The following is a 44,765-nucleotide window of genomic DNA, read 5'->3' as shown; positions in this document are numbered from 1 at the left end:
GGCCTCGGGTGGTCACCCCCGGGATGGTGATAGGCGGCCGGGGGGGGCGGCTGTGGGGCGGGCGGGCCGCGGGGGGGGGGGGGGGGGCCGCCCCCCCCCCCCCCGGCCACCACGCCGCCTCTCCTCCGACCGCCCGAAGGACGAACCCCGCATGACTCCGCCCGGCTTCCTGTTCTGCCGCGACCCGCTGCGGCCGCGGCACCCGGATCCCCTGTTCGCCGAGGAGGCGGCCGCTGCCCGGCGCGCCGGTGCGCGGATCGTCCTGGTCGACCACGACGCGTTGCTCGCCGGGGACGCCGGGACCGCCGTCAGCCGGGCCGGGCGGGACTCGGGGGCGTACTGGTACCGGGGCTGGATGATCCCGTCCGCCCGCTACGAGGACCTGGAGCACGCCCTCCTCGCCCGCGGCTGCTCGCTGCTCACCGACGCCTCGGCCTACCGCACCGCCCATGAACTGCCCGGTTGGTACGAGGCGTTCGCCGGCCTCACCCCGCGCAGCGTCTGGCGGGCGCTGCCGGCAGCTGAGGCGCTCCCGGATCCCGCGGCCTGGTCCGGCCTCGCCGGCGCTCTCGGCCCGGGCCCCGGCATCGTCAAGGACTTCGTCAAGTCCCGTAAGCACGAGTGGCATGAGGCGTGCTTCGTGCCGGAGCTGACGGACACGGGCCGACTCGCCGCCGTCGTCGGCCGGTTCGTCGGCCTGCAGGGGGACTTCCTGGCCGGCGGAGTGGTGCTGCGCGCGTACGAGCCGTTCGTGCCGGGCGGTGAGGCCCGGGTGTGGTGGGTGGACGGTGAGGCCGTGCGGGTGACAGCGCACCCGGACACCCCCGGCCGGCTGCCGGCGCCCGGGCTCGACGCCGTCGGCGCGGCCGTGCGCGCGCTCGGCTGCCGGTGGGTGACCACGGACATGGCGCTGCGGGAGGACGGGGTGTGGCGGGTGGTGGAGGTCGGTGACGGCCAGGTCAGCGGCCTGCCCGCGGGCGACGACGGCGAGGATCTCTTCGCCGCGCTGCTCGCTGCCCGATCCTGATCACCACTACGCGGGCGGACCCTGGTCCACCTCACCGCGCTCCCCGGGCCTGACCCCGGTCCGGGCGCGGGGAGAGATCGGTTCAGCAGCCGCAGTCGTCGGCGTCCACGGGCGCCGTGAGCGGGTCGGCGGTACGCCGCTCGGGCCCCTCCCAGGTCTCGAAGACGAGTCCCTCGCGCGCCCAGTACTCGAATCCGCCGAGCATCTCCTTGACCTGGTAGCCGAGTTCGGCGAGCGCCAGAGCGGCCCGGGTCGCTCCGTTGCAGCCCGGCCCCCAGCAGTAGGTGACCACGGGCACGGCCGGGTCGAGGAGTCCGGCCGCCTGCTCGGCGACGAGGGCGGTCGGCAGGTGCACCGCGCCGGGGACGTGCCCCTGGTCCCAGGAAGCGGTGGACCTGGAGTCCACGACGACGAAGCCGGGGTCGCCGTCGCCCTCCAGGGCAGCTGCGACATCGGACACGTCGGCGTGGAAAGCGAGTGAGGCACCGAAATACGCCGCGGCGACGGCCGGGGAGGCGGGTGGCACCCGGAGGACGGGGTTGCCGGCGGTGATGGTCTGTGAGGTCATGACCAGAAATCTACGGTCGCCCGACCCCGGCCGGAAGCAGTGATCCCCGGCACATCTCTTGATCCGCAGGGGCTTCCCCTGTTGTCTGACGTCATGACCGAGTATTCCCCGGACGCCACGGACTGGCGCATCCTCGACGTCCTCCAGCGTGACGGACGCGCGACCTTCGCCGAGCTGGCCCGCGCCGTGGCGATGTCCCCGAGCGCCGTCACCGAGCGGGTACGCCGCCTCGAGGAGGCGGGGGTGATCAGCGGTTACGCCGCGGTGGTGGACCCGGAGCGGCTGGGACTGCCGATCCTCGCCCTCGTACGGCTGCGCTATCCGAACGGCAACTACAAGCCGTTCCACGACCTGACGGACACGACCCCCGAGATCGTGGAGGCCCACCATGTGACCGGTGACGACTGCTTCGTCCTGAAGGTGACCGCCCGTTCGATGCGTCATCTGGAGGAGGTCACGGGGAGGATCGGCGCCCTCGGTTCCGTGACCACCAGCGTCGTCTACTCCTCGCCCCTCCCCCGTCGGGCGATCAGCCGCTGAGCATGCCGGCCGACCGGTGGACCACCGCCGATCCGTGCCGTTCCTTCACGACCTCCAGCTGGGCGGGGATGCGCCTGCGCAGATCTGCCACGTGGCTGACGATGCCGACGCTACGGTCGCGTTCGCGCAGCGAGTCGAGGACGTCGAGCACCTCGTCCAGCGTCTGGTCGTCCAGGCTGCCGAAGCCCTCGTCGATGAAGAGCGTGTCCAGACGTACGCCGCCCGCCTCGTCCGTCACCACGTCGGCCAGACCGAGGGCCAGGGCGAGAGAGGCGAAGAAGGTCTCGCCGCCGGACAGCGTGGCCGTGTCGCGCTCCCGGCCCGTCCAGGAGTCGACGACGTGCAGGCCGAGCCCCGCCCTGCGGCCTCCGCTGCGTTCGTCGGAGTGGACCAGGGTGTAGCGGCCCGACGACATCCGCTGGAGACGGGCCGTCGCCGCGGCCGCCACCTGTTCGAGGCGGGCCGCCAGTACGTACGCCTCCAGCCGCATCTTGCGCTCGTTGTCCGCCGAGGTGCCCGCGGTCAGCCCGGCGAGACGGGCCACCCTCTCGTACTCCTGGCGACGTGGCCCCAGGGCGCGCACCTCGTCCTCTGCACGGCGCGAGAGCCGGCCGAGCTCCGCACCTCGCTCCTGCGCGGCGGCGTGCGCGGCGGCGCTGTCCCTCAGCTGCCTCGCGGACAGGTCGTACGCCGCCTGCGCCGCGTCCGGAGTCGCTGCCGGGCGGTCGGCGGCAGCCCGGGCGTCCTCCTCGGCGAGCCGGTCGGCGACCGCCGCGGCCTCCGTCTGCCAGGCGTCGACGCGGTGCTGGAGCTCCCGCTGCGCGGTGTCGTCGAGGAGCTTCGCGGCAGCGGCCCGCGGGGTGTCGAATCCGGCCCGGAAGGCGGCGTCGGCGAGCCTGCCGTCCGCCTCCTTGAGCCGTTCCGCCGCGTCCTGCTCGGTGCGGAGCGCCTGGGCGGCGCCGGCGAGCAGACCGGCGCGGCGTTCGAGCAGCGCGGCGTGCTCGGCAACGGAGCCGCAGGCGCCGCGGGCCGTGACCAGCTCCGCCTCCAGCGCCGTCTGTTCACGGTCGAGCGCTTCCCGCTGCGAGGTTCGGGCGGCAGCGCGCCGTTCGGCCCGCTGCCGGTCGTCGAGCCGGCCGAGGTGCTCGCGCTCGGCAGCGGCGAGGGCCTCCCTCGCCGCGTGCGTTCCCGCCGCCAGGCGGTGCGCGTCCTCGTGCTCCCGGGTCAGGCGGTCGACGGCCTCATGAAGCCGGGCGACGGAAGCGGGGGCCGGGTCGCCCGGTCCGGACGGGCCGGTGGCGTCCGCCGGGTCCACCGACTCCGCCCGCGCCGCCGTGAGCCGTTCCCGCAGGAGCCCGAGCTCGCTCTCCGCAGCGCCACGGGCCCGGTCGGCACGCTGGTGCGCGGCAAGCGCCGCCTCCTCCGTGGCCCGGTCCACATGGCCGGCCTCCGCGCGGGCCGGCTCCGGGTGCTCGGCCGATCCGCACACGGTGCAGGCGGTGCCGTCGACGAGCCGGCCGGCCAGTTCCGCCGCGATGCCGCGCAGCCGCTGCTCCCGCAGCGCCAGCCACTTCTCGTGCGCGGCCACGGCACGCTCACGCGCCGCGGTCAGGGCCGTGCCCGCCACCTCCTCCTGGACGGCGAGAGCGTCACGCCGACGGGCCGCCTCCAGCCTCCTGCGCGCGGGGGCGAGCCGGCCGGCCAGCTGTTCCGCGCGGGTCGCCGCGTCCTGCCCCGCCTCGACGTCCGCCCTGAGGCCCCGGTGGGTGGTGTCCCATCCGGCGAGCCAGTCCGCCGTCTCCTGGATCAGTTCGTCGTCGGAGCGGGACTGCCTCTCCAGCCCGGCCCGCTCGGCGTCGATCTCCACGCTGCGCCGTTCGGCGCGGCGCGCCGCGCCGAGTCCGCCCAGTTCCGCCCGGAGCGCCCGTTCCCTGGCGGCCAGCTGTTCGAAGCTCGCTCCGGCCAGTTCGGGCGGCAGTCCGGCGCAGGCCCGCTCGCGCTCCCCGGCAGCCGCGCGGTGGGCCCGCTCGGCCCCGTCGCGCAGGTCGAGCGCCGGGGCGACCAGGTCCGCCTTGCGCGCGCGGGCCAGCTGTTCGTGGCAGCGGTCGCGTTCGGCGCGGCGGTCCTCGAGCCCGGCGGCTCGGCGCCGGGTCTCCTCGTACCGCTGCTGGAGCCGGGCGAGTTCGCGCTCGCCCTCGAGCGCAAGGCGGGCGGCGGTGTTCCGTTCCTCCGCCCCGGCGAGGACGCACCGGGCGATGTCGAGCCGCTCAAGGGCCCCGCTCCGCGCGACGGCCGCCCATCGCAGGACGCCCTCCGCGAGACCGGGCTCCCCGGGCCGTTCCTCGGGAAGGGCCGCCTCGTCCGCCGCCGGGCCGGCTGCCTGCGCGATGCGCTGGGCCAGGGCGAGGATCTGCTCGTCCCCGGCCCTGACCCTGGCTTCGGCCGCCCGTCGCTGTTCGGCGAGGCGCTCCTCGACGGCGGCGAAACGACGGGTGTCGAAGAGCCTGCCGAGCAGCCTCCCCCGTGCCTCCGCGTCGGCACGGAGGAACCGCGCGAAGTCGCCCTGCGGCAGCAGCACCACCTGGCAGAACTGCTCCCGGCTCATCCCGATGAGGCCGCCGATCTCCTCGCCGATCTCCTGGTGGGAGCGGCTGAGCGGCTTCCAGCCGTGCTCGGGGTCGTACTCACGGAGGCGGCTCTGCGCCTTCTCGGTCGTGAAGCCGCCGCCCCTCTTCTTGGGCCGGGGCTGGGCGGGCAGCCGGGTCACTTCCAGGCGGCGCCCCCCGACGGTCAGCTCCAGGCGCACCTCGGTCGGCCTGTCCGCCGGGGCGTGGTCGCTGCGCAGCGAGGTCCCGGGGCTCTGCCGGGCGCCGGGCACCGCCCCGTACAGGGCGTAGCAGACGGCGTCGAGAACGGAGGTCTTGCCCGCCCCGGTCGGACCGTGGAGCAGGAAGATCCCGGCCGAGGACAGTGCGTCGAAGTCGACTTCCTGCGTGGCGCCGAAGGGTCCGAACGCGGTCAGGGTGAGTGTGTGCAGCCTCAACGGGACACCTCGTCGATTCCGTCGCCGACCCGCACGTCGTCGAAGGCGGCGCGCAGCACCGTCCGCTCCTGTGCGCTGGGCCCGCTTCCGCCGCGTACGTGGGCGACGAAGTCCTCGGCCACCTGCTGGTCGTCACGCCCCTTGAGCCGCTGGGCGTACGACGCGAGGGGGTCCTGGGGTGCGCGATCGGGTTCGAAGACCAGGCTGAGGGTGTGCGGGAACCGCTCGAGCAGGCGGGCCATCGGCTCCTCCGGCCGCGCGGGGTCGGTGAGGGTGGCCTCCACCCAGGACTCACGGTGCCGTTCGAGCGCGGGGTCCTCGAGCAGTTCGCCGAGGCGTCCGCGGAGCCGTGCGAGCGGGCGTGGAACCGGGCAGTCGACGCGTTCCGCACGGAGGTCCCCGTCGGCGCCGAGGTCGATCAGCCACATCGTCTTGCGGTGCGCGTGTTCCGAGAAGGAGTACGCGAGCGGCGAGCCCGAGTAGCGCACGCGTTCCGTGACCGTCTGGCAGCCGTGCAGATGGCCGAGGGCCACGTAGTCGACGCCGGCGAACACTCCGGCGGGGACGGCCGCGACGCCGCCGACGGTGATGTCGCGTTCGCTGTCGCTGGGTTCGCCGCCCGCCACGAAGGCATGGGAGAGGACCACGGAGCGGGTGCCGTCCGGCCGTGAGGCGAGATCGGCCCGCACCCGGTCCATGGCCGCCGTGAGGACCGCTTCGTGCCCCGCCTTCGATGCGCCCAGGCTGTCCTTGACGAGGGCGGGTTCGAGGTAGGGAAGCCCGTAGAACGCCACGTCGCCGTGTGCGTCGTGCAGCACGACCGGGGTGGCGCAGTCCGCCGGGTCGGTCCGGAGGTGGATGCCCGCGCGCGCGATCAGCCCGGCGCCGACGCCGAGCCTGCGGGCGGAGTCGTGGTTCCCGGAGATCATGACGGTCGGCACACCGGCCTCGGCGAGCCGGTGCAGCGCGTCGTCGAACAGCTGGACGGCGGAGAGCGGCGGCACGGCCCTGTCGTAGACGTCGCCCGCCACGACGACGACATCGACCTCGTGTTCCCGAACCGTCTCCACCAGGTGGTCGAGATGAGCGCTCTGGGCATCGAGCATCGAGACGCGGTGGAACGACCGGCCCAGATGCCAGTCCGAGGTGTGCAGAATCCTCACGACACCACTCCGACGGTTCCGACCTGCATGTTCCACTTCCTCCGCCCCCAGGACCTGACCGGTCCGCCACTCCGTCGCAGGACCCAGCCGGTCCGCCACCGTGCCGGCGCACATTCCGCGACCGGCACGGCCACGCTAGTGCCGGGCGGCCCCGGAACCCTCATCCGGCCCGGACGTCCCCGTACGCCTCGCCACCCAGTTCGAGCGTGGCGGAACCTGCCGTGGCGTCCGCCAGCCATGCCCGGAAGCCGTCCACGTCGGCGTCCGGCAGCCCGATCGCGATGGTCACCGACTCCGCGTAGGTCACGTCGTGGACGGCGGTTCCGGTGGCGCGCAGATCGTTCTCCAGCTTGCCCGCCCGCTGGTGGTCCACGGTGACGGTGGCGAGCCGGAACCGTCGGCGGGTGGTCGTACCCAGCGCGTCCAGCGCCTCTCCGACCGCTCCTCCGTACGCCCGGATCAGCCCGCCCGCGCCGAGCTTGACCCCGCCGAAGTAGCGGGTGACGACGGCGACGGCGTACCGCACCTCCCGGCGCATGAGCATCTGGAGCATGGGCACGCCCGCCGTCCCGCCGGGCTCCCCGTCGTCGCTCGCCTTCTGCACCGAGGCGTCGGCACCGATCACGTAGGCGAAGCAGTTGTGGTTGGCGGTGGGGTGCTGCTTGCGGACGCGCGCGACGAAGTCCTGCGCCTCCTGCTCGGTGGCGGCGGGGGCGAGAGCGCAGAGGAAGCGCGATCGGCTGACCTCGGTCTCGTGCACGCCCGCGCTTGCGACTGTCCGGTACTGCTCCTGCATCGGTCCACCTTATGTGCCGGTACGACCGGCGCGTTCACCCTCCCGTGGGGAATGGCGGACCGGCCCCGTCCGTTGTCGGGGCATGTACGCAGACGATGAGACGGTGCGCAGGATCCTGCAGGACACGGGCGACACCTGGGCGGTGGTCGGCCTGTCGAACAACCGGTCCCGGGCGGCCTACGGGGTGGCGGAGGTCCTCAAGCGCTTCGGCAAGAAGGTGGTGCCCGTCCACCCCAAGGCAGAGCCGGTCCACGGCGAACAGGGGTACGCCTCGCTGGCGGACATACCCTTCCCCGTCGATGTGGTGGATGTCTTCGTCAACAGCGAGCTGGCGGGCGGTGTGGCCGACGAGGCGGTGGCGGCCGGGGCGAAGGCAGTCTGGTTCCAGCTCGGAGTGGTCGACGAGGAGGCGTACGGGCGCACGCGCGCGGCGGGCCTCTCCATGGTCATGGACCGCTGCCCGGCGATCGAGATACCCCGCCTGAACCCCCTCCGCTGAATTCCGCCGCGAAGGCGTGGTGTCGCGGACGACCCCGGACGGGGAGAATGTCCGCCGTGACCCAGCACCTCCTGCTCCGCGGCGAACATGCCGCCACCCAGTTGCACGAGCTCGGCGTGCGGCGGGGTGGTGTCCTGCTGGTGCACGCCTCGATGCGTGCCGTGGGTGGGGCCGCCGGAGACATGGTGCACGCGCTGCGCCGGGCCCTGGGACCGGAAGGGACGCTGGTCGTCCCCTCCTTCACCCCGGAGAACTCCGACACCTCCCGCGCCTATCTGGACAGGGTCAGGGGCCTCAGCGAGGCGGCCGGGGCGACCGTGCGCGCGTCCATGCCCGCGTTCGACCCGGCTGTGTCTCCCGCCCCCACGATGGGCGCTCTCGCCGAGCTGGTGCGGCTGGCGCCGGGCGCGCGGCGCAGCAGCCACCCGCAGACCTCGTTCGCCGGGCTGGGCCCGGCGGCCGCCCAGCTGCTCGATGGCCACCGCCCGGACTGCCACCTGGGCGAGGGCTCCCCCCTCGCCCGGCTGTACGAGGCCGACGCGCAGGTCCTGCTCCTGGGCACCGGCTTCGACAGCTGCACCGCCTTCCACCTCGCGGAGTACCGCCGCCCGGCCCCGCCCCGCCGCCTGTACCGCTGCGTGGTGGCGTCGGGCAGGGGACGCCACTGGTGGGAGTACGAGGACATCGCTCTGGACGACAGCGACTTCGCCCGCCTCGGCGGCGACTTCGTGCGCGCCCGGCCAGGAGCGGTCAGCACCGGCCGGGTGGGGGCGGCGAGTCGGTTGTTCTCCCTCCGCGCGGCCGTGGAATTCGCCGTGGGCTGGTTCACGGAGCACCGGGCCGCCGGCGCCTGAGGTGCGGCTGACGGGCCGCGTGGGCGACGTGCATGAACGCACGATCAGCATGCTCAAGGGGGCCGATCGCGCTCCCTTGCGCCCTGGCCCTCTCCTGACCTGACATGCGGCGTCAGACTCCGAGGCCCTCCAGCAGGACCGCTCCCGGCAGCGCCGCCAGCGCCTTGCCGGGGACGATGAGCTTGCCTCGACGGCTGCCGCTGCCGATCAGGACCCACTCCGTGTCCGCCACCGCCGGGTCGACGAGGAGGGGCCAGGCCGCAGGCAGACCGATCGGGGTGATCCCGCCGTACTCCATGCCGGTCTCACCGACCGCCACGTCCATCGGGGCGAAGGACGCCTTGCGGGTCCCGAGGTGCTTGCGCACCACCCCGTTCACGTCGACGCGGGTGCGCGACAACACCAGGCACGCGGCCAGGCTGGTGTCGCCACCCCGCTTGCCGGCCACCACCACGCAGTTGGCCGACGCGTCCAGCAGTTCGATGCCGTAGTGCTCGACGAACACAGCCGTGTCCGCGATCTCCGGGTCGGTGTCGACGTGGACGACCGACCCGGCGGGGACGCCGCCCCATCCGGCCGCGATCGCCGCGGCGACGGGCGGCGTCAGCAGGTCCAGCCGGTCGACGGCGGGAGAGGCATCGTCGAATGTACCCAGGGGTGCGCGCATGCAGCTCACGCCAACAGCCGGCGTGAGCTGCCCTTTGCGCTGCTCACCTGCCCTCTCGGCGGACCGGCGGGATCGTCACCGCCATGGTCAGGTCCGCGGGCTCGGAGCCGTCGTTGCGGTAGCTGTGCGGCACGTGCGCCTCGAAGGTCGCGGAGGTGCCGGCGGGGACGACGTGGGCCTCACCGTCGACGACGAGCGTCAGTTCACCCGCCGTGACGTGGAGCAGCTCCACCGTCCCTTCGGGGTGCGGGTCGGAGGCACTGCCCTCGCCCGGCATCAGATGCCAGGACCAGAGCTCGATCGGCCCCCTGGCGTCCGCGCCCACCAGCAGGACGGTCGAGCTGCCGGCCTCCGTCGACCACAGGCGCACCGCCTGACTCGCCGGCACCAGACGCACTTGGGTGCCCTGCTCGTAGTCGAGCAGCGTGGTGATGCTGACGCCCAGCGCGTCGGCGAGCTTGACGGTGGTGCCCACACTCGGATTCGTCCGCGCCTGCTCGATCTGGATGATCATGCCCCGGCTGACCCCTGATCGGGCCGCGAGGGCGTCCAGGGTGAAGCCGCGCTCGCCCCTCCAGCGCTTGAGGTTACGGGCGAGCGACTGGGTCAGCTGATCGAGGTCAGACACGTTCCGTCCAATATTTTGGATGACAGGGTCGAAAATACTGCACTACGGTGTGGTGCACCCACCCGACCACCGCACTGTACTGCGAGGCCCCCTGATGACCGCACTGTTCGCCCTTGCCACGAGCCTGCTGTGGGGGCTGGCCGATTTCGGTGGCGGGCTGCTCACCCGGCGCACGCCCGCCCTCACGGTGGTCGTCGTGTCGCAGGGCATCGCGGCCGTGGTCCTCGGCGCCGTCGTGATGGCGACCGGCGGCTGGAGCGAGGCCGGAAGCCTGCTCTGGTTCGCGGTCGCGGCGGGCGTCGTCGGCCCGGTCGCGATGCTCAGCTTCTACAAGGCGCTGGCCCTGGGGCCGATGGGCGTGGTCTCGCCCCTCGGCTCCCTGGGAGTAGCGGTGCCCGTGGGAGTGGGCCTGCTCGTCGGTGAGCGGCCGGGCCTGCTGCAGTTCGCCGGGGTGGCGGTCGCCGTCCTGGGGGTCGTCCTGGCCGGAGGGCCGCAGCTGCGCGGTGCGCCGGTGCAGCGCCGGGCGGTCGTGCTGACCCTGCTGGCCGCCTTCGGCTTCGGCGCGGTGATGACACTGATCGCGGAGGCGTCGACGACGGTGACCGGACTCTTCCTCGCTCTCTTCGTCCAGCGCGTCACCAACATCGCGGTCGGTGGAACAGCCCTGTACGTCTCCGTGCGCCGCGGCGGCCGGGCGCTGCCCGAGGAGGGCGGGCTCGGCGTCGTTCGGGCCGCACTGCCGGCCCTGGCCTTCGTCGGGCTCGCCGACGTCGCGGCCAACGGCACCTATTCGATCGCCGCCCAGCACGGGCCGGTCACCGTGGCCGCCGTCCTGGCCTCGCTGTATCCGGTGGTGACGGCGCTGGCGGCGCGAGGCGTGCTGGGTGAGCGGCTGCGCGGGCTCCAGGCTGCCGGCGCGGGACTGGCCCTGATCGGGACAGTTCTGCTGGCGACGGGCTGAAGCCCTCCGCGCACGAGCCGGTCCCGACGACGCTCACACTCCTTCGACAGGTTCCTCCGGCAGCAGCGCGACCGCCGCCAGCTGCTCGGACGTCACCCCGTCCGGGATCGGCACCGGTGCGGGTGTGCGCAGGGGCGGCTGCCAGCCCTTCTCGGGATCCCAGCTGCGCACCACACGGGCCGGCGCCCCCGCCACCACCGCGTGGTCGGCGACCTCCCCACGGACGACGGCACCCGCGGCGACCACCACGTTGCGGCCGAGCCTGGCCCCCGGGAGGATGACCGCTCCGGTGCCGATCCAGCACCCGGGGCCGATCACGACCGGCTCCATGCGCGGCCACTGCCTGCCGACCGGCTCGTGGGGATCGTCGTAACTGTGGTTGGTCGAGGTGATGTAGACGTACGGGCCGCAGTAGGTGTCCGAGCCGATCGACACCGACGTGTCGGCGATGACATGGCTTCCCCGGCCCAGCACCACGCCGTCGCCCAGGGTCAGGATGGGCTCGGACCCGAGGTCCAGATCAGGCATCAGGCCGGCGGTGAGCGTCACCTGTTCGCCGATGATGCAGTGGTCGCCCAGCTCGATCCACGGCTCCCCGAAGACCGTCCCCTGCGGGAAGGCGAGCCGGGTGCCCGCACCGATCCGGCCGAAGCGGAGCCGGCCGGGATGCTGCGCGGTGACGGCTCCGGTCTCCTGCACCCAGGCCCAGGCGCGATGGACGGCGTGGGACATGACACCACGCCGCCGGCGGGCCAGGGAGGAGAGGAACTTCCGGTTCGTCGGCACCCGCTCACGGTAGTCGGCCGGCCCGGAGCGGTCCGTGCTCCGGGCTGTGATGTTCACCCCACCCGTCCGGACGGGCTGGAGCGTCCATTACGGTTCGTGCGGAGCAGAGGGGTGCCGTGCGCACCACACCCCCACCGGAGGAGCAGGCGATGGCAGAGCAGGCATTGGTCACCGGAATCGGCGGCAGGGAGCCGGACATCGATCCGGACGCCTTCCTCGCACCGACCTCCGTCGTCATCGGCGAGGTGTCGATGGCCGCGGGCTCCAGCGTCTGGTACCAGGCCGTGCTGCGCGCCGACTGCGGCCCGATCGCCCTCGGCCCCGACAGCAACATCCAGGACAACTGCAGCGTGCACACCGACCCCGGCTTTCCGCTGACGGTGGGCGCCAGGGTCTCGGTCGGCCACAACGCCGTGCTGCACGGCTGTGTCATCGAGGACGACGTCCTGGTGGGCATGGGCGCCACCGTGCTCAACGGCGCGCACATCGGAGCGGGTTCGCTGATCGCGGCGCAGGCTCTCGTACCGCAGGGGATGCGGGTGCCGCCGGGCTCCCTCGTCGCCGGCGTGCCCGCCAAGGTCAAGCGTGAACTGACCGCCGAGGAGCGCGAGGGCATCGCCTTCAACGCGGCCGGCTACGTCGAGCTGGCGAAGGCGCACCGCGCGGCCCACCAGGAGGGCTGACAGCCGCAGGGGCCCACGGTGCAGGCCGTCCCACGCTGCCGTGGCCGTACGGGGGTCAGTCGGCTGCGGGCACCGTGTCCGGCTCGGACACCGGCACGGAGCTCTCGGCCTGCTCCGCGGCCTTCTTGGCCCGGTTCTTCAGCACCAGCATCGAGACCACACCGATCAGCACGGCCGCCAGCAGGCCCAGCCACGAGAAGCGCTTGAGCCACGCCTCGGCGACGACTCCGACGGTGTAGATGACGGCGGTGGTGCCGCCCGCCCAGACGATCCCGCCGAGCACGTTGGCGATCAGGAACTTCCAGTACGGCATGCGCAGCACCCCGGCCAGAGGTCCCGCGAAGATACGCAGCAGGGCGACGAAACGGCCGAAGAAGACCGCCCACATGCCCCACTTCTCGAACGACCGCTCCGCCAGGGCGATCTGGGGCGCCCCGAAGTGCTTGGGGAACCTGCCGCCGAGCCAGGCGAGCAGCGGTCGTCCACCCCTGCGGCCGATGGCGTAACCGATCGAGTCACCGATGATCGCTCCGGCGGACGCGCAGGCACCGAGCACCACGGGGTCGACCTCGCCGTGCTGGGAGGCGAGGAGCGCCGAACTCACGAGGATGATCTCGCCGGGCAGCGGGATGCCCAGGCTCTCGAGCCCGATGACGACCCCCACCAGGAGGTAAATGCTGACCGCCGGTACGGTCTCGAGCCACTCCTGGACGTGCATCGCCGGTCCTCCCGTAAGAAATCTGCCGCCGCGCACCACGGGTGGTGCACGGCGGGCAGCCTACCGGGCCGGACGGGCGGAGCGGCCGCCGCGGCCCCGGGGCCGGGGCGCGCGGGGCCGGTCGGCGCTCAGCGGTTCGGACGCAGGGTCCAGACGACGCTCATCTCGCTGGTGACGGCACCGTCGGCGCGACGGATCTCGACGCTGACGGGAAACTCCGGGCGCTTGCCCTCGTCCAGTTCGGCGATGACCTCGGCCGCCGGGCGGCCCAGCACCGCGGTCGCGGTGAGCCCTCCCATGGCCACCTTCTTGAAGGCCATCTCCGTGGTGACGGGCAGGGGGACGGCCCGGGACATCTGGTCACCGAACGCGGCGACGACTATCGCGCCGCTCGCCGACTCGGCGAGCGTGAACATCGCTCCGGCGTGGGGTCCGCCGAGGTGGTTGTGGTACTCGGCCCGGTCCGGGAGCGTGAGGACAGCGCGCTCCGCGGTCGTCTCCAGGTATTCGATGCCGAGGGTCCGGACCATCGGGACGCTCGCGGACAGGATGTCGCCGACTGTCATCTCTTCAGTGCTCATGACGGCGATGTTACTAGTGAGTAGCAGTCTTTGACCATCCCCTCACAGGGGCGCCCGTAGCAGCGGACGCCCGGCCCCTCTATGGTTACTGGCCATGTGGCCAGGACAGCAGCCGCCCGGGGGCGAGCAGAACCCGCAGGACCAGAATCAGAACCCGTACCAGCAGCCGGGGTACCAACAGCCCAATCCGTACCAGCAGCCGGGATACCCGCAGCAGGGTCAGCCGGGGCAACAGCCGGGCTACCCGCAGCCCAACCCGTACCAGCAGCCCACCGTGCCGCAGTACGCCGTACCGGGCGGACCGGGCGGACCGGGCGGACCGCCGCCGGACGACAGGAGGAGGACGACGATCGTCGCCGTCCTCGCGGCCACCGCGGTGGTCGTCGCAGCGGTCGTCACCGGTGTCGTCGTGATGAACAAGGACGACAAGGGCGGCTCGGACGTGGCCGACGGCAAGGCGTCCTCGTCCCCGTCGGCGAAGCCGTCCGACACCGCGTCCTCTCCTGCGGCGAACCCGCGGGGCGGCGAGGACGCCGCGCCCACGATCCCGGGCTGGAAGGTCGTGACCAACCCCAAGTGGGGCACCCAGTTCGACGTGCCCGGCGACTGGGAGATCTCGGGCACCGGTGTCATCTCGGGCTTCGAGGACGTGAAGGACCCCACCGGGCCTCCGGCGGTCGGCTTCTCCGCTCCCGCGTACTACAAGAGCAAGTGGTGCAGCGACGACACGGACAAGGACGGCAAGAAGGAGGACACCGGCCTGGCCGGTGTAGGCACCAAGGGGGCCCAGGGCGCCAAGAGCACGGACGAGGCAGCCACGAACGAGGCCTCGAACTGGGTCTGGGCCGCCTACGCGCAGGAGGACCCCAAGGAGAAGGTCAAGACCGGCAAGCCCGAGCCGTACACGACCAAGTCGGGCCTCTCGGGCAGCGTCGTCAAGGCCACCGCCACGGGGCTGGCCAACAAGGACAAGTGCGACACCGACGGCAAGTCGATCGCGTTCACCTTCAAGAACGCCAAGGACGAGTACTCGTCCTGGATCCTCTACGCCAACGCCGGTGTCGACGACGAGCTCCCGGACGCCACCATCCAGAAGATCCTGAGCACGGTGCGCCTGGCGGAGGGCGCGGAGACCTCTTCCTGAGCCCGCGCCGCACACGGCCGGGACCGCGCATTTGGCGGGAGGGGGCCGGGACGGGGATAGTCCCTTGGTGACCTCCGCCTCCTCCTCCCCCACCCCCGCGCCGCGCTCCCTGCCGGCGGGCCGCAACTTCGGTCTCCTGACCGCCGCCGCGATCATCACGAGCCTGGGCAGCAACGGCGCGCTGATCGCGGCGGCGTTCGCGGTTCTGGAGTCGGGGGGTGACGGCGGCGACGTAGGCCTCGTCGCCGCCGCCCGCACCGCCCCGCTGGTCCTCTTCCTGCTGATCGGCGGCGCGGTCGCGGACCGGCTGCCGCGGCACCGGGTGATGGTCGCCGCGAACACGCTCAACTTCCTCTCCCAGGCCGCTTTCGCCTGGCTCGTCCTGACCGGCGGGGCACAGCTGTGGCACATGATGGTGCTGACGGGGCTCTGCGGCGTCGGGCAGGCCTTCTTCGGGCCGGCGTCCGAAGGCATGCTGATGTCCAGCGTCAGCGGGGAGCAGGCTGCCCGCGCCTTCGCCTTCTTCCGCATGTCCATGCACGGCGCGGCCATCGGCGGCGCGGCGCTCGGCGGCGCCATGATCGCCGCGATGAACCCCGGCTGGGTGCTGGCGGTGGACGCGGCTGCCTTCGCCGTCGCGGGTGCGCTCCGGGCCTTCCTCGACGTGGGCCACATCCCGGCGCGCCTTCCTGGCGGCGGCCTGCTCGCCGATCTCCGGGACGGCTGGCAGGAGGTCGTGGGGCGTCCCTGGCTCTGGGCCGTCGTGCTGCAGTTCTCCGTCGTGGTGGCCGTGGTCGGTGCCGCCGAGGCGGTGTACGGGCCGCTGGTCGCGCAGGACGAGCTCGGAGGCGCCCGCCCCTGGGGCTTCGCCCTGGCGGCGTTCGGGGTCGGTACCCTGGGCGGGGCGCTGCTGATGATGCGCTGGAAGCCCCGGCGGCTGCTGCTGGCCGGGACGCTCTGCGTGTTCCCGCTGGCCCTGCCGTCCGCGGGACTCGCGATCCCGCTGCCGGTCGCCGGTCTCTGCGCGGTGATGTTCGTGACGGGGGTCGCCATCGAGGTCTTCGGGGTCTCCTGGATGACCGCCCTTCACCAGGAGATCCCCGAGGAGAAGCTGTCCCGGGTCGCGGCCTACGACTGGTTCGGCTCGGTCGCCATGGTGCCGCTGGCCACGGCGGCGGCCGGCCCGGTGGAGACCCTCGTCGGCCGCAGCGCGGCCCTGTGGGGCTGTGCGGCTCTGATCGTGCTGGTCACGGCGGGGGTGCTGTGCGTCCCCGACGTACGCAATCTGACGCGCCGCAGCTCGGTGAAGAAGATCAGCGTCCCGGGCCCTACGCGGGAGTCAGCCGATGCTGAAGGCGCCGTCGGGGGGCTCGGGTGAGGCCACGGCCTCGCTGTCCCGTACAGGTCTCGCACCGCCGATGAGCCGGGTGAGCGCCGCACCGTGCTCGACCCTGGCGGGGAAGGCGTCGGCGGCGCACGACCTGGCGAGCGGCGCGATGTCCAGCGGCATGCGGGAGGCGAGCAGTACGGCGTTGCCGAAGCGCCGCCCGCGCAGGACGGCAGGCTCGGCGATGAGGGCGAGCTCGCCGAACACCTCGGCGAAGTTGGCCAGTTGCGACCGCAGGAAGGTGAAGGGCGCGCTGTCGGCCAGATTGGCCGCGTAGATGCCGCCCGTCCGCAGGACCCGTCCCGCGGACCGCGCGTACTCGACGGAGGTCAGGTGCGCCGGCACCCGTGCGCCGCCGAAGACATCGGCGATCAGGAGGTCGGCGGAGTCCTCCGGCGCCTCTTCGAGCCACTCCCGGGCATCGGTGCCGTGCACGGTGATCCCGGCCATGTCCGGCCACGGCAGATGCTCGCCGACCAGCTCGGCGAGCCCCCGGTCCGCCTCCGCCACGTCCTGCCGCGAGCCGGGGCGGGTCGCGGCGACGTAACGCGGCAGCGTGAGCGCGCCTCCGCCGAGGTGCACCGCGTCCAGCGGCGCCCCCTGAGCTCCGGCCAGGTCCACCACGTGGCCGAGCCGCCGCACGTACTCGAACTCGAGGTGTTCCGGCTCGTCGAGATCGACGTACGACTGCGGGGCGCCGTCGACCGTGAGCAGCCAGGCCCGGTCCCGGTCGACGTCGGGCAGCAGCCTGGCGGTACCGCAGTCGGTGTCGCGGATGACGGGTATCGGCTCGTTCACTCCCCCATTGTGAGGGGCGTCCGGCGCTCTTCCCGCCGGATCAGCCGTTCCACACCGCGGCGACCGCTTCGGTGTGCGCGGCGGACTGGGCGAGGCCCGCCCTGGCCGCCGCGGCCCGTCGTGCGAGGTCCAGGGAGTTGCGGCCGACGGCCTTCCTGCTGGCGGCGTCCGGGGTGATGACCTCGACGCGGGCACCTGCGGCCTCCAGTCCGGCAGCCTGCGCACGGGGCGAGACGATCACCCTGCTGCCACTGGCGGTGGGTGCGATCACGACCACACGTCCGTAGCCGGAGGCGAGTTGGGCGTTGGCCGGGGAGTGCACTCCGCCGTCGATCCAGTTCCGGCCCCCGGCGCTGACCACGGGCCACACCACGGGGATCGCACAACTGGCGGTGACGGCGTCGGCGAGCGCGACCGTGCCCGTCCTGTCGAAGGTGTGCAGCGCGCCGGTGGCGGCGTCCACGGCGGTGACCAGCAGGTTCCGTTCCGGCCATTCGGACGACGGCAGCAGGCTCGCGATCATCTCCCGCCGTTCGGCCGCGGCCGCCGCGGGCCGGCTGTCGCGGGCCAGGGCCCCGAGCTTGCGGCCGTACTCGTCCGGCGTACGGGAGGAGAGCAACGCCCGCGCGTAGCGCAGGACGGTGACGGGGCCGAGACGGCCCGACACCGCCTCCCCGTTCTCAGGCGCGGCGAGCTGCCGTTCGTAGAGGTCGTCGACGCCGGCAGGTCCGAATGCGAGCTGCGCCCCGACGATCGCACCCGCCGAGGTCCCTACGATCAGATCCGCGGTGGAGAGGTCGACACCCGCCTTGGCGAGCCCGTGCAGGATGCCGCTTTCCCAGGCGGTGCCGGTGACTCCACCGGCACCCAGTACGAGAGCTGTGTCTGCCATGGCGCTCAGTCTGCCGCAGGAGGCGCGGCCCGCCTCCACTGGGTCGGGGAGGCGGGCAGCGCCCGGGCCCTTCAGAGCAGACCGGTGACCGTGCCGGCGCCCACCGTGCGTCCGCCCTCGCGGATCGCGAAGCCGAGGCCGGACTCGAGCGGCACGTCACGGCCGAGCTCGACGGTCATGGTGACCGTGTCGCCGGGCCGGGCCACCGCCGCCTCGCCGAGGTCCACGTCCCCGACGACGTCCGCCGTGCGGATGTAGAACTGCGGCCGGTATCCCGTGGTGACCGGCGTGGTCCTTCCCCCCTCCCGGCCCGACAGGACGTACACCTGCGCGGTGAAGCGCCGGCTCGGGGTGACGCTGCCGGGCGCGGCCACCACGTGGCCTCGCCGGACCCGGTCACGCTCGACCCCGCGCAGCAGCAGCGCGACGTTGTCGCCCGCCTCCGCGGACTCCATCGGCTTGCCGAACGTCTCCAGGCCGGTGACGACCGTCTCGATGTCCGCGCCGAGCACCGACACACGGTCCCCGACCCGCACCGTGCCGCGCTCCACGGCTCCGGTGACGACGGTGCCGCGGCCGGTGATGGTCAGCACGTTCTCCACGGACAGGAGGAAGGGCGCGTCGGTGTAGCGCACCGGCATCGGTACGTACGTGTCGACGGCGTCCAGCAGCCCCTCGACGGACGCGGTCCAGCGTGGGTCGCCCTGGAGCGCGCCGAGCCCCGACACCCGCACGACGGGCACGGTGTCGCCGCCGTAGCCGTGCGCGGTGAGCAGCTCGCGGACCTCCAGCTCGACCAGGTCGGTGAGCTCGGGGTCACCCGCGTCGGCCTTGTTGAGGGCGACGACGATGTGGTCGACACCGACCTGACGGGCCAGCAGGACGTGCTCCGCGGTCTGCGGCATGATGCCGTCGAGCGCGGACACGACGAGGATCGCCCCGTCGAGCTGCGCCGCTCCGGTGACCATGTTCTTGATGTAGTCCGCGTGTCCGGGCATGTCGACGTGCGCGTAGTGCCGGGTGTCGGTCTCGTACTCGACGTGCGCGATGTTGATGGTGATGCCGCGCTGGGCCTCCTCGGGGGCCCGGTCGATCCGGTCGAACGGCACGAAGGTGCCGGTCCCGCGGTCGCTGAGCACCTTGGTGATGGCGGCGGTCAGGGTGGTCTTGCCGTGGTCGACGTGGCCCATGGTGCCGATGTTCAGGTGCGGCTTGGTGCGCACGTATGCCGTCTTGGGCATGGCTCGTTCCTTGGTGTTCGAAGCTGAGAGAGAAGACCCCAGGGCCCCGCCGACCCTCCCCTTACGGGGTCCGCCGGACTGTCGGGGGAGGGTCAGCTTCGGGCGCCGCCGAAGGGCGCCGCCGCAGCGGTGAACGCTGCGTCAGCAGCTGCTGCGCATGCACTCGCAGGCTCCACGGCAGCCTTCGGCGTGTCCGCGACTGCGGACTGCGCTGCGAGGAAGGCGTACCGGAACATGCCCCGATCATGGCGGAGCGGTGCGACGGCGTCGAATGGTTTTCGGCGCGGGAAGAACCCACCGCCGCACAGATGGGTTCAGCGGGACAGGAGCTACGCAGCCGCAGAGCCGGAGGGCGGTCCGTCGCCTGAGAGCAGTTCGGTGGCGCTGAAGGCCGTGCGGTCGGCGTCGTCCGGGAGGAAGCGGCTCGCACGACCGTTCCAGGTCACGACGAGTTCATCTCGGGCGCGGGTCGCGGCCACGAACACCAGCGAGCGGGCTCGTTGCTGTTCCTGGCGGTAGCGGTCGGGGCTGGCCATCCGGTATGCCTCGGAGCGCTGGTCGGGGATCTGTCCCTCGCTGACGCTGGTGAGGAAGACCCGCTGGAACTCCAGGCCCTTGAAGCGGTGCATCGTGCCCACCCGTACGCCCTCGCTGTTGCGGGGCCCCTCCCTGCCGAGTTCGGTGGCCGGGATGAGAAACGGCTCCTGGCTCAGCGTGTAGGCCATCTGGGTCGCCGCCGCACCGTTGGGCACGCTGATCGCCATGGCGGAGTACGGAGTGCCGTACCGGTCGTGGCGCTCCCTCACGAGCGTGGCGACCGCCCGCATCTCGGTCCGCCAGTCGGGGGCGCGCCAGAACTGGGGGGCCAGACCTGAGAGGACGGAGCGGTAACCGTCCAGGGAGTCGGTCCCCTCGTCGAGGTCGTCGAACCTCTCGTGTGCGACGAGCCCGCGGGCGCTCCCCAGGATCTGGCGGGTCGTGCGGTAGTTGAGGGTCAGACGGCGTGAGGCGCGTCCACGGGTCTCGATGCCGAGTCGGCCGAGCACGACCAGGTGGGCGTAGATCCGCTGGTGGGCGTCGCCGACGAGGAAGATGTCGTTACGCCCCTTGGGGACCATGGCCCGCAGCATGCGCCAGTGGGAAGCGGAGAGGTCCTGGGCCTCGTCGACCACGACGTGCCGGTAGCGATGCTTGAGCCACATGCCGCTGCCGGCCTCACGGTGGATGAGGTCGAGCCCGCCGTGCTCGGCCTTGTAGCGTCGCTGTTCCTCGACGCGGGCCATGCGGTGCTCTTCGATCCGGGCCGCCCGGTCGGCGATCAGCGCGTACGTGGTCTGCCGAGGGGCGGCGTCCAGGTGGGCGCGATACGCCTCGACAAGTCCCCACAGGGCGTTTCGCTGGGGACGCTGGAACGGTCCGCGGCCGGGCCGGGAGACACGCCGGTAGGCCGCCAGGGTGCCGATCCCCTGGGCGAGGATGACGTGCTTGAACTCCGAGTCCAGGAAGTCCGCGTCGAAGTCGAACACGCCGGCCTCGGTGCAGACGTTGTGCCACAGGTTCATCGCGGCCTCGTCGCCGAGCGGGATACCGACGTCCTCCCCGGGCTGCTGCTCGATCACCTCGCGGGCGAGCAGGTCGACGCTCTTGATGTCGACGCGTCGTACGAGGTCGTCGCCGCCGAGTTGGTGCAGGCGGTGCTTGAGGTCGGCGGCGAGGTTGGTGTTGTACGTGGTCAGGAGTACGGGTCGGTCGTACCCCGGCGGCAGTTGCTGGACGAGATGACGGACCCGGTGCAGGGCAACCACCGTCTTGCCGGTGCCGGGGCCGCCGGTGACCTTGGCGGAACCTTTGAAGTCGATGGTCGTCAGGCGCCGTTGCTCCGGGTGGAGGAAGAGCCGCCAGGTCTCGAACCCTTCGCCGAGCGCGTCCAGGACGGCGGAGTCGTCGGTGCTGACCTGGGAGACGGGGCGGCGGGCGGCCTCGACCCAGTCGTGGGGGTCGACGTCCGCGGTCTTCCACTGGCTGGTGATCTGGCGGCGGACCTCGTCCGGGTCCATGCCGGTGTACAGCCCGAGCAGGACGTCCTTGGTGAGCTCGGGCAGGTTGCGTTCGAGCAGTGCCTCCAGCTGACGTTCCTCGGTGATGCGCCGAAGGACGGGAAGGAGAGCTGGTACGACACCGAGGCCGGTCAGCGTCGCGTCGTCGTGGCGTCCGAAGATCGGCGGACGCAGCACACGCGGCGGGGTCGCTTCGTCCTGGGGGGTCTCCCCACCGCCGGGCGCGGGGACAGCGGACTCGGAATCGCCGGCCGGGGACGGTCCGGGCTCGACGCGTTCCGGCAACGCCACCACAGTGGCGTCGGCCTCGGACCGGTCGATGAGCTCGACACCGCCGGACACCTCGTTGATCCCGACGGTGAGCCGTGCCAGTTCCTCGTGCGCGTGGACGCCCTCCCGCAAGGCGAGGACCGTGAAGCGGTTCTCCTCGGTCTCCAGCAGGAGGGCCATGCGATCGCCCTGGAGAGTGGCCAGTGACAGTCGCCCGTTGTTTCCGGCCGCACGAAGCGGGGTGAGGCGCAGGGCGCGGTTGGTCCGGTCGGCGCGCAGCCGCCGCGCGAAGTCGCCGAGGCTCGCCTTCGCCGCGGGGCCGAGTCGCCTGATGTCCTCGTGGGCCTGCGGGGAGACCGTGACCTGTGTTCTGACCCTGCTCACCGGCTGTCCCCCTCCACGGACTCGTCCCGCAGCAGTGCGGCGAGTTCTTCGGCTGTCCACGCACCGGCGGACCGGACGTCCCACCCCAGGGCGGCACACTGCGACAAGTAGGAAGCGTCGCCCGCGTCTTCGGACAGCGCAATGCCGATCTTACGGTGCGGCCAGGCGAGTTCGATGGGGTGCGAGACACCGTCGAGGTCGAGTCCGACGGTCGCCGCGCGGACGTCACGGCGGCCGGCGAGCTCTCGGGCAAGTGCTTCGAGCTCTGGATCCTCCGCTTCCGCGATCTCGTCCAGCAGGGCTTCCCAGAGCGCTTGCTCGACAGCGGTCGCAGAGCTCGCCGCAGGCGTGTCCGCGGCGTCCGTTCCGAGCCTGTCGTCCACCCCCTGGTCCCCGGCCTCGGGAGCAATTTGCGGCGCGGGCCCCCGCAGACCGGTGCCCGGCAGTTCTTCGCGCAGGGCGGGAAGCAGTCCGGTGCTCGCGGAGGACATGGCGGCCAGCAGCCGCGCGTCGAAGCCGTCGAGCGCGGTTCGGGCCAGCTGAAGGCCGTCGGCGCGGCCCGCACCGGTGGGGTCCAGGAACTGCAGGATGTTGCCCCAGCACAGCCAGGCCTTCCACCTGCGCCGGTGGTCCGGCCGGTCACCGTGCACCGCCTCCTGCCGGTCGTCGAGCACGGCGAGAGCGCTCCACCGCGGTCCGCCCTCGTGCTGCCGGTCGGCGATCAGGACCAAGGGCAGACCCGAGGCGTCGCGGGTGGAGATCAGCTTGAGCCCCTGCCCGGTGACGGCGGGCGGATGCTCCCCGCGCAGCACTGCTGCCGCCCAGCCGACGGCTGCGGCCGGGGCGGAGTCGATGACGTCCTCCTTGCGCAGGACGGGTAGGAACGCTCCGACGCTCAGTGTGGCGAGTGCCTGCCAGCGCTTCAGGTCGGGGTTGCGCAGGAAGCCCAGCAGGGAGGGGATGGCTCCGGCGTACAGCAGAGTGTCGATCTCCGCCGGGTCCTGCCGCCGCTTCTCCCAGTTGGCCCGTGCCCTGCCTCCGGGAGAGTCCTGCCCGGCCACCGGGTAGGGGGGCCAGGCAGCATCAGTGGCAGCACCCGCGATCACCCCCGCGAGCGGACTGACAGGGGCCTCCTGGTCCAAGGCTTCCTGGGACTTCTTCGGCGTGGCGTCGAGGAACGCCTCCCACGCCATCACGTCGTCCCAGGTGATCTGCCACACCAGGACACCGTCCGCACGCAGCCGTGCCCGCTTGGCCGCGTCGTCGGCGATGCGGTTGGTGCGTGAGGAGGCGTGCCAGCGGTAGCCGTCGAGGTAGACGGCGACGGGCAGGGGCGGGGCGCCGTCGGTCGTGGTGTCTCCGGCCACGGGGCGCAGCAGCAGATCGGGGCGGGTGCCGTGCTCCGTCACGTACTTCTGGGCGACGATCTCCCAGCGGACAGGCGTGCCGTCGGGCCGGCGCAGGGTGACCTGGTTGCCCAGCCGCCCGGTCGGTGTCTCGCCGTATCCGTATCGGGCGTGGTTCCCGGGGTCTGCAAGCCATCGGTGCAGGCAGTCGATGAATCGGCGCTCCAGGTCGCTCTCCGCCTGCTCGGCGAAGCGCAGGTGGTTCCCGGACTTCTCCTCGCGCACCTCCCATCCGGAGCTGCCGTCCTCGCCGAGGAGCCCGTCGAGCATCCAGAGGGCTTCCTGCCGGTCGATGCGCGGGTATTCGCGCTGGGGGGCGTAGCCCAGCAGGCACAGGTGGCAGGCACGGCGCTGCCCGTCCTTGCACGGGCAGGCGCGCAGTGCCCCCTGTGCGGCGGCGAGTACGGCGCGCAGTTCGGCGCCGTTGCCCTCCGCGAGCCGCTGGAGGTAGCCGGTACCGCCGGGCAGCGAGTCGTAGAGCACGAGGTAGTGACGGGTGAGATCGGTGTCCCGGTCGGGTTCGGTGCTCGGCGTGGACCGGATGTGCGCCGGATCGCCGCCGTAACGCGCGGCAAGCCCCAGGTGCAGGGCGGCGGAGAAGGAGGCGAGACGCTCTTCGACGAGGAGCGTCGCCGCGGGCAGCAGGATGCGCAGCGCCTCCGTGCGGTGCTCGGTGGCGGTGATGATCCGCAGGTCCTGTGGCTGGGCGGGCCGGGCGCGGCTTCTGGTCGGGCACCAGGGGCGGTGGTGGGCCAGGTCGGCCCGCCCGGCGAGGGATTCGCTGATCGCCTCCTGCTGGGGTGCGTGGCCCTGTTCGCGTTCGGTCGCGCCGCCGCACTCCGGGCAGAGGGTGAATCCGGACAGCGCGACGGGGGTCCCCGCGAAGGAGGTGTCCGCGCGGCGCCCGTGTTTGATTGGACCGAGGTTGAACCGGCGGATGACGGCCTTGCGTACGTGGTCGACGCCGAAGGTGGCCCGGGTGTGCCGCCAGGTCTGCCTGATGTCGTGCGGGTCGATGTCGACCGCCGTGGCCACGGTGTACGAGCCGGGGCTCCGGTTCTCGTGGTCGTCGATGATCCGGGCGTCGTCGCGTTTGTCCCGTGCGGTGACCTTGCGGGGCACGATGACCTGGTGGAGGGCCGACCGTCCACCGATGCCCCTGCCACCGCAGCGTGGACAGGCGGAGGTGTCGCTCTCGGCCCTGTGCGTGCGGACGTGTCCGCATTCCTCGCACACCCGCCAGCTCTGCACGGCCGCGGGGTGGTTGCTGTCCCCGCTCTTCTCGCGTGGTCCGAGGTCGAAGCCGTCGACGACGTGCCGGTAGCCTCGCACGTAGTACGCGTTACCGGGGGCGAGTTCGGTCAGCGCCGACTCCGCGGGTCGCTCGTAGACCCGCGGTTCGGTACGCCAGCGGGACAGCGGGGCGTCGTCCGTTCGGTCGCGGTTCTGACGCACGGGCTCCTTGAAGGTGAGCATCGCCTCCAGCCGCACGCCGTCCTCGACGAGGCTGTAGTTCGGCAGCAGCCCGTATTCGACGAGGAAACCCTGGGCGTCCGACTGCCCCATCTCCTGCAACCGCTTGCTGACGCCTACGGCTTCACGTGTCAGGTTGCGCTTCTCGCGGGCCTCGTCCTGAAGGCTGTCCTGGAGTTCGTCGGCCGCGGCGTTGATGAGGTTGCGGCGCTCGGCGAGCTCTGCCCGCTCGGCTTCCCAGGCCTGTTCGGCCTTGTGCAGCTTTCGGGCGAGCCCTCCCTGGGCGAATTCCATCAGCGCTCGGCGGGCATCGTCCGTGACGCCGGAGTCCGGGACTCCCTCGATCTGCGGGAACAGGCGCAGGAAGTCCTTGACGAGGTCGGTCCGGCCGGTCGTGTGGCGGCCCAGCGCGGTGAGCCAGCCGGACCGGCCGAAGAGCGCGGTCACCCGGTCCGGGAGCGGCGTCACACCGTCGAGCCGTCCGCGGGCGGCCAGGTCGACGAGGTGCGCGGTGAACTGACGGCGCAGGAGTTCACCGGCGGAGAGGAAGCAGCCGGGCGGATGGATCGGACCGGCGATCAGGTAGCGGGGTTCGGCGAGGTGGTAGAGCGCACGGGGGCTGGTGTCCGCCAGGGACACCATGAGGGCGTTACCGGTGGAGCGGCCGGCCCGGCCGACCCGCTGGACGTACCCGGCGGTGGACGGTGGCAGCGATGCGAGGATGACCGCTTCCAGCTGGCCGATGTCGATGCCCAGTTCGAGCGTGGGTGTGCAGGAGAGAACGTTGGGGTCGGTGTGGCGCGTCCCCTGCCGGAAGCCCTTCTCGACCTCTTCGCGCTCCTTGCGGTCCAGCACGCCGGTGTGCTCGGCGGCGACCACGCTGTACGGCCCGGAATCGCGGTACAGACGGCGGTAGTAGTCCTGGCGGAAGTCGCGGCGCGCGCGGCCGTCGGCCGTTGCCGAGGGCACGGTCAGCGCGCCCCCGCACCGCTTCAGCGGGCAGGGCAGCCCCTGCCATACGGGCAGCCGCTCGGGCGGCACGGTCTGTGTCCAGCCGCATTCCGGGCAGGTCAGCGCCGCGTGCGCGGTCTGCTCGTCGGCCAGCGGGCGCACCCGGACGTGGCCGGGGGTGAGGCCGTAGACGCCGTGTGCGCGCTGGTTGCCCTGCCGGGCTTCCCCGGTGGGGCGGTGGGCCAGCGCCCCGATGTCCTTGTCGGCGAGCAGTGGGACGAGCCGGGCCAGGTAGGGCGCGGCGACGGCGGGGTCCAGGCCGAGGCAGCGGTAGGCGAAGTCGACGTACCAGCTCTCGCGGGTGTCCACCCGCTCGAAGTCCGTACGACCGGGGCGGGCGCCGACGAGCATGAAGGCGGGCGCCTCCGAATTCCGGCCGAACGACGGCATCCCCTCGGGGCGCCGGTGGGAGATCAGATAGCGGTTGCGGCCCTCGTCGTCGATGAAGCTGTCCAGCCAGGAGTGGTGCAGCCCTCCGCTCTGGCGCACATGTTCCAGCAGGCCGCGGACGAAGCCCTCGAACCGCCGCAGCCGGTCGGGGCCGTCGGCCGGCAGGCGGCCGGGGGTGCCGGCGTCCGCGCCGTCGTCGGCCTCGGCGGGGTCATCGGCCGTTGCGAGGGGGAGTTGCCGTCGCCGGTGCTCGTCGAGCACCGTGTCGTGGAGCGCCGCGGCGGCCTGGGCCACCCTGGCCGGATCGTCCAGATGGACCTCGGCGGCGACCGTGCGGGTCAGTTCGAGGGTCCGGCCGAACCGGGAACGGAGGCCGAACTCCATCAGGGTGTTGAACGCCAGCCGCTCACCGACAAGCTTCCAGGTGCTCCTCGGGATGCGCTTCCTGCCGTCGAGGAGCCGCTTGACGGGGTCCAGGTCGTGCAGGTCCGGCGGTACGACTGCGGCCAGCGGTGAGTCGTCGGACGGTGCGGCGGCGCTGCTGATCACCAGGGAGGCGATCAGGTCGTTGAGCGGCACCCCGTTCTCACCGTGGCCCGGATCGTTGTCGCCCCGCCGGAGCAGTTCCTGGTGGATCAGGGAGCGCAGCGAGAACTTCCAGGCCCGGCTGCCGACGAATCCCGCCCGGTGGGCGGCGTCCTGAACCGAGTCGTTGAAGATCAGCGTCCGCCGCCGGTCGCGCCCCTGCTCGTCCTTCTTCGGCAGTTCCCCGCCGGTGAACAGCTGGGTGACGACGACCGAGGCGAGCGGGGCCACACCGGCGCCGAGGAAGCGGATGCCCTGCGCCTGGCCGCAGGCGGGGCAGCGGTCCTGGCGTGCGTAGGCGTCCGCTTCGGCGTTGTCGTACCAGGCGGTGACATAGACGCCGTTGTCCGGTGCTCCGGCGATGCCTCCGTCGTCCAGCAGGACCTCGTCGGGGTCTATGGGCCGCAGGGCTTCGCCGTTGTTCTCCAGGACCATCACGGTCGCGTCGTGGATCGCGGCACGCCGCCCCCGCCGCCTGCGCTGCCCGAGGACGGCTCGGGCCTGCTCGGCCGCCTCGGCGGGGGTCGCCGCGATCAGCGCCCGGACCCTGCCCTTACCGGCGCCCCCGGCCGCACTGCGGCGGTAGATCTCCTCGGGTGCGTGGCCGAGTGCCCTCGGGTTTCGTTCGGGGCATATGGCGCTCCAGCCCGAGCGCCCGCAGTGCCTGCAGTAGACGGACGGCAAGCGCCCTGTACCTGCGGCCTGGCTGCGGCGCTCCTCCCTCGCGGCCAGGGCCACGGCTCGGAGCCCGTCGGCCTGCGAGCCTGTCGCGGTCGGCCCCGTGGCTGCCTGATCGGCGTCGGACCAGGAGAACACCGGGCTCGGCGAGACGAAGCGCAGCACCCGGGACAGCGAGCGCATCCACAGGTGTGTCTCGATCAGCAGCAAGGGCCGGTCCACGCCGGCGGGGGCCTCGGGATCGCGCGCCACCGAGATGAGGGCGATGAACCGGGCGAGCGCGGACGCCGCCGTCTCGGGGTCCTGGGCGGCGGTGACGCGCCACACGGACGCCGGGTCGAAGGAGGCCAGCGCCTCCACGGCCGTCAGCGGCCGATCCACCTCCGCCCGCAGCAGGGCGCGCGTCAACGGGTGCGCCTGCAGCCGTCTGCCCATCTCCCGGGGGTCGGATGTGTCGCAGCCGAGCGTGGCCCGGGCGACCGGGTCGAGCCCGCCGGGCCCCGGGGTTCGCGCCGGGTCCGGCAGGGCGGTCAGCTCGGCGGGCGAGGGCAGGGGGAGGGACAGGTCGACCCCGGAGAGCAGCGCGTCGAGGTCCAGCCGGTCCTCCCCCACGACTGCGTCGTCGGGGAACCGGACCCCGAACACCTGGGACGCCACATCCAGCATGGGCCTCGGACCGCGGTCCGGGGCCTCGCCGGTCCTGTCTGCCCCACCGCCCTGAGCGGCACCCAGCGTCGCCGAGGTCGCCACCGGGCAGATCGACCCCAGCGGCCTGCCCGGCTCGTCGGCACCCACAGCGGCGGCGAGCCGGCGCAGCAGCATCGCCACGTCGGTGCCCTGGGCACCGTCATACGTGTGGAACTCGTCGATGACGATGTAGGTGAGGTCCGCGTCCCGCCACAGGGGGGCGTCGTGCTGCCTCTGCAACAGCATGTCGAGCATCTTGTAGTTGGTGATCAGGATGTCCGGCGGGTTACGGCGCATCTCGGCGCGCTCCACCATGACGCGGCCGTACGGGGAGGCGGCCCGCCCGGAGGCGGCCCCGCCGATGTAGAGGCCCGCCGTCACGTCCGCGAGCCTCGGATCGTCGAGGAGCGTGCCGAGCCGGTCCGCCTGGTCGCCCGCGAGGGCGTTCATCGGGTACAGAAGGATCGCCTTCACGCCTTGGCGCCCGGCCGCCTTCGCCCGTCGGCAGTGGTCGAGGACGGGAACCAGGAACGACTCCGTCTTGCCGGAGCCGGTGCCGGTCGTCACCAGCGTCGGCTGCGGGGTGTGCCCGTCCTTCGTGGTCAGGCGGGCAAAGGCCTCGGCCTGGTGCGCGTAGGGCCAGGGCGTCGGCTGCCACCAGTCGAGGTGCTGCTGCCACCCGTCCGCCGCGGCTCGGAAGGGGCGGCGGATCCGCAGGTACGGGCCACGGAACAGCCCGTCGACCGGATCGGTGAGGAAGTCGGTGAGCGCGCCCTGTGTATCGGGCTCCGCCAGCGCGAACGTCGTGGTCAGGTATTCGATGGTGGTGTCGCGCAGCGCCTGCGCGGCCAGTGTGGGTCTCATGGCGCTGCCCGCCCCCGTGTCGTTCGGTGAAGCTTTCGCGGTCTTCATCGGTCCAGCCCTTGGTGACCGGTGATCGATTCCACCCTACTGGCGGCATCCGACAACGGACCGCCTGTTCCCGGATCCGCACGCTCGACGGGCTCGTGCAGGACAGCCACACGTCAGACACTCGGCAGCGGGCTTTTGGCCAGGCACCAGCTGTCGTCCGAGCATTGCCGTTCCGTATGTTTATCGGGAACGATCACACTGACGGGGGGGGGCCATGGCCTGGGACGAGTGGAAGCAGATCAAGGACGATGTGGCCGCCCAGCGCACGGACTCGATGCGACTGAACCAGCTCGCCCCGACGGCAGGGGGCGGCGGCGCCCCGGATCTCGCCTCGAGCCCGGAGAAGAAGCAGGCGGCGGCGAAGGCCATCAACGATGATCTGGAACCCGACGTCGAGAGGGACGGCAAGCACGCCGCCGAGAGCGTGAAAGCGGTGGTCAAGGAGCTCGGTGCCAGGGACGGATACGGCTGGGACACGTCGGCTGCGTTGAAGAAGGCGCACCGGACGTGGGAGCAGCAGGTCAAGGCGCTGCTGGGTCGACTGGCGTCGGAGAAGCACGCCCTGAGCAAGACGGGCATCGACTTCCGGAACGACGACATCGGCATCGGCTCGCAACTGGGTCCGCCGTCCCCGATCGACGACTACTGACCAGCCGACCGACCGCCCCGGGGGATGCGTGCCGACCTATCACGAAGTGATGAGCAGCGACCTGTCCAAACTCACCGACGCCGCCGACAAGTGGGGTGAGATGGCAGGCAAGTTCAAGACGATCGAGGAGCAGTACGAACGGGATGTCCATGGCGTCTCAATCGGACCGTCATGGGTCGGCCAGAGCGCCGATGCCGCGCACTACAGGTTCACCGTGACACTCAAGGAGCTACAGGGGGCTCAGGAGGAGGCCAAGGCGATTGCGTCCATCCTGCGGGATTCTCACACCCAGCTCGCCGCCCTCCGGGGCAGGGTGAACACCGTGCGCACCGACGCGATCAAGGACGGCATGCGCGTCTCCGACCAGGGCGTCGTTTCGTTCGATACCGAACAGCTCAGTCAGAGTGCACGCAGTGCGTACGTGCATGATCCCGGCTACCAGGAAAGCGTGCGCGCACAGGTGACCCGGTGGGGCGATCTCCTCGACCAAGCGGTCCAGGCGGTCACTGACGCCGACGACGGCATCAGGCTCGCCCTCGCAGCCGCCGTGGTCGACTCCGACGTCATGGACGGGACCATGAACGGCTTCAACAGAAGCCCTGTGAAGAGCCCTTATCCCTCCCTGGAGGAGGCCGGCAAGGCCGCCGACATGCCGAAGGGGAGGGCCGCCGTGGCGGAGTGGTGGCGTGATCTCGATCCGGTGACCCGCGGCATCCTGCTGCGGGAGCGTGGCGACGACCTTCGGGAAGCAGGCATCATGGCCCCGCTGTACGAGTGGAGACCGGCCGACGCCGGCTCGGGAGCATTCGACACGGAGGATCCCACCGCTCACGACCTCTGGGTCCTGACGCAGGCTCAAGCGATCGCCGCAGGCGGCGATGTGACAGGAGAGGTCGCGGCATCCCGCAACATGCAGCATTACCTCAGCGGCACCGGCGAGCCGCTCGACCTCGACGTCGACCGCATCCTGCACGACGATTCCGGGTTCCGGACCGACGTCGGCACGCTTCACATCACCGAGAACCAGGAAGCATGGCGTCAGAAGGCCCTCGATGAGTTCGAGAAGGCCGGCGGCGACAGGACGGTCGTCGTTCCCGTGGAGAGCCAGGCGATCGGGCGGACCTTCGGGGAGGACGAATGGTTCCACGCGGTCGGGTCGCACCAGCAGAACGTCTCGGGCATGGTCACCGTCAGTCCGGGCGACGGCGGCAAGCCACAGGTCTCGCTCGACTACCAGGTCAACGTGTGGGACCGGTACAACTGGGACTCCGGAAAATCGACGACGTTCCCCGGTGGTGTCACCATTCCCGACGACGACATGGGGCGCCTGCACAAAGTGGGCTTCGCCCAGGAATTCGACATGCGCGGTAGCAGCAGCACCTACACCCAGGATCTGAACAGTGGCTCAGCCCCCGGGGTGACACCGGCGGACCCTGGGCGCGAAGGGTCCCGCGGGGACGTCTCGCGCGGCGACGAGGAGAACCGGTGAACGACCGATCTGCCCTGCGGCCACGGCTGTTCGCGGCCCTCGGGGCCGCCCTGCTGCTCACCTCCTGTTCGAGTGCCGGCGGGGATGAACACCGGACGACGGACGAGCGCGCCTCGCACTGGGGAAAGGACATGGGCGCCCCGGAGGCATCGGCGTTCATGAAGGTGGCGGTGCCCGAGAGCGCGACAGAGGTAGAGGGCGCCGTGCAGATCAATCCGCAGGAGGACATCTACCTGCTCTCCTTCGTGACCGACGAGAAGACCGCCGTACGAGTGGCGGAGGATCTGCGTCCCGAGAAGCCCCTGCGCGCCAGGAACCAGGATCTCCCGTCCCCCACCGAACTCTTCGGACACCTCGGACTCGCCGAGCCCCAGAGCGAGAAGGGCGCCCGCTGGGCCGGGGTCTGCCCGCCCTGCGTCGGGGACAGCCGCCGGAGCGAGGTCCAGTGGATCGAGATCCACGTGCTTGAACTGGACGCGGACAGGACCCGGGTGTATGTGCAGGCGTTCTGAGCGCCCGTGAGATGCGTGTGTCGCCTCGGAGCTCGAAGCCCGGCACCTGAGCTTCGAGGTCCGGCACCGGGCGGTTCACTCTTTCGCGGGTACGCCGATGAGGTGCGGTCCCGACGCTTGAGCTTCGGGATGCAGGCGTCGGGATGCGGGCTCCGGGATTCGAGCGATACAGGTATCCGGTAGGGAAAAGAAGGATGGTTGGGAAAACCTTCCCCACCTCCCCACACTGTCACGGCCAGCAAGTATGACTAATCGTGAGCAAGTTGCGGCGCAGCGCGACGACTGCTTACGGTGCCCACAACGAAACGACCCCGACGCGGTGTTACCAGCACCGGCCGGGGTCTCACCCCAAGATCGAAAAGAGCGATCTCGTGGCTACCGAGAACCTTAGCTCCGCCCTGCGCACACCCGCATCGTCCCGCCCGTACGACAGGGCCCAGCGCGGCTACGGCAAGCGTTCGGCCCCGGACCAGCGCACCTCCCGCGCGGACGACTTCGCACTCCTGCCGGAGCGGGAACGGTACATCGCCGGATACGTCGACCGACTACCCGAAGGCGGCGCCATGGACGTCAAGTCCTTGGCCAAGGCCCTTCCCCTGTACGGGCAGATGGCCGTCGGCACCGCCTTGAGGGCCCTGGGTGTGGCCGGTCATCTGCGGCGCGTGCGCTGCCAGGTCGTCGGCAGCGGCCAGAGCCGCTGGGTCACCCGCACCTTCTGGTCCCGTACCGCACGGGACAGCGAGTGGTGGGACGCCTTCACACGAGCCGAGGAGCGCTTGGCCACCCAGGCCGCCGAGTGCGCGTCGACCACTCCCCCGCCGCCCGCCGTGACCGAGGCTCCCGAGAGGCCCGTCGAGACCGAATCCCCGGCACCGGTCTCGCCCGCAGCCGTGGTTCCCCAGCAGCGGAGCCCTGAGCCGACTCCGGCCGGTTCCTCTCCCGCGTATCTCGCCCTCGCCCGACTCGGCCGCGTCGAGCCGCGCCTGGCCCTGTCCGCCGCCGACTGCGCCGTGTTGGAGGAGCTGGCTGCTGCCTGGCTGGACCGGGGTGTGAACACGGACTACCTCACCCAGGCTCTCGTCTCCGGACTCCCCGCCCAGGTCGGCTCGCCCGTGGGCATCGTGCGACGTCGCCTCACCGACAAGATCCCGCCCCGCCTGCCCACCACCCCGGCACCGGCTGCCCCGGGCGCACCGGCCCGCCGCGTGTTGATGGAGTGCACCGAATGCGGCGCCCCCGGAGAGCCGCAAGCACTCCCCGACGGCCTCTGCCGCCGCTGCCGCACGCAGGCGGAGGAACCATCCTCGGGCGCCCCTGCCGAGGCGTCGGTGGAACGTGACATCCACGCCCTGGTAGGCGGACTCCGGGACCTGCTGAAAGCCCCTTGATCTGCGGGGAGCCGGTCCGATTCAGGGCACCGACACGGCGGTTCCTGTACGCGTCCGGGTCCCATCTGTACACGGTGTCCGACGTGACGGGGCAGTCCGCCCGTGCGTTGATCGGAAAGGCGGTGACCAGTGGAACGGAACCTACGGGGCGTGACGATGGACGCGGACATGGGTACGGGCGAGACGGCAGGGATGCAGCCGGAGGACGAGCCGGGCACGGGGATGGTCGCGGCGTTCGGCCGGCTACTGAAGCGGGTGCGCAAGACAGCGGGCATGGAGCGGGCAGAGCTGGGAGCCAGGCTGGGTTACGCGGCCTCGACCATCGCCTCGTACGAACTCGGCCGACGCATCCCCCCGCCGCACTTCATCGACCAGGCCGACGAGGTGCTGGGAGCCCAGGGAGTCCTGAAGGAGCTCAAGGAGGACGTGGCGAGGGCCCAGTACCCGGCGTTCTTCCGGGACGCGGCGAAGCTGGAGGCGGAGGCGGTGGAGCTTCATGTGTACGACACGCACGTGATCAACGGGCTCTTGCAGACAGAGGCGTACGCGCGAGCCGTCTTCACGATGCGGCGTCCGCTGCTGAGCGAGGAAACAGTCGATCAACGGGTAGCAACACGCATGACGCGTCAGGATGTCTTCGCCCGCATGAACCTGCCCACACTCAGCTTTGTCATCGAGGAGTCGGCAGTACGACGCCCCATCGGTGGGAATGTCGTCAGGCGCGGGCAGCTCGAACAGTTGCTGATGTACGGCCGACGGCGGAACGTCGAGATCCAGGTCATGCCCACCGAACGCGAGGAACACTGCGGCTTGGCAGGCCCCTTTACCTTGATCGAGACGCGCACCGGGCAGCGGATCGCATACGTTGAAGTGCAGAGGGACAGCCGCCTGTATACCGAACGGGCGACGGTGAGAGAGATCGCGGGGCAGTACAGCATCCTCCGGGCGCAGGCACTGACCCCGCGTGAGTCGCTGAGCTTTATCGAGAGGCTTCTGGGAGAGAAATGACCGTTCAGCATGCGGAGCTGACCGTGCCGGACTCGGCTTGGTTCAAGAGCAGCTACAGCAGCGGCGAAGGTGGGCAGTGCGTGGAGGTCGCGCCTGGCGTAGGAATTGTGCACATCAGGGACTCCAAGCAGGTCGCGGGCCCGATCCTCTCCGTTCCTGCCGGAGGATGGGCGCAGTTCATCAGCCTTGCTAGGGGTCGAGCTGTCTGAGCTGCCGGTGCACGCGAGAGCCCTGCCGCTGTGATGCGGCAGGGCTCTCGCATGCTACTGCGATGCTAAGCCTGCGCAGTCGGCGGCTCCGAGTCACCCGGCTCCCAGCCCGCCGCCCGCAGACGCCGAGTGAACTCCTCATGCGCGGAGCGCATTTCCCGCTTGCGGTCGGCACGATAGAGCGGGCCGGTGTAGCCGTCGGGCACGGTCGCCGACAGGGGGAAGTCATCGTGCGAACTGAGCTGCTTCCAGGCGTCCTTGGACTGACCGTAGCCATGTACCTGATGAGCATTGGTGATACGGCGACCGGTGGCGTCGAACCACATGTTCTCCTCGTACTGCTGAAGTACGGGGAAGCGGGCCTGATACATGGCGATCAGTTCGTCTGCGCTGATGCCAAGCCAGACGGCTACCAGGGCGTCAATTTCGACGAGTGCGGCGCGGCGTTCGAACTCCGTGCGGAGGGGTGTGGTGGGGTACCACGTCTGTGTGACTCCCTCTGCAAGCTCAGACGTGTGGTGCGACCGGGCCAACCCAGCAGCCCATACGTCTGCGGACCAAGTCACGTCGTACAGCTCGCGCCAGAGAGAAGCGTAGGCGTCTGTTTGGCAGTTCAGACGCAGAACCCGGAGCAGCAACTGGCCAGCGAGGGGATGCCCGATGGTCGGCGCCAGGAGCGCCTTGGCTTCACCAGTGCGCAGGTCACCTCTACCTGTGATTCTCAGATAGTAATCCAAAGGCAGTGCAGACATGAACCCTGCGGCAAGAACCGTACTACGCGCATCGGACAGGGCCATCGAATTGACCAGATCGACATGGGCAGGCCCTGGCGGGACAATCGCAGCAAAGAGGCTGCGCTCGGTATTCGTCGCGATCTGCCGTCGCCATGCCACGCGGATAAACTCCGCATATGGGCGCGTGCTCGCATTTCGGAGCAGTGATTCTGCGGCTTGTTGCCGGTCGCCCGGATGGAGGTCGGGCTGAGCTGTATCCACCTCGCCTTCCGCCGCTGCTACCGCCGCCGGATCCGCCTTCAGCTGGGCAAGACGCTCATAGTCCACCCAGCGGTCCTGTGCGCCAACGTAGCGGGACCGCGATCCGGCCGGACGATAGTTGGTGCGCGGCACCTCGTTCTCCGCGAGCCCAGCAGAGTTCCACGGCTCCATCTGGAGCGAGGTTCGCGCCCCCTCCACGGGACGCTTCGCGAATGGTGTGGCAATGCCGAAGAACGGCCCTTGGAGGATCACATCGTTCCAGCTACCAGCCGGACCTGACTCCCAGGTGAAGTAGCCGTTTGTCCGGTCGGTTTTCTCGTTGAAGCCAGAGGTGACGCGAGGTCCAAGCCCACCTAGCCGCTGGGACCATCCGGCCAGCGCAACAATGGCCGATTCCTCCGACTTCGTTACCGGAAACAGCAGCTTGGTTTCCTCGACCGGGGGTGGTTCCTCTTCAGCAGCAAGCTTCCGCCAGTTCGACAGGGTCGAGTGCGTAACCGTAATGACCCGCTCTCGGTGAGGACGAAGATCCCACACGAATTTGTTGGTCTGATCATCCAGATGCTTGATGCCAGGAGCATCGCCCACGGAACCACCGGGCCGAAGCGAACGGGTGAGCACCTGCGGATGTAGCAGCCAACTGAGGTGCTGAAAGTGGATGTCCTGCTCATGGCCGTAGACGTTGACACTGAAGTGGGTGCTGTGATCGACGGGCTTCGCGAACAAGTACAACTCATTAACGAAGTCCGCGTGCAGCCGCAAGTGCCGATACGCCGCCTTCCGCAGCACTCCCTCCTTCGACCCCGTCAGGTGCGTGGAAGGGTGGATCAGCCCCGCAACGCCCCGTTCCCCCGTGGCCCGCCACGCAAGGAGCATGAACGCCCGATACATGTCAGGGCGTGTGCCGACCAGCTCCGGATAGGTGTCCGGCGATGACAGGAAACCGGAGACTCCGGCCACAGTCTCCAGTTCGCTGAGGTAGAACGACAGGTGGGACGGTTGCCGCATGAGCTGCGCGACGTGCTCCGCGTGCTCGGCCTCCGCCTCCTTCCCGCCCAGCACGAACCACGGTTCGATCTCCGCGAGGACTCCGTTCTCGTCCCACTCCTGCCGGACCCAGGGCGGGTTCCCCACCATTAGGTCGAAGCCACCCGCCGTGAAGACGTGGGCGTAGTCGAGCTCCCAGTGCAGGAAACCCTTCTTCTCCGCGATCTCCTGAACCTTGTCGAACCACGGGAAGTCATCACCCAGGTCGAGTGCCTCGGCCCAGGCCGAGATGTCGACCATGGTCGAGTCCAAGTTCCTCTCGAACCTGTCCAGATCCTCCAGCCGCTTGGCCTTCGGCACCTCGTAGAGCGACGCGGCGTCCGCGTCCACCCGGCCGACGACCGCCTCAGCGAACTCCAGCCAGTCGTCCAGCGAGGTGAGCGCGACCTTGCGGCGGTGGTCGTCCTGGACACCGCGCTTGAGCTGCGTCAGGTCCTTGTCGCCGACGAAGTACGCCGCGCGGTCCGAGCCGTTCAGCAGGCCGACGTCTTCCAGCGGCCAGAACCACAGGGCGCACCAGGCGTCCATGATCTGCTTCAGCCGCCAGTAAGGGGTCCCGGGCAGACGCAGCGCCTCAAGGACGGCGTCCCGGTCCATGACCGGACCCTCGTGGCGCTCGGCCAGGTCCTCCGGGTCCGCGCCCCAGACGTCGATGCTGCGGGAGATCTCCTTCTCCGACAGCTTCAGACGCAGGACGACCATGTCCCACAGGTACTCGACCCGCAGGGCCAGCGCCCTCAGCCGGCCGGTCTGGTAGGAGGCCTCGGCCTCCTCCTGGGCGCTCTCGCGGCCGGCTTCACGCCGGGCCGCGCTGAGTCCACGGCTCTTCTTCTGCGAAACGACCGCCAGCTTCGGCTGCTTCCAGATCGTCAGGCCGAGGTCCAGCGCGCCCTGACCCGACTCCTCTTCCTCCTCCACGTCCAGCGGCAACAGTTCGGCCGCCTGCGCCAGGGGCTGGGGCTGGGCCTCCGCCGCCTTCTTCCTCGCCTTCGGGTCGCCCTTCGGCGCACGCCGCATCACCGAACGCCACTTCTTCATGGCCTCGACGAGCTCCGGCTCCAGCCAGTCGGCGACGGTCCCGGCCACCACGCTCTTCGGCGTCTGGTCCTCGGCGCCCTTCTTCGGCTTGCGGAGGGAGACCTCCTCCAGGACCGAGCCCCAGCCCAGGGCGGGCAGCAGGAACTGGTGGACCGACTGGTGCCCCGCGCTCCCCGGCAGCTTCTCCCCGAGCGGCACGTGCCGGGGCCGCTGCTGGTTCTTGGACGTGAGCCAGCCGCCCTCGATCAAGGACTGGCCGCCGTACACCTTGCGCGAGGCGCCGATCAGGGAGTTGCCGCGGTGCAGATGGAGGCCGTACCAGGGGGCCTTCATCCCCGGGTACATGGTGTTGAGCCAGAGCGAGATCTCGGCCAGCTCGACGGCGGTGTCGTTCAGGTCGACCCCGTACGCGTTGTGCAGGGCGATGTACGCCTTCGCCTTCTGCAGTTCACGCTGATAGGCCTCGGGGTCGATCCGGTCCTGGCGGTCGCGCTCGGCGAGGCGCAGATAGAGCGCGGCCAGTTGGTTGACGGCCTCGTTGAGGAACGCGCCGGAGCCCAGGGCCGGTTCGCAGACCCGCCAGTGCAGGACGTCCGTCGCCTTGACGGCCGCGCCTTCGGGCTTCTTCGGGTCGATGGCGCCCTTGTCGTCGAGGCGGAAGCGCAACGCCTGCTCGACCGTGGCCTGCGTCAGCGACTCGGGCGTGTAGTACGAGGCGCTGGTCTGCCGGTCGCGCCCGGACATCCGGTAGACGTAACTGCCGACGGGGTGGATCAGCGACTCCCGCTCGCCGGTCCTGCGGTCGGTCTCGTCCTTGACGAAGACGCTGTTGCCCGGTTCGTCCGGGTAGCGCTGGGAGGCGACCTGGTCGGTGTCGATCAGCCAGGAACCGCCGCTCGGGTCGCCGCCCTTCGCGACCTCGTAGAGCGGCTTCTTGGCGATGAAGCCGGTGTACGACATCAGCCCCTCGTACACCGCTCCGAGGTGGTTGATGCTCAGGTTCGCGTAGCTGATGAAACCGCCCCGGTAGCCCGCCCTCCCCTCCTTGAGGGTGAGGTGGCGCAGCACCTGGTGCAGGACCTCGTTGCGCAGGCGCAGGTCGAGCGGCTCGGGTGCGGGGGCTTCCGGGGTGGCACGGCGGGCGTCGGGGTGGGTGACGCACTGGCCCACGAGCTTTATCGAGGCCGGGTCGAAGAGGCGTGAGCGCAGGGCTTCGATGCGCAGGCCGTCGTTGCCGTCGTCGGGGAGCAGTTCGGGTTCCTGCTGCGCCCGCGCCCGTTCGGCCGCGTCCCGGGTGGTGAGTGTGTCGGCGGTCGGATGCCCGTGGAAGACCTTGTCGAAGAGCAGGGCCAGCGACTCGTGGAAGTGGTAACCGAGCTTCGCGCGGCTGCCGAGCTTCTCCTGGACGACCAGTTCACGCAGACGGGCGATGCTGTAGCCGGTGGCGTAGGCGTCGCTCTTCACCGGGAGGATCTCCAGCTCGGGGCGGGCCTCGGCATAGAGCAGGAAGAGGATGCGGTAGAGGTAGCGCAGCGCCTCCTTGGTCAGGAGTTCGGGCAGCTTGTCGGCGTCCTTGAGGGTTTCCGGCAGCCACTCCTGGAGGTCTTCCGGGTGGACGTTCCGCTCCTTGCGTGCCCGGCCGAGGACCTCGTTGGCGATGAGCTGCACTGATTTCTGCAGCCCTACGCGCAGTTCCGCGGTGACGCCCACCGAGTGGTCGCGGGACTCGGCGACGAGCCGCGCGATGTCGTCCTCCGCCCCGTCCTCGCCGGGACGCAGCGACGGGGCGCCGAAGACCGCGGCGATGAGGTCGATCTCGCCCGCGGTGGCCCCCTTGGCGGCCTTGCGGGGCAGGGCGGTGCCGAGGTCGACCGCGAGGTAGCGGCCCTGGGCGAAGTTGTCCCGGTCACCGAGGACGATCACTCCGCCGAACAGGAGCAGTACGTAGCCCGGTGCGTCGTCCGCCGTCAGCAGCCAGGCGGCCAGATCCGTGACGGTGTGCAGCGTCTTACCGGGGGCGACGCGCACGGGTGCGGGCAACCGGTTGGCGTGGCCGCCGGCCCGGGTGGCGTCGAGGTCCTCCGCGAAACCGCCGGTCAGGACCGCGATGCCGGGTTCGCTGTGGGCGACGGGCACGGCCACCGGGCCGGTGGGGGTGCGCAGGGTGAGGTGGCCGGGTGACGGCGTGAAGCCGAGGGCACGCAGCACCGTGCGGTGCCAGTCGGCGAGGCCGGCCCGCCACTCGTCCTCCGGTGCCGCCAAGTCGTCGGGAGCCGTTCGGTCCCCGGAGGCCGCGGACGTCTCCGCGCCCGTCGTGCGGGGCGCGGCCGGCTGAAAGGCCGGGGGCTCCCCGTCGGGGTCCGTGTCCTTGAGGGCGGTGGTGGCAGCCTCCAGCGCGGCGGCCGCGCGGGCGTCCGGGACGGCCTGGTACTTCTCCGAGTCCGGGGCGAGCCGGGAGCGCACGTCGAAGTAGGGGCGGGCCAGATCGCGCAGGCCCTGGCGTGGAGTGTGCTGTCCTTGCCGCTCCTGGGAGGCCCACTCCTTGAGCGGGCCGTTCCTGAGTTCCTTGGGCAGGATCTCGTCCAGATAGAAGGACGGGAAGTACTCGCCCTCGTTGACCAGGGAGTCGAACGTCACGCCTGCTGCTCCTGACCGCGTGTGCTGCTCGTGTTGCCGGGGACGTCGTGGTGCGGGATCGGGGTGCGGATCATGAGCAGGGCTCCAGTACGGCCAGGATCCGGACCATCGGATCGCCCGAGGTCCGCAGTCGGCGTGCTGCCTCGCTCAGTCGTTCCGCCGCCGCGTCGCGTGCGCTGCGGCCACCCGCGAAGCCAGGGAGGGACAACTGCCGCTGCCAGACGCCCACTTCCTCCTCGTAGGCGCGCAGAGGTCCGTCGACGTGGTCGTCGGCGATCTTCCGCAGCGCACCCAGCCGGATGCGGGTCGCCGCGACGGCGGCGGGCACCAGGGGCTGGAGGTCCTCCGTGTCGCCGGGTGTGAAGTAGTCCGGCATGTCGGGGCCGACACCGAGCTCCGCGAGGAGCTCGGGGGTCAGCTCCCGCTGTCTCGGCTCGTCGGTGGCCAGACGGTCCAGCGCCAGCCAGGCGACCACCGTCGGGCGGCCCTCCGCGTTGGACCACACCCCCTGGGTGAGGACCACCGGCTCGGGCACCGCCTCGCCCTTCGCGACCTGGAGGACGGGAGCGGACTGACGGCCGATCTCCACGAGCGCCTTGTCGGTGATCCACTCCACGACGGGGTGCAGTTCGCCGACGTAGTGGGCGTCCGGCCAGAGCGACGAGGAGGCCGCGTCCTCTCGGGCCCGTCGCAGGGATTCGGCCGCGTGCTCCCGGCTGAACGTCAGCTTCATGCGGCGCGTGATGCCCTGTTCCCGGAGATAGCCCGGGGGCAGGACGTCGAGGCGGTCCTTGAGGTCCTGCGGGGTGTTGAAGCTGAGGTCGGCGCCGTCGAGGACCGTCTCCAGCCTGAAGGGCTCCAGGTCGGACAGCTCCCCGAGGCCGGCCAGGACGTAGGCGCGGCGGTCGGCGAAGAGCCGCAGTTCGGCGACGGTCTCCAGCGGGGGAAGTGCGGTGCGCCCCGGTTCCGTACCGGAGGTTCCCAGGTCCCTCCCCAGGTCCCCGGCTTCCGGCGGGACGAGGGCTCCGATCTCGTCGAAGCCGTCCTCCCCGCCGAAGTCGCCGAAGTCGTCGAAGTCGCTGAGGTCGTCCGATCCGGGGGCCTCTTCGTGTGTTCCGAAGTCGCCCATGGTCTGCAGCTCGACCGGCCGGGGGCCGGGGGCCGTCGCCTCGGACAGCGGCACGGCCTCCAGGCCGCTCACGGCCTCGTCCGGGGTGGCGCCCTTCAGCAGTGCCTCCATCACCCGGATCTCCTCCCGGTCCCCGTCGTTCTCCCGCGTGGCCGCCTCGACGGCGCCGAGCACCTCATGCACCTTCGCCTCGCGGGCCAGGACCTTCTCCGCGATGTCCCGGTCGTCGAGGGCGCCGGTCACCGAGGAGGTGAGGACCATGGCGCGGAACTCGGGGGGCTCGGTCTGGCCGTAACGGTCGATGCGGCCGTTACGCTGCTCGACCCGGATCAGGCTCCACGGCAGATCCCAGTGGACGAGGTGGTGGCACTGCCGGTGCAGGTTGACGCCCTCCGAGGCTCCGTCGCCCGTGAGCAGCAGGCGTACATCGCCGCCACGCCGTGCGAACTCGTCGACGTAATCCATCTGCGCGGTGTCCTGGACATTGCTGTGGAGGACCTTCACGGCCGCCTCGCCATCGGCCTTCCTTCCCCACCCCAGCAGAGGAGGGAGGACCGCACCGAGCCAGTCGAGCGTCTCGCGGCGCTCGGAGAACACCACGGCCCGGGTGTCGCTGCCGGCACCCACGCCGATCCGCCGCAGTTCGGCGACGAGCCCGGCCAGTTTGGACACCGACCCCAGTCCGTCGGCCCGGGGCGACGGACCCAGGTCCTGCTCGACGGCGCGGGCGAGATCGGCCAACCGGAGCAGGGAGGCGACCTCGGGAGGAGCGGAACCCGTCCCCAAGGCGTCGGCCGGCGGTTCGGTGACCCGGTCGTTGCCCTTGGGAAGCTTGTGCCCCAGCTCGCTGAGCCGCTTGCGGACAGTGGCGAACAGGGCCCGGTGCGAGGAGAGGAACGACTTCAGCAGTACATAGGGGAAGAGATGGTCCTTGCTGACCCTGCCGCCGCCGGCCGCCGCGTCATCTGCGGGCTTGCGCAGCCAGTTCTCCGTCAGTTCCTCGAAGATCCGCTCCTCGATCTCCCCCGCCGGGCACGCGACCGGGCGTGATTCGCCCCGGGAGGCCCATGCCCCCTCGCCGAGCGCGGCCTTGACCTCGGTGCTCGCCTTCGTGCGCCGCAGCAGGAGGTCATGCAGTTCCTCCGCCTTCGGCTGCTTCGGGTCCTTGACCGCCATGGGGTCCAGCAGACGGATCAGACCGGTGAAGGAGGCCATGTCACCGTTGTGAGGCGTGGCGCTGGCCAGGATCAGGGCGTCCGTGTGGTCCGCGAGGAGATTCGCCAGCGCGCGTCGTGCACTGCCCTGGTTGATCAGGTTGTGCGACTCGTCGATGATGACGGCATCCCAGTGGATCTTCTCCAGCCAGGGCCGGTAGCGCCCCGGGTTCTTCAGCGTGTCCATGGAGACGATCACGCGCTTGTAGTAGGTGAACGGGTTGCGTCCGGCCGGGATGCGCCGCTCGATGCGCGCGATGCCGGCGCTGTCGAGACGGACGAGCGGCAGGGAGAAACGGGTCCACATCTCGTGCTGGAACTGTTCGAGGACCGGTGCCGGAGTCACGACGAGAATGCGCTCGCCCCGCCCCCGTCGAATCAGCTCGCCGAGCAGGACACCGATCTCAAGGGTCTTGCCGAGGCCGACGACGTCCCCGATGAGCAGGCGGGGACGCAGCGTGTGGCGCAGCGCCTTGGCGGCCGGGCGCAGCTGGTAGTCCATGCGGTCCAGGAGGAAGCCGTCCGTCAGCGCGAGACGGCGCTCGATCTGGGGCAGCGGGGTCTTGCGCAGCACCGCCTCCAGGAAGAGACGCCCCCGTCGGAACTCCTTGGACTCGTCCACGAAGAGGCGGGTGTCCTCGGGAAGCAGCACACGGGGGTCGTCGAGGGAGGTCAGAAACCGGGCCGAGTGGCCCCGTACGAGGTCCGAGGCGCCCGTGGCCTCGATGACGTACTCGCCCGCCCGGGCCTGACCACTGCTGCGGACCACCCACTCCTCGTCCCGCACCTCGATCACCGTACCCGCCGGGGGCGGCCCGGCCAGGACCCGTGTCGCGGGCACGGGTGCGACTTCGGTGGGGCCGGATGGTGCGTCGGGCATGGAGGACGGTCCTCTCGTACTTACTGCGAAGGGTGGTCAAACGGTCGTGCGGGTGCTGGGCAGCACGGAAGCCGTCCTGCCGGGTGCCGGGCTACAGACGGGCGCTGTGGGCGTAGGCCCTGCGCAGCTCCTCCGCGGCCTTGCGCGCGGCGGGGGGCAGGCTTTCCGCTCGGCCGGTATCGGCGACCGGGCCGCTCTCGTCCACCGCGACCGGCGGGGCCAGCGGGTAGCTGGTGGTCACATCGGCGGGATCCGGTGAAGGGTCCAGCACCGTCGGAGTGTATCCGTCCGCGTTCGCCGGGGAGGGTCCGGCGGGCTCGGGCCCGTCCAGGCCGTCATGCCGCCCGGGGGCGTGATCGGCGGGCTCCGGATCCGGGGCGAAGAGCTGATCGAAGAGATCGGCACCACCCGTCCAGGGGCTGTCCGGTGCGTCGCCGTTGTCGACGGCCTTCTGCGCGGCGTCCCTGATGACGGGATCGACCTGGCCGGAACGGACGCGCGCGGGAAGCTCGGGAATCAGCCCCGACTCCTGCACCAGGTGGTGCAGGAGTCCGGCGGCGGTCTCCGGGTCCGACCCGTGCTGGACCAGCAGTCCGAGGAGGCTCTCCTGGACCGCGTCGAGGGTCGGTCGCTTCTCGGCGAGCGGTACGAGGATCTGTGCCAGCAGCGGGATGCGGTCCGGATCGATGTCGCCCCAGACCGGAGGCCCGGCCATGGGCCCCGAAGGGTAGGGAGGCCGTCCTGTCGCAGCGAAGAACAGGGTCGCTCCCAGCCCGAAGACGTCGGCGGGTTCCTTCACGTGCTTGGCGTCCAGGTGCTGTTCCATCGGCATATAGGGAGCAGATCCCATGTGGACATGGGCGAGGGTGATGGCCTGGGCCGAGCCCAGCTCGACGAGTTTGGCGAGACCGAAGTCCAGGACCACCGGACCGGTCGGGCCGAGAGCGACGTTGCCCGGCTTCAGGTCCCGGTGCAGGAGCTTCGCACCGTGGATGGCCCGCAGGGCGTCCACCAGGGCGAGCCCGAGCGCCGCGTACGCCTCCACCGGCAGACGCCCGGTGCCGGACACGAGGGTGTGGAGGGTGGGTCCGTGTACGTAGTCGATGGCGAGCCACGGCAGATCCGCCACCGCGTCCGCGGCAAGCAGCGCGGGCACCCGGTCGCTGACGACCGCTCGTACGGCGTCGGCCTCCACGGCGAACCTGGCCCGGGCTTCTGTCTCACTCATCCCCGAGTCGCCGGTGAGCAGCGACGGCCGGATCACCTTGACCACCGCGAGCCGACCGTCGGCCGCGTCGGAAGGACGCGCGAGATGATAGGCGGCCTCCCACTCGGGACTCAGGTGCTCCAGCGGCAGAGGGCGGGCGAGGTAGGCCCTGCCCATGCCGCCCTGCCCCAGAACTGCGAGCAGTTCGAAGGGGCCCAGAGCCCCCGGGTCCTTCTCTGCGTCCAGCGGCTTCATCGGCGCCCCCAATTCCCCACCCGCGCCGAGCAGCGGTTTCCCTGACCGGTGCTCAGTCCTTCTCGATCAGTCTATGGGCGCCGCTCGGGCAGATCAGCCGTGATCCGGAACAACTTCCCGGCCCCACGGGGCTCGGCACCGACCAGCGCAACAGGCTCCCACCGCTCCGGCGCGCGGTGAACAGCCGCCTGCCGTAAGCCCACCCGCCGCCGGGACATTACGGCGATCACACACCTGTTTCGGTTAGGCTCCCCAGATGTTCGACCCCGTCTCCGCAAC

General features: G+C 71.1%; 32 protein-coding genes (1 of these 32 running past the window's edge). 15 read left to right on the top strand and 17 right to left on the bottom strand.

Annotated features, from left to right (window positions below; genetic code table 11):
* The first annotated feature begins 151 nt into the window (after positions 1-151).
* Positions 152-1,027 carry an ATP-grasp domain-containing protein gene (locus ACFUNE_RS22090; RefSeq protein ID WP_383570549.1) on the top strand — a complete coding sequence of 292 codons (876 nt, stop codon included), beginning with the start codon at positions 152-154 and terminating at the stop codon, positions 1,025-1,027.
* Between the two features lie 82 nt (positions 1,028-1,109).
* Here ACFUNE_RS22090 and ACFUNE_RS22085 read toward each other — a convergent pair whose 3' ends face one another.
* A complete protein-coding gene (locus ACFUNE_RS22085; protein WP_383570546.1) occupies positions 1,110-1,595 on the bottom strand; it encodes a rhodanese-like domain-containing protein in 486 nt (161 codons plus the stop codon).
* Between the two features lie 93 nt (positions 1,596-1,688).
* Here ACFUNE_RS22085 and ACFUNE_RS22080 point away from each other — a divergent pair, with 93 nt between their 5' ends.
* Positions 1,689-2,135 carry an Lrp/AsnC family transcriptional regulator gene (locus ACFUNE_RS22080; RefSeq protein WP_383570543.1) on the top strand — a complete coding sequence of 149 codons (447 nt, stop codon included), beginning with the start codon at positions 1,689-1,691 and terminating at the stop codon, positions 2,133-2,135.
* Here the strand turns inward: ACFUNE_RS22080 and ACFUNE_RS22075 are convergent.
* From ACFUNE_RS22075 to ACFUNE_RS22065, 3 genes are all read right to left on the bottom strand, one after another.
* Positions 2,125-5,178 carry an AAA family ATPase gene (locus ACFUNE_RS22075; protein WP_383570540.1) on the bottom strand — a complete coding sequence of 1,018 codons (3,054 nt, stop codon included), beginning with the start codon at positions 5,176-5,178 and terminating at the stop codon, positions 2,125-2,127. The genes ACFUNE_RS22080 and ACFUNE_RS22075 overlap by 11 nt on opposite strands.
* Positions 5,175-6,341, bottom strand: coding sequence for an exonuclease SbcCD subunit D (locus ACFUNE_RS22070; protein ID WP_383570537.1), 1,167 nt, complete (start codon positions 6,339-6,341; stop codon positions 5,175-5,177). Before ACFUNE_RS22070 ends, ACFUNE_RS22075 begins: the two co-directional genes overlap by 4 nt.
* 160 nt (positions 6,342-6,501) lie before the next feature.
* Positions 6,502-7,137 (bottom strand): YigZ family protein, encoded by a 636-nt coding sequence (locus ACFUNE_RS22065; protein WP_383570535.1) that lies wholly within the window; start codon positions 7,135-7,137, stop codon positions 6,502-6,504.
* Positions 7,138-7,219: 82 nt separating this feature from the next.
* Here ACFUNE_RS22065 and ACFUNE_RS22060 point away from each other — a divergent pair, with 82 nt between their 5' ends.
* Positions 7,220-7,636 carry a CoA-binding protein gene (locus ACFUNE_RS22060; RefSeq protein ID WP_383570532.1) on the top strand — a complete coding sequence of 139 codons (417 nt, stop codon included), beginning with the start codon at positions 7,220-7,222 and terminating at the stop codon, positions 7,634-7,636.
* Between the two features lie 47 nt (positions 7,637-7,683).
* Positions 7,684-8,490 (top strand): aminoglycoside N(3)-acetyltransferase, encoded by an 807-nt coding sequence (locus ACFUNE_RS22055; RefSeq protein ID WP_383570529.1) that lies wholly within the window; start codon positions 7,684-7,686, stop codon positions 8,488-8,490.
* Positions 8,491-8,602: 112 nt separating this feature from the next.
* Here ACFUNE_RS22055 and ACFUNE_RS22050 read toward each other — a convergent pair whose 3' ends face one another.
* Both ACFUNE_RS22050 and ACFUNE_RS22045 read right to left on the bottom strand, forming a co-directional pair.
* Positions 8,603-9,157, bottom strand: coding sequence for a YbaK/EbsC family protein (locus ACFUNE_RS22050; RefSeq protein ID WP_383570527.1), 555 nt, complete (start codon positions 9,155-9,157; stop codon positions 8,603-8,605).
* Positions 9,158-9,200: 43 nt separating this feature from the next.
* Entirely contained in the window at positions 9,201-9,785 is a 585-nt protein-coding gene (locus ACFUNE_RS22045) for a helix-turn-helix domain-containing protein (protein ID WP_383570524.1), read from the bottom strand.
* 94 nt (positions 9,786-9,879) lie between these two features.
* Between ACFUNE_RS22045 and ACFUNE_RS22040 the strand changes: the two genes are divergently transcribed.
* Positions 9,880-10,746, top strand: a complete 867-nt coding sequence (locus tag ACFUNE_RS22040; protein WP_383570521.1) for an EamA family transporter — start codon at positions 9,880-9,882, stop codon at positions 10,744-10,746.
* Between the two features lie 33 nt (positions 10,747-10,779).
* Here ACFUNE_RS22040 and ACFUNE_RS22035 read toward each other — a convergent pair whose 3' ends face one another.
* Positions 10,780-11,532: an acyltransferase gene (locus ACFUNE_RS22035; protein ID WP_383571009.1), complete on the bottom strand. Its 753-nt coding sequence runs from the start codon at positions 11,530-11,532 to the stop codon at positions 10,780-10,782.
* A 149-nt stretch (positions 11,533-11,681) separates the two neighbouring features.
* Here ACFUNE_RS22035 and ACFUNE_RS22030 point away from each other — a divergent pair, with 149 nt between their 5' ends.
* Positions 11,682-12,215, top strand: a complete 534-nt coding sequence (locus ACFUNE_RS22030; protein WP_383570518.1) for a gamma carbonic anhydrase family protein — start codon at positions 11,682-11,684, stop codon at positions 12,213-12,215.
* 55 nt (positions 12,216-12,270) lie between these two features.
* Here ACFUNE_RS22030 and ACFUNE_RS22025 read toward each other — a convergent pair whose 3' ends face one another.
* Entirely contained in the window at positions 12,271-12,933 is a 663-nt protein-coding gene (locus tag ACFUNE_RS22025; protein WP_383570515.1) for a DedA family protein, read from the bottom strand.
* A gap of 128 nt (positions 12,934-13,061) precedes the next feature.
* The gene (locus ACFUNE_RS22020; protein ID WP_383571006.1) at positions 13,062-13,499 is read right to left on the bottom strand and encodes a DUF4442 domain-containing protein; all 438 of its coding nucleotides are present in this window, start codon (positions 13,497-13,499) and stop codon (positions 13,062-13,064) included.
* 109 nt (positions 13,500-13,608) lie between these two features.
* On the opposite strand from ACFUNE_RS22020, the gene ACFUNE_RS22015 reads away from it, so the two are divergent.
* A complete protein-coding gene (locus ACFUNE_RS22015; RefSeq protein WP_383570512.1) occupies positions 13,609-14,658 on the top strand; it encodes a hypothetical protein in 1,050 nt (349 codons plus the stop codon).
* A 67-nt stretch (positions 14,659-14,725) separates the two neighbouring features.
* Positions 14,726-16,036: an MFS transporter gene (locus tag ACFUNE_RS22010; RefSeq protein ID WP_383570509.1), complete on the top strand. Its 1,311-nt coding sequence runs from the start codon at positions 14,726-14,728 to the stop codon at positions 16,034-16,036.
* On the opposite strand, the gene ACFUNE_RS22005 is transcribed toward ACFUNE_RS22010, so the two are convergent.
* The 5 genes from ACFUNE_RS22005 to ACFUNE_RS21985 all read right to left on the bottom strand — a co-directional run bounded on the left by ACFUNE_RS22005 (position 15,998) and on the right by ACFUNE_RS21985 (position 28,781).
* Complete coding sequence (locus tag ACFUNE_RS22005; RefSeq protein ID WP_383570506.1) at positions 15,998-16,843, bottom strand: spermidine synthase; 846 nt, start codon at positions 16,841-16,843, stop codon at positions 15,998-16,000. The genes ACFUNE_RS22010 and ACFUNE_RS22005 overlap by 39 nt on opposite strands.
* 40 nt (positions 16,844-16,883) lie before the next feature.
* A complete protein-coding gene (locus ACFUNE_RS22000; protein ID WP_383570503.1) occupies positions 16,884-17,735 on the bottom strand; it encodes a patatin-like phospholipase family protein in 852 nt (283 codons plus the stop codon).
* Between the two features lie 71 nt (positions 17,736-17,806).
* Complete coding sequence (tuf, locus tag ACFUNE_RS21995) at positions 17,807-18,976, bottom strand: elongation factor Tu (RefSeq protein WP_383570501.1); 1,170 nt, start codon at positions 18,974-18,976, stop codon at positions 17,807-17,809.
* 329 nt (positions 18,977-19,305) lie between these two features.
* Positions 19,306-21,687, bottom strand: coding sequence for a UvrD-helicase domain-containing protein (locus ACFUNE_RS21990; protein WP_383570498.1), 2,382 nt, complete (start codon positions 21,685-21,687; stop codon positions 19,306-19,308).
* Positions 21,684-28,781, bottom strand: coding sequence for a DEAD/DEAH box helicase (locus ACFUNE_RS21985; RefSeq protein WP_383570495.1), 7,098 nt, complete (start codon positions 28,779-28,781; stop codon positions 21,684-21,686). Before ACFUNE_RS21985 ends, ACFUNE_RS21990 begins: the two co-directional genes overlap by 4 nt.
* Positions 28,782-29,043: 262 nt before the next feature.
* On the opposite strand from ACFUNE_RS21985, the gene ACFUNE_RS21980 reads away from it, so the two are divergent.
* From ACFUNE_RS21980 to ACFUNE_RS21955, 6 genes are all read left to right on the top strand, one after another.
* Positions 29,044-29,478 (top strand): hypothetical protein, encoded by a 435-nt coding sequence (locus tag ACFUNE_RS21980; RefSeq protein WP_383570492.1) that lies wholly within the window; start codon positions 29,044-29,046, stop codon positions 29,476-29,478.
* Positions 29,479-29,527: 49 nt separating this feature from the next.
* Positions 29,528-30,967, top strand: a complete 1,440-nt coding sequence (locus tag ACFUNE_RS21975; RefSeq protein ID WP_383570489.1) for a hypothetical protein — start codon at positions 29,528-29,530, stop codon at positions 30,965-30,967.
* Positions 30,964-31,479, top strand: a complete 516-nt coding sequence (locus tag ACFUNE_RS21970; protein ID WP_383570486.1) for a hypothetical protein — start codon at positions 30,964-30,966, stop codon at positions 31,477-31,479. Before ACFUNE_RS21975 ends, ACFUNE_RS21970 begins: the two co-directional genes overlap by 4 nt.
* 371 nt (positions 31,480-31,850) lie before the next feature.
* Positions 31,851-32,867, top strand: coding sequence for a MarR family transcriptional regulator (locus ACFUNE_RS21965; protein ID WP_383570483.1), 1,017 nt, complete (start codon positions 31,851-31,853; stop codon positions 32,865-32,867).
* Positions 32,868-33,023: 156 nt separating this feature from the next.
* The gene (locus tag ACFUNE_RS21960; protein ID WP_383571004.1) at positions 33,024-33,875 is read left to right on the top strand and encodes a helix-turn-helix domain-containing protein; all 852 of its coding nucleotides are present in this window, start codon (positions 33,024-33,026) and stop codon (positions 33,873-33,875) included.
* Positions 33,872-34,084 carry a DUF397 domain-containing protein gene (locus ACFUNE_RS21955; RefSeq protein WP_383570481.1) on the top strand — a complete coding sequence of 71 codons (213 nt, stop codon included), beginning with the start codon at positions 33,872-33,874 and terminating at the stop codon, positions 34,082-34,084. The genes ACFUNE_RS21960 and ACFUNE_RS21955 overlap by 4 nt, the downstream gene beginning before the upstream one ends.
* Before the next feature lie 65 nt (positions 34,085-34,149).
* On the opposite strand, the gene ACFUNE_RS21950 is transcribed toward ACFUNE_RS21955, so the two are convergent.
* The 3 genes from ACFUNE_RS21950 to ACFUNE_RS21940 all read right to left on the bottom strand — a co-directional run bounded on the left by ACFUNE_RS21950 (position 34,150) and on the right by ACFUNE_RS21940 (position 44,486).
* Positions 34,150-39,801, bottom strand: a complete 5,652-nt coding sequence (locus ACFUNE_RS21950; RefSeq protein ID WP_383570478.1) for an Eco57I restriction-modification methylase domain-containing protein — start codon at positions 39,799-39,801, stop codon at positions 34,150-34,152.
* A 70-nt stretch (positions 39,802-39,871) separates the two neighbouring features.
* Entirely contained in the window at positions 39,872-43,024 is a 3,153-nt protein-coding gene (locus ACFUNE_RS21945; RefSeq protein WP_383570475.1) for an SNF2-related protein, read from the bottom strand.
* Positions 43,025-43,115: 91 nt separating this feature from the next.
* A complete protein-coding gene (locus ACFUNE_RS21940) occupies positions 43,116-44,486 on the bottom strand; it encodes a serine/threonine-protein kinase (RefSeq protein ID WP_383570472.1) in 1,371 nt (456 codons plus the stop codon).
* A gap of 256 nt (positions 44,487-44,742) precedes the next feature.
* Between ACFUNE_RS21940 and ACFUNE_RS21935 the strand changes: the two genes are divergently transcribed.
* On the top strand, positions 44,743-44,765 hold the start of the coding sequence (locus tag ACFUNE_RS21935; RefSeq protein WP_383570469.1) for a TVP38/TMEM64 family protein. The gene runs 748 nt beyond the window's last position; only the first 23 of its 771 coding nucleotides appear in the window; the start codon lies at positions 44,743-44,745; the stop codon falls past the right edge of the window.

The sequence above is a fragment of the Streptomyces sp. NPDC057287 genome, assembly GCF_042667905.1.
Classification (GTDB): Bacteria; Actinomycetota; Actinomycetes; order Streptomycetales; family Streptomycetaceae; genus Streptomyces.
Note: the sequence above shows the minus strand (reverse complement) of the source record. Positions and strands in the feature narration are given on the sequence as shown.

Coding starts and splice junctions, on each gene's coding strand:
- ACFUNE_RS22090 (WP_383570549.1), top strand. CDS start 152: ATGACTCCGCCCGGCTTCCTGTTCTGCCGCGACCCGCTGCGGCCGCGG.
- ACFUNE_RS22085 (WP_383570546.1), bottom strand. CDS start 1,595: ATGACCTCACAGACCATCACCGCCGGCAACCCCGTCCTCCGGGTGCCA.
- ACFUNE_RS22080 (WP_383570543.1), top strand. CDS start 1,689: ATGACCGAGTATTCCCCGGACGCCACGGACTGGCGCATCCTCGACGTC.
- ACFUNE_RS22065 (WP_383570535.1), bottom strand. CDS start 7,137: ATGCAGGAGCAGTACCGGACAGTCGCAAGCGCGGGCGTGCACGAGACC.
- ACFUNE_RS22060 (WP_383570532.1), top strand. CDS start 7,220: ATGTACGCAGACGATGAGACGGTGCGCAGGATCCTGCAGGACACGGGC.
- ACFUNE_RS22055 (WP_383570529.1), top strand. CDS start 7,684: ATGTCCGCCGTGACCCAGCACCTCCTGCTCCGCGGCGAACATGCCGCC.
- ACFUNE_RS22050 (WP_383570527.1), bottom strand. CDS start 9,157: ATGCGCGCACCCCTGGGTACATTCGACGATGCCTCTCCCGCCGTCGAC.
- ACFUNE_RS22040 (WP_383570521.1), top strand. CDS start 9,880: ATGACCGCACTGTTCGCCCTTGCCACGAGCCTGCTGTGGGGGCTGGCC.
- ACFUNE_RS22030 (WP_383570518.1), top strand. CDS start 11,682: ATGGCAGAGCAGGCATTGGTCACCGGAATCGGCGGCAGGGAGCCGGAC.
- ACFUNE_RS22025 (WP_383570515.1), bottom strand. CDS start 12,933: ATGCACGTCCAGGAGTGGCTCGAGACCGTACCGGCGGTCAGCATTTAC.
- ACFUNE_RS22020 (WP_383571006.1), bottom strand. CDS start 13,499: ATGACAGTCGGCGACATCCTGTCCGCGAGCGTCCCGATGGTCCGGACC.
- ACFUNE_RS22015 (WP_383570512.1), top strand. CDS start 13,609: ATGTGGCCAGGACAGCAGCCGCCCGGGGGCGAGCAGAACCCGCAGGAC.
- ACFUNE_RS22000 (WP_383570503.1), bottom strand. CDS start 17,735: ATGGCAGACACAGCTCTCGTACTGGGTGCCGGTGGAGTCACCGGCACC.
- tuf (WP_383570501.1), bottom strand. CDS start 18,976: ATGCCCAAGACGGCATACGTGCGCACCAAGCCGCACCTGAACATCGGC.
- ACFUNE_RS21985 (WP_383570495.1), bottom strand. CDS start 28,781: ATGAGACCCACACTGGCCGCGCAGGCGCTGCGCGACACCACCATCGAA.
- ACFUNE_RS21980 (WP_383570492.1), top strand. CDS start 29,044: ATGGCCTGGGACGAGTGGAAGCAGATCAAGGACGATGTGGCCGCCCAG.
- ACFUNE_RS21975 (WP_383570489.1), top strand. CDS start 29,528: ATGAGCAGCGACCTGTCCAAACTCACCGACGCCGCCGACAAGTGGGGT.
- ACFUNE_RS21960 (WP_383571004.1), top strand. CDS start 33,024: ATGGACGCGGACATGGGTACGGGCGAGACGGCAGGGATGCAGCCGGAG.
- ACFUNE_RS21955 (WP_383570481.1), top strand. CDS start 33,872: ATGACCGTTCAGCATGCGGAGCTGACCGTGCCGGACTCGGCTTGGTTC.
- ACFUNE_RS21945 (WP_383570475.1), bottom strand. CDS start 43,024: ATGCCCGACGCACCATCCGGCCCCACCGAAGTCGCACCCGTGCCCGCG.
- ACFUNE_RS21940 (WP_383570472.1), bottom strand. CDS start 44,486: ATGAAGCCGCTGGACGCAGAGAAGGACCCGGGGGCTCTGGGCCCCTTC.